At 73.3% G+C, this 56,790-nt stretch carries 47 protein-coding genes and 1 pseudogene; 17 read left to right on the top strand and 31 right to left on the bottom strand.

Features of this window, described 5'->3' with window-relative positions; all coding sequences use genetic code 11:
• Positions 1-190: 190 nt before the first annotated feature.
• The 5 genes from ACQYWQ_RS26110 to ACQYWQ_RS26090 form a co-directional block, all read right to left on the bottom strand.
• The gene (locus ACQYWQ_RS26110) at positions 191-1,033 is read right to left on the bottom strand and encodes an amino acid ABC transporter permease (RefSeq protein ID WP_431039348.1); all 843 of its coding nucleotides are present in this window, start codon (positions 1,031-1,033) and stop codon (positions 191-193) included.
• A gap of 77 nt (positions 1,034-1,110) precedes the next feature.
• The gene (locus ACQYWQ_RS26105) at positions 1,111-1,755 is read right to left on the bottom strand and encodes an amino acid ABC transporter permease (protein ID WP_431037974.1); all 645 of its coding nucleotides are present in this window, start codon (positions 1,753-1,755) and stop codon (positions 1,111-1,113) included.
• Positions 1,756-1,948: 193 nt separating this feature from the next.
• A complete protein-coding gene (locus ACQYWQ_RS26100; protein WP_431037972.1) occupies positions 1,949-3,094 on the bottom strand; it encodes a glutamate ABC transporter substrate-binding protein in 1,146 nt (381 codons plus the stop codon).
• A 19-nt stretch (positions 3,095-3,113) separates the two neighbouring features.
• On the bottom strand, positions 3,114-3,857 hold the full coding sequence (locus ACQYWQ_RS26095) for an amino acid ABC transporter ATP-binding protein (protein ID WP_431037971.1): 744 nt from the start codon (positions 3,855-3,857) through the stop codon (positions 3,114-3,116).
• Positions 3,858-4,786: 929 nt separating this feature from the next.
• Entirely contained in the window at positions 4,787-5,224 is a 438-nt protein-coding gene (locus tag ACQYWQ_RS26090) for a DUF6278 family protein (RefSeq protein ID WP_431037969.1), read from the bottom strand.
• A gap of 640 nt (positions 5,225-5,864) precedes the next feature.
• Here ACQYWQ_RS26090 and ACQYWQ_RS26085 point away from each other — a divergent pair.
• Positions 5,865-7,664 (top strand): SGNH/GDSL hydrolase family protein, encoded by a 1,800-nt coding sequence (locus tag ACQYWQ_RS26085; RefSeq protein WP_431037967.1) that lies wholly within the window; start codon positions 5,865-5,867, stop codon positions 7,662-7,664.
• 31 nt (positions 7,665-7,695) lie between these two features.
• Here the strand turns inward: ACQYWQ_RS26085 and ACQYWQ_RS26080 are convergent, their stop codons facing one another.
• The 3 genes from ACQYWQ_RS26080 to ACQYWQ_RS26070 form a co-directional block, all read right to left on the bottom strand.
• The gene (locus ACQYWQ_RS26080; protein WP_431037965.1) at positions 7,696-8,475 is read right to left on the bottom strand and encodes an exodeoxyribonuclease III; all 780 of its coding nucleotides are present in this window, start codon (positions 8,473-8,475) and stop codon (positions 7,696-7,698) included.
• A 149-nt stretch (positions 8,476-8,624) separates the two neighbouring features.
• A complete protein-coding gene (locus tag ACQYWQ_RS26075) occupies positions 8,625-9,257 on the bottom strand; it encodes an MBL fold metallo-hydrolase (protein ID WP_431037964.1) in 633 nt (210 codons plus the stop codon).
• A 77-nt stretch (positions 9,258-9,334) separates the two neighbouring features.
• A complete protein-coding gene (locus ACQYWQ_RS26070) occupies positions 9,335-10,603 on the bottom strand; it encodes an alpha/beta fold hydrolase (protein ID WP_431037962.1) in 1,269 nt (422 codons plus the stop codon).
• 629 nt (positions 10,604-11,232) lie between these two features.
• On the opposite strand from ACQYWQ_RS26070, the gene ACQYWQ_RS26065 reads away from it, so the two are divergent.
• The 4 genes and pseudogenes from ACQYWQ_RS26065 (at position 11,233) to ACQYWQ_RS26050 (ending at position 14,316) form a co-directional block, all read left to right on the top strand.
• Positions 11,233-11,883, top strand: a complete 651-nt coding sequence (locus tag ACQYWQ_RS26065; RefSeq protein ID WP_431037960.1) for a PadR family transcriptional regulator — start codon at positions 11,233-11,235, stop codon at positions 11,881-11,883.
• Positions 11,884-11,972: 89 nt separating this feature from the next.
• A pseudogene (locus tag ACQYWQ_RS26060) lies at positions 11,973-12,485 on the top strand (ATP-binding cassette domain-containing protein); the annotation flags it as partial.
• 290 nt (positions 12,486-12,775) lie between these two features.
• Positions 12,776-13,201 carry a MarR family winged helix-turn-helix transcriptional regulator gene (locus ACQYWQ_RS26055; protein WP_431037959.1) on the top strand — a complete coding sequence of 142 codons (426 nt, stop codon included), beginning with the start codon at positions 12,776-12,778 and terminating at the stop codon, positions 13,199-13,201.
• Between the two features lie 203 nt (positions 13,202-13,404).
• The gene (locus ACQYWQ_RS26050; RefSeq protein ID WP_431037956.1) at positions 13,405-14,316 is read left to right on the top strand and encodes an NmrA/HSCARG family protein; all 912 of its coding nucleotides are present in this window, start codon (positions 13,405-13,407) and stop codon (positions 14,314-14,316) included.
• Positions 14,317-14,792: 476 nt separating this feature from the next.
• Here ACQYWQ_RS26050 and ACQYWQ_RS26045 read toward each other — a convergent pair whose 3' ends face one another.
• The 6 genes from ACQYWQ_RS26045 to ACQYWQ_RS26020 form a co-directional block, all read right to left on the bottom strand.
• On the bottom strand, positions 14,793-15,704 hold the full coding sequence (locus tag ACQYWQ_RS26045) for a carbohydrate ABC transporter permease (protein WP_431037954.1): 912 nt from the start codon (positions 15,702-15,704) through the stop codon (positions 14,793-14,795).
• Positions 15,701-16,642, bottom strand: a complete 942-nt coding sequence (locus tag ACQYWQ_RS26040; protein ID WP_431037953.1) for a carbohydrate ABC transporter permease — start codon at positions 16,640-16,642, stop codon at positions 15,701-15,703. The genes ACQYWQ_RS26045 and ACQYWQ_RS26040 overlap by 4 nt, the downstream gene beginning before the upstream one ends.
• Entirely contained in the window at positions 16,639-18,033 is a 1,395-nt protein-coding gene (locus ACQYWQ_RS26035) for an extracellular solute-binding protein (RefSeq protein ID WP_431037951.1), read from the bottom strand. Before ACQYWQ_RS26035 ends, ACQYWQ_RS26040 begins: the two co-directional genes overlap by 4 nt.
• 108 nt (positions 18,034-18,141) lie before the next feature.
• Positions 18,142-19,239, bottom strand: coding sequence for an enolase C-terminal domain-like protein (locus ACQYWQ_RS26030; RefSeq protein ID WP_431037949.1), 1,098 nt, complete (start codon positions 19,237-19,239; stop codon positions 18,142-18,144).
• A 94-nt stretch (positions 19,240-19,333) separates the two neighbouring features.
• Positions 19,334-22,642: a discoidin domain-containing protein gene (locus ACQYWQ_RS26025; RefSeq protein ID WP_431037948.1), complete on the bottom strand. Its 3,309-nt coding sequence runs from the start codon at positions 22,640-22,642 to the stop codon at positions 19,334-19,336.
• A 509-nt stretch (positions 22,643-23,151) separates the two neighbouring features.
• Positions 23,152-23,985, bottom strand: a complete 834-nt coding sequence (locus ACQYWQ_RS26020) for a FadR/GntR family transcriptional regulator (protein WP_431037946.1) — start codon at positions 23,983-23,985, stop codon at positions 23,152-23,154.
• Between the two features lie 423 nt (positions 23,986-24,408).
• On the opposite strand from ACQYWQ_RS26020, the gene ACQYWQ_RS26015 reads away from it, so the two are divergent.
• The 5 genes from ACQYWQ_RS26015 (at position 24,409) to ACQYWQ_RS25995 (ending at position 28,439) form a co-directional block, all read left to right on the top strand.
• A complete protein-coding gene (locus tag ACQYWQ_RS26015; protein WP_431037945.1) occupies positions 24,409-25,251 on the top strand; it encodes a fumarylacetoacetate hydrolase family protein in 843 nt (280 codons plus the stop codon).
• Between the two features lies 1 nt (position 25,252).
• Positions 25,253-26,053, top strand: a complete 801-nt coding sequence (locus ACQYWQ_RS26010; RefSeq protein ID WP_431037943.1) for an SDR family NAD(P)-dependent oxidoreductase — start codon at positions 25,253-25,255, stop codon at positions 26,051-26,053.
• The gene (locus ACQYWQ_RS26005) at positions 26,050-26,490 is read left to right on the top strand and encodes an L-rhamnose mutarotase (protein WP_431037941.1); all 441 of its coding nucleotides are present in this window, start codon (positions 26,050-26,052) and stop codon (positions 26,488-26,490) included. The genes ACQYWQ_RS26010 and ACQYWQ_RS26005 overlap by 4 nt, the downstream gene beginning before the upstream one ends.
• 114 nt (positions 26,491-26,604) lie before the next feature.
• Positions 26,605-27,441 (top strand): amidohydrolase family protein, encoded by an 837-nt coding sequence (locus ACQYWQ_RS26000; protein ID WP_431037940.1) that lies wholly within the window; start codon positions 26,605-26,607, stop codon positions 27,439-27,441.
• 32 nt (positions 27,442-27,473) lie between these two features.
• The gene (locus ACQYWQ_RS25995) at positions 27,474-28,439 is read left to right on the top strand and encodes an aldo/keto reductase (RefSeq protein WP_431037939.1); all 966 of its coding nucleotides are present in this window, start codon (positions 27,474-27,476) and stop codon (positions 28,437-28,439) included.
• Here ACQYWQ_RS25995 and ACQYWQ_RS25990 read toward each other — a convergent pair.
• The 3 genes from ACQYWQ_RS25990 to ACQYWQ_RS25980 form a co-directional block, all read right to left on the bottom strand.
• Entirely contained in the window at positions 28,366-29,028 is a 663-nt protein-coding gene (locus ACQYWQ_RS25990) for a DUF998 domain-containing protein (protein WP_431037937.1), read from the bottom strand. The two genes, ACQYWQ_RS25995 and ACQYWQ_RS25990, sit on opposite strands and share 74 nt — an antisense overlap.
• Before the next feature lie 202 nt (positions 29,029-29,230).
• The gene (locus ACQYWQ_RS25985) at positions 29,231-31,123 is read right to left on the bottom strand and encodes an ABC transporter ATP-binding protein (protein ID WP_431037935.1); all 1,893 of its coding nucleotides are present in this window, start codon (positions 31,121-31,123) and stop codon (positions 29,231-29,233) included.
• Positions 31,124-31,315: 192 nt separating this feature from the next.
• Positions 31,316-31,669: a beta/gamma crystallin domain-containing protein gene (locus ACQYWQ_RS25980; RefSeq protein WP_431037934.1), complete on the bottom strand. Its 354-nt coding sequence runs from the start codon at positions 31,667-31,669 to the stop codon at positions 31,316-31,318.
• Positions 31,670-31,912: 243 nt separating this feature from the next.
• Here ACQYWQ_RS25980 and ACQYWQ_RS25975 point away from each other — a divergent pair, with 243 nt between their 5' ends.
• Positions 31,913-32,809 carry an SDR family oxidoreductase gene (locus ACQYWQ_RS25975; RefSeq protein ID WP_431037933.1) on the top strand — a complete coding sequence of 299 codons (897 nt, stop codon included), beginning with the start codon at positions 31,913-31,915 and terminating at the stop codon, positions 32,807-32,809.
• Between the two features lie 170 nt (positions 32,810-32,979).
• On the opposite strand, the gene ACQYWQ_RS25970 is transcribed toward ACQYWQ_RS25975, so the two are convergent.
• On the bottom strand, positions 32,980-33,945 hold the full coding sequence (locus ACQYWQ_RS25970) for a LysR family transcriptional regulator (RefSeq protein ID WP_431037931.1): 966 nt from the start codon (positions 33,943-33,945) through the stop codon (positions 32,980-32,982).
• A gap of 100 nt (positions 33,946-34,045) precedes the next feature.
• Between ACQYWQ_RS25970 and ACQYWQ_RS25965 the strand changes: the two genes are divergently transcribed.
• Positions 34,046-34,804 (top strand): SDR family oxidoreductase, encoded by a 759-nt coding sequence (locus tag ACQYWQ_RS25965; RefSeq protein ID WP_431037929.1) that lies wholly within the window; start codon positions 34,046-34,048, stop codon positions 34,802-34,804.
• A 96-nt stretch (positions 34,805-34,900) separates the two neighbouring features.
• Here ACQYWQ_RS25965 and ACQYWQ_RS25960 read toward each other — a convergent pair whose 3' ends face one another.
• The 12 genes from ACQYWQ_RS25960 to allB all read right to left on the bottom strand — a co-directional run bounded on the left by ACQYWQ_RS25960 (position 34,901) and on the right by allB (position 51,202).
• Positions 34,901-36,949 (bottom strand): SWIM zinc finger family protein, encoded by a 2,049-nt coding sequence (locus tag ACQYWQ_RS25960; RefSeq protein ID WP_431037927.1) that lies wholly within the window; start codon positions 36,947-36,949, stop codon positions 34,901-34,903.
• Positions 36,946-39,765 (bottom strand): DEAD/DEAH box helicase, encoded by a 2,820-nt coding sequence (locus ACQYWQ_RS25955; protein WP_431037925.1) that lies wholly within the window; start codon positions 39,763-39,765, stop codon positions 36,946-36,948. The genes ACQYWQ_RS25960 and ACQYWQ_RS25955 overlap by 4 nt, the downstream gene beginning before the upstream one ends.
• A gap of 417 nt (positions 39,766-40,182) precedes the next feature.
• Positions 40,183-40,689 carry a sugar kinase gene (locus ACQYWQ_RS25950; RefSeq protein ID WP_431039347.1) on the bottom strand — a complete coding sequence of 169 codons (507 nt, stop codon included), beginning with the start codon at positions 40,687-40,689 and terminating at the stop codon, positions 40,183-40,185.
• Between the two features lie 71 nt (positions 40,690-40,760).
• Entirely contained in the window at positions 40,761-41,894 is a 1,134-nt protein-coding gene (locus ACQYWQ_RS25945) for an ROK family glucokinase (protein WP_431037923.1), read from the bottom strand.
• 237 nt (positions 41,895-42,131) lie between these two features.
• Complete coding sequence (locus ACQYWQ_RS25940) at positions 42,132-42,983, bottom strand: ATP-binding cassette domain-containing protein (protein WP_431037921.1); 852 nt, start codon at positions 42,981-42,983, stop codon at positions 42,132-42,134.
• Complete coding sequence (locus tag ACQYWQ_RS25935; protein ID WP_431037920.1) at positions 42,980-44,014, bottom strand: ABC transporter permease; 1,035 nt, start codon at positions 44,012-44,014, stop codon at positions 42,980-42,982. Before ACQYWQ_RS25935 ends, ACQYWQ_RS25940 begins: the two co-directional genes overlap by 4 nt.
• Positions 44,011-45,015 (bottom strand): sugar ABC transporter substrate-binding protein, encoded by a 1,005-nt coding sequence (locus ACQYWQ_RS25930; protein ID WP_431037918.1) that lies wholly within the window; start codon positions 45,013-45,015, stop codon positions 44,011-44,013. The genes ACQYWQ_RS25935 and ACQYWQ_RS25930 overlap by 4 nt, the downstream gene beginning before the upstream one ends.
• A gap of 439 nt (positions 45,016-45,454) precedes the next feature.
• Positions 45,455-46,135, bottom strand: coding sequence for a response regulator transcription factor (locus ACQYWQ_RS25925; RefSeq protein ID WP_431037917.1), 681 nt, complete (start codon positions 46,133-46,135; stop codon positions 45,455-45,457).
• A complete protein-coding gene (locus ACQYWQ_RS25920; RefSeq protein ID WP_431039346.1) occupies positions 46,132-47,481 on the bottom strand; it encodes a sensor histidine kinase in 1,350 nt (449 codons plus the stop codon). The genes ACQYWQ_RS25925 and ACQYWQ_RS25920 overlap by 4 nt, the downstream gene beginning before the upstream one ends.
• Positions 47,482-47,940: 459 nt before the next feature.
• Complete coding sequence (locus ACQYWQ_RS25915; protein WP_431037916.1) at positions 47,941-48,384, bottom strand: ribonuclease; 444 nt, start codon at positions 48,382-48,384, stop codon at positions 47,941-47,943.
• Between the two features lie 206 nt (positions 48,385-48,590).
• Positions 48,591-49,700, bottom strand: coding sequence for an allantoicase (gene alc, locus ACQYWQ_RS25910; RefSeq protein WP_431037914.1), 1,110 nt, complete (start codon positions 49,698-49,700; stop codon positions 48,591-48,593).
• A gap of 44 nt (positions 49,701-49,744) precedes the next feature.
• A complete protein-coding gene (gene allB, locus ACQYWQ_RS25905) occupies positions 49,745-51,202 on the bottom strand; it encodes an allantoinase AllB (RefSeq protein WP_431037912.1) in 1,458 nt (485 codons plus the stop codon).
• A gap of 232 nt (positions 51,203-51,434) precedes the next feature.
• Between allB and ACQYWQ_RS25900 the strand changes: the two genes are divergently transcribed.
• From ACQYWQ_RS25900 to ACQYWQ_RS25890, 3 genes are all read left to right on the top strand, one after another.
• On the top strand, positions 51,435-52,238 hold the full coding sequence (locus tag ACQYWQ_RS25900; protein WP_431037911.1) for an IclR family transcriptional regulator: 804 nt from the start codon (positions 51,435-51,437) through the stop codon (positions 52,236-52,238).
• 237 nt (positions 52,239-52,475) lie between these two features.
• Positions 52,476-53,045: a TetR/AcrR family transcriptional regulator gene (locus ACQYWQ_RS25895; RefSeq protein WP_431037909.1), complete on the top strand. Its 570-nt coding sequence runs from the start codon at positions 52,476-52,478 to the stop codon at positions 53,043-53,045.
• A gap of 40 nt (positions 53,046-53,085) precedes the next feature.
• A complete protein-coding gene (locus ACQYWQ_RS25890; protein ID WP_431037907.1) occupies positions 53,086-53,700 on the top strand; it encodes a DUF4865 family protein in 615 nt (204 codons plus the stop codon).
• A 54-nt stretch (positions 53,701-53,754) separates the two neighbouring features.
• Here the strand turns inward: ACQYWQ_RS25890 and ACQYWQ_RS25885 are convergent, their stop codons facing one another.
• Positions 53,755-54,108, bottom strand: coding sequence for a DUF5955 family protein (locus tag ACQYWQ_RS25885; RefSeq protein WP_431037905.1), 354 nt, complete (start codon positions 54,106-54,108; stop codon positions 53,755-53,757).
• A gap of 219 nt (positions 54,109-54,327) precedes the next feature.
• On the opposite strand from ACQYWQ_RS25885, the gene ACQYWQ_RS25880 reads away from it, so the two are divergent.
• Both ACQYWQ_RS25880 and aceB read left to right on the top strand, forming a co-directional pair.
• On the top strand, positions 54,328-54,948 hold the full coding sequence (locus ACQYWQ_RS25880; RefSeq protein WP_431037903.1) for a nucleotidyltransferase family protein: 621 nt from the start codon (positions 54,328-54,330) through the stop codon (positions 54,946-54,948).
• 213 nt (positions 54,949-55,161) lie between these two features.
• Positions 55,162-56,790, top strand: coding sequence for a malate synthase A (gene aceB, locus ACQYWQ_RS25875; RefSeq protein ID WP_431037901.1), 1,629 nt, complete (start codon positions 55,162-55,164; stop codon positions 56,788-56,790).

The following is a 56,790-nucleotide window of genomic DNA, read 5'->3' as shown; positions in this document are numbered from 1 at the left end:
AGCGCCAGAGCCGTGCTTGCCCAGTGCACAGCGCCTGCTTGGCGGCGCGTTGACCGGGTGGAGGGGCGGCGGACGGAGCCCGTCCGGCGCGGCTGACCTTCTCCTCGCGGGCGGCGGCCCCTGGGGGCCGGTCCGTCGGTGAGGAGTGATCCTCGGCCTGCGCCGGGCGGGCTCGTACCGCCGGTGGACCTCAGGGGGCGGGGGCCGCCGTGTCCTGGAGCGGGGCGCCTGGACCCGGCTCCGGTGTCGCCGCGGCCTTCGCCTTGGGATCGCGGCGCTCCCGCCGCGCGAGCCAATTCGCCAGCCAGGACAGGAGCATGCACATCCCGATGTAGACGGGCGAGATGACCATGACCACGGGGATGAAGGGCAGGTCGTAGTCGAGGTTGGACGCGATCAGTTTCCCGGCATGGAGGAACTCCTCATAGGTGATCAGGTATCCGAGCGAGGTGTCCTTGAGCGCCACGACCAGCTGGCTGATGATCGACGGCAGCATCGCACGGACCGCCTGCGGGATCAGGATGTACGTCATGACCTGCGTCTTGCGCATGCCGAGCGCGTACGCCGCCTCCCGCTGGCCGCGGTCGACGGAGGCGATCCCGGAGCGGAACACCTCGGCGAGCACCGAGCCGTTGTACAGCGTGAGCCCGGTGACGAGGGCGGGCAGGGGCTGGACCTTCAGCGCGATGAAGACGAAGAAGATCATCACGAGGACCGGCATCGCCCGGAAGAACTCGACGAGCGCCGTCGCAGGCCAGCGGACGAGGCGGTGCTCTGACAGGCGTCCCACCGCGAGCAGGGTGCCGAGCGCGAGGGCGAGCACCGCCGAGATCGCGAAGGCTTTCAGCGTGTTGCCGAGCCCGCGCAGCAGAAGCTCCTGAATGCCGACGTACTCGAAAGGAGTCCATTTGGCCGCCGTGAACTGGTCGGTGTCGAAGAGCAGAAAGAGGAGCCAGCCGATGAGGGCGAGGATCACCGCGGTGGCGGCCACGCCGTAGAGGGCGTGCCTGCGACGGGTCCTGGGCCCGGGGATGTCGTAGAGGGCGCTGGCCCCGCGCGTGCCCCGCGCGCCACGGGCCCCGCGCGCCCCGCGCGACGAGAAGACGGACTTCACCGCGGCACCCCCCAACGGTGTTCGAGGTAGTTGAACAGAGCACTGATGGCGAGGGTCAGGATGAGGTAGCCGACGGCGATCCAGACGAAGACCCACACGATGTTGAAGCCCAGCTCATTGAGCGTCTTGTACGTGCCGAGGAGTTCGGTGACGCTGAAGGCGCCCGCGATCGCCGAGTTCTTCGCGAGGGCGATCAACTGCGAGCCCACGGGCGGGATCACGGAGCGGAACGCCTGCGGGAGGATCACCGTCGTAAGGGTCTGCCCGAAGCTCATGCCGAGCGAACGCGCCGCCTCACCCTGCCCCTTGGGAACGGTGTTGATGCCCGAGCGGAGCGCCTCGCAGATAAAAGCCGAGGTGTAGCAGCCGAGCGCGAGCACGGCGAAGAGCTGGAAGGGCAGCACGAGCCCGAAGCGAGGCAGCCCGAGCAGCACGGCGAAGAAGAGCAGGGTGAGCGGCGTGTTGCGCAGCACGGTGACCCACGCGGTGCCGAAGACCCGCAGACTGCCGACCGGGGCCACCCGGAAGGAGGCCATGACGAAGCCGAGGGCGAGGGCGAGCAGCGAGGCGTAGACGGTGAGTTCGAGCGTGCCGAGGAAACCCTTTCCGTATTCCGAGAAGTTCTGCGTCAGTACGTCCATGTGCGGTCCGTGGCGCTTTCTGCGTGGTGCTTTCTGCCGGTGTTTTCTGCTCGGTCCTCGGTGCTCTCCGCGCGGCCGCGGCGCTGTCCGGGCGGCCCGCGGGGCCCGTGGTGCTCTCCGCGGCCCGTGGTGGTTCCGCGGCCCGTGGTGCTTACGGCCGGGGTGCGCGCCGCGTGCGGGTGCGCCGCGCGGTTCAGGAGGCCGGGTAGCGGTCGATCGGTGGTGGCTTCGGGGCGGGGACGCCGGAGAGCCCGAGTGTCGCCTGGTACGCCTTCTTCCAGGTGCCGTCGCGCTCGCGGGCGGCGAGGATGCCGTCGATCGCGAGGCGCAGGGCGTTGTCCTTGCGCGGCACGCCGATCCCGTACGGCTCCTTCGAGAAGGACTTGCCGACCACCTTCAGCTCCTCCGGCACCTTCGCCGCGTAGCCGAGCAGGATCGAGTCGTCGGTCGTGACGGCGTCGACCTGATAGGTGAGGAGGTTGTCGACGCAGATCGAGTAGGTGTCGTAGGAGACGAGTTCGGCCTTGGGGTAGTCGTGCTGGATGCGCTGGTACGGGGTCGATCCGGCGGCGGAGCAAACGCGTTTGCCGTCGAGGTCGGCCGGCCCCTTGATGCCGTCCTCGTCCTTGCGCACGAGCAGGCCCTGACCGGCCATGTAGTAGGGCCCGGCGAAGCCGACGAGCTTCTTGCGGTTGTCGTTGATGGTGTACGTACCGACGTAGTAGTCGATCTGGCCGTTCTGGAGTGAGGTCTCGCGGTTCGCCGAGGCGATGGTGCGGAAGCTGATCCGGTTCGCGGGGAAGCCGAGCCCCGCCGCGACCATCTTGGCGATCTCGATGTCGAAGCCGGTGTACTTGCCGCTCGCGGGGTCCTTCTCGCCCAGGTACGGCTGGTCCTCCTTGGCCCCGACGACGAGCCGGCCGCGCGCCTTGGCCTTGCGCCATGTCGGCGAGTCCGGCAGCCGGAAGCCGGAAGCCACGCGGTACCGCGGCAGTTCGGCGGCGCTGGGACCCTTCGCCGGCGGGCTGCCCTCCTTGCCGCAGGCGGCGGCGAGGAGGCAGAGGAGGGCGAGGAGGAGGGCGACCGGGCGACGCGTGGCGGGGCGGCGGGTGGTGCGGGGATGGGGGCGCGGGGGGCGGCGGGTGGTGTGCGGGTGCGGGGCGCGAGGGGCGGCGTGCGGGGGCGAGGTGCGAGGGGTGGTGCGCGGGAGGAGCGTGGCGGAGGCGACAGGCGGCCCGGCGGGGGCGGCAGGCGGCCCGGCGGGGGCGGCAGGCGGCCCGGCGGAGGCGACAGGCTGCCCGGCGGCGGCCTCGGGGCCGGGGGGCGGGGTATTGGTCACGACGGGGGCTCCTCTCCGCTCAGTGCTTGAGGATCTTGGAGAGGAAGTCCTTGGCGCGCTCACTCTCCGGGGCGGTGAAGAATTCCTCGGGCGTGCGGTCCTCGACGATGCGGCCGCCGTCCATGAAGACGACACGGTCCGCCGCGGAGCGGGCGAAACCCATCTCGTGCGTGACGACGACCATCGTCATACCGGAGTCGGCGAGTTGTTTCATGACGTCGAGGACCTCGTTGATCATCTCGGGGTCGAGCGCGGAGGTCGGCTCGTCGAAGAGCAGCGCTTTCGGGTCCATCGCGAGGGCCCGCGCGATCGCGACGCGCTGCTGCTGGCCACCGGAGAGCTGGGCGGGGTACTTGTCGGCCTGCGGGGCGAGCCCGACACGGTCGAGGAGTTCGCGCGAACGCCGGTCGGCGTCCTCGCGCTTACGGCGGCGAACCTTGATCTGCGCGAGCGAGACGTTCTGGAGCACTGTCTTGTGCGCGAAGAGGTTGAAGGACTGGAAGACCATGCCGACCTCGGTCCGCAGCCGGGCGAGGCCACGCCCTTCGTCGGGCAGTGGTTCCCCGTCGAGCAGGATGGAGCCGGACTGGACGGTCTCAAGGCGGTTGACCGTGCGGCAGAGCGTGGACTTGCCGGACCCCGAGGGCCCGATCACGACCACCACTTCCCCGCGATGCACGGTGAGCGAGACGTCCTGAAGTACGTGCAACTGCCCGTAGTACTTGTTGACGTCACGCAGTTCGATCAGTGGCTCGACGGCCATCGGCAAGAGACCAGCCCATCCGTAGCGGTATCGGTCCGCGCAAACTACCCACCTGGATACGGGGCTTGGCGGGCGACACGCACATCGGGGCATTAACCGTATTTGCGGCCGAGACTGTGGATATCTACCCAGGATCGAGACGACGAAAGGGCTCCAGGGGCCTTAAGACGCCGGGGACTTCACCCCTTCGAGGGCGGGTCGGAAAGCAGACGCGAAAAGCGGCTCACCACAACGAGTGAGCCGCTGAAGAATTTCGCGGAGTTGTCCACAGATGCGGCGGGACGGGGCTCGGGGGGTGGGGGAGTGCGAAAGACTGGTGTTGGGGCCGCCCCCAGGGAGGGTGGGGGCTGCCCTCGGGCGGTGTGCGGCGCACGGCAAGCGGGTGCGGGGTGCGGTGTGCGCGGCGTAGCGGCAAGCGGTGTACGGCGCAACGCAAGCGGTGTGCTGCATGCGGTGTGCGGCGCACGGCAAGCGGATGCGGCGTGCGGCGCACGGCAAGCGGGTGCGATGTACGGCAAGCAGCGTGCGGCGTGGCGGCAACCGGCGTGCGGCGTGCGGCGTGCGGCGTGCGGCGTGCGGCGTGCGGCGTGCGGCGTGCAGGGCGCGACGCGCGCGCCGCACGCAACGGGCCACGGGCCAGCGAGCCCCCGGACACATGCGCTCCGCCGCGGGTCGCCGTCCGCTGACTGCTCCCCCATGCCGGAGCACTCCGCCACAGACCGTGCTCCGCCAACGACTCCCCCGGGCACGCACGCACGCCCCAGGCCACGCCGCCCCAGGCCGCGCAGCGCACCGCAAGCCAGCGGGCGCCGCCCTCGTCCGGGTGCGATCCGCCCCGTTCCACAACCCGACCCGAGCCACATCCCACCGAGCCCCTCCTCCCTCCCTCCTCCCCCCTCCCCCTCGCATCCCCCTTCATCCCTCCCCCGTCACCCCTCCGAAACCTCCCCATACACCTGTGACAGCTCTGGCGCCCCCGACTCCGCCCACGCCAGTCCGTCCTCCACGACCGCCAGTTCGCGGCCCGAGGGCAGCAGAACGACAGGGGTCCCGTCGCCGCCGAGTCGCCATGCCGCTCCTGGCACGGTGCGCGCGACGACGGTGCCGAGGTAGAAACCGGCGTCGTTGCCCAGGTGGTTGAGGAGTTCGGGGTCCGAGCGCCAGCGGGGCAGCAACTGGTCGAGTGCCTCCAGGGACTGTGGGGAGTCGTCGAGCACGACCCCCGCCTCGGCGGCCTCCGCGCGCAGCAACTCGCACTCCGCGAAAAGCTCCACGGCCGCGCGCGGGTCCTGCTCCAGGAGTTCACCGACAGGACGCGGCGGCCCGCCCACCCCGGCCGGTACTCCCGCCTCCTCGGTCTCCGTCACCACCGTCGCACCCCCGCCGTCCTCCCCCCGGGTCACCGTGGCGGTCGCACGCGTCGCCCCCGCCGCCTCACCGCCGCTCCCCTGGCCACCACCCGGGCTCCCCGCCGCACCGCTCTCCGTCCCCCCACCCCCACGGGCCGCCTCACCCGCATCGTTCACCGTGTCTTCCGCACCATGACCGCTGTCGTCCGCCGCACCGCGCCGCTCCGGGCGTCCGCCGAAGAAGGGAATTTTCATACCGCCCAGCCTGACACCGGGCCACCTCCCCACACCACAGGGCGCGCAGACGGGCTCCCCCAAGCGTTCTCAAGCGATCGGCAAAGGGCAGACCCGATCACCCCGTTCGCCACACGACCTCCACGTTCCCGCCTCGCCCCCTCCCCACCACCTCGTCCAACTCCCGCTCCCCTCCCCGCCCCTCCCTGCTCCCCCGGCTCCCCCCCTCCCAGCGAATTTCCCGCCGCCATGATGCGTAACCACACTTTCCTGGGCAGTAGTCCGTCCGAAGACGACACCTCCCCGACGAACAAGCCGGAGCCGCCACCGCCCTCTCCACCATCCCCGGACCGCCACCACCTCCGCCACCGCCCCACCGCCGCACCACCGACCCCCGGTACCCCCCGCCCCCACCGAGGAGAACGTGAAACAACCACGTCCGCGCCGCCCCCTCCACACCGCCGTGTCCCTGCTCGTGATCCTCTGCTCCGCCGCCCTCCTCGGCACCGCCTCCACGGCCATCCCGCCCGAGTCCCCGGCGCGTCCCCTCGCGCGCCTCTTCGACAACCGCGGGATCGGCGCGGGCGCGCACGGTGGCGGGGCCGACCTCGACGGGCACGGCCGCGCCCTGTCCGCTGAGGCCCTGCGGGACGCCGGGTGGTCCCCGGGCGCCCGGGTGACCGTGGCGGGGACGCCCCTGCGGCTGCCCGCTCCCGCGCCCGGTGCCCCGGACAACGTGCGCGCCGACGGGCAGCGGGTGCGCGTGACGGGGCGCGGCGACGCCCTCGCCTTCCTCGTCACGGCGACCGGCGGCCGGGCGCACGGGCGCGGCACGGTCACGTACGCGGACGGCCGACGCTCCTCGTACCGCGTCGAAGCCCCCGACTGGCGCACCGGCACTCTCGCCACGAGCGCCCTCGCGCTCCCCCGCCTCAGCACCACCGAAGGCCCCAGGAAAGCGCGCGCCGCGCTGTACGTCGTGACCGTGCCGCTGCGTCACGACGTCGCCGTGCGTGCCGTGACGCTCCCGCGCGCCCCGCTCGGCCCCGCGCGCCTGCATGTCTTCGCGCTCGGTGTGCGGCCGAGCACGAACGGCTGGACCGGCTCCTGGTCGGCGGCGACGGCGGCGCGGATGCGGGTCGGTCCCTGGCAGGACCGCACCCTGCGCCTCGTGGTGCACCCCTCGGTGGGCGGGGAGCGGGTACGGCTGCGCTTCGACAACACCTTCGCCGCGTCCCCCGTCCGGATCGGGCGGGCCTCCGTCGCGGTACGGGAGAAGGGGGCGAGCGCGCGTGCGAAGCCCGTGCCGTTGCGTTTCGGCGGCCGTGCGGGCGTGACACTCGCCGCGGGGGCGCAGGTGCGCAGCGACCCGCTGCCCTTCCGTGTCACCGCGGGCAAGGACCTGCTGGTGAGCGTCTCGCTGCCCGGGCGCGTCACCTCGTTGCCCGTACGGACGGCGGCGAAGCAGCCGGGGTACGTCGCCGAGGCGGCCGGGGACCTGACCGGACGCCGCGAGGGCTCGGGCTTCGCCGATGACCTGGACTACTGGCCGCTGCTCACCGGGCTCGACGTCGCGGGCGGGCCCGGCAGCGTCGTCGCGCTCGGCGACTCCACGACGACCGGGGCGAAGACGCGTACGGGCGCCGACGAACGGTGGACCGACGCGCTCGCCGCGCGGCTGCGCGCCCAGGACACCGTCCCGCACTACGGCGTGCTGAACCAGGCCCTCACCGCGAACCGTCTCCTCAAGGACCGCTACCCGGGCGCGGGCGAGAACGAGGACACGAGCGGCGTGCGGCTCGCCCACCGGCTCGACCGCGACCTCTTCGCGCAGTCCTCCGCGCACACCGCGCTCGTCTTCCTCGGCCTCAACGACCTGCGCTGGGGCTCCTCGGCGGCCGAGGTGCGCGACGCGCTCGGCGAGGTCGCGCGGCGGGCGCGGGCCCGGGGTGTGCGGGTGCTCGCCGCGACGCTCACGCCGTGCGGGGGCAGCGACCGGTGCGCCCCCGCCGTGGACGCGCGGCGGCGGGCCGTCAACGCGTGGCTGCGCGGCGGGGGCGGCGGCTTCGACGCGGTCGTCGACTTCGACCGCGCCGTACGGGACCCCGAGCGGCCCGGGCGGCTGCTGTCCGCCTACGACAGCGGCGACCACCTGCACCCGAACGCCGAGGCTCTCGCGCGCATGGCGGACGCGGTGGACCTCGACGCGCTGCGGCCCCGTTGAGACCCGCGCCCGGCCCCGGCGTGCTCGCCGTTCACACGTCCAGGTCCACCACCACAGGTGCGTGGTCCGATGCGCCCTTGCCCTTGCGCTCCTCGCGGTCCACGTAGGCGTCCTTCGCGGCGGTGCGGAAGGCCGCGTTGGCGTAGACGAGGTCGATGCGCATGCCCCGGTTCTTCGGGAAGGCGAGCTGACGGTAGTCCCAGTAGGTGTAGGGGCGGTCGTACTTGAGGGGGCGGGGGACGAGGTCGTCGAGCCCGGTGGCGCGCAGTTCGGCGAGGGCGGCGCGCTCGGGCGGGGTGACGTGGGTGAGCCCTTCGAAGACGGCCGGGTCGTAGACGTCCTCGTCGCTCGGGGCCACGTTGTAGTCGCCCATGACGGCGAAGGGACGCGAGCCCGCCGCGTCGCCTGCGACGGCGGTGCGCAGCGCCTCCAGCCACTCCAGCTTGTAGGCGTAGTGCGGGTGGCCGACCTCGCGCCCGTTGGGCACGTACACGGACCAGACGCGGACGGGGCCGCACGTGGCGCCGAGCGCGCGGGGCTCCATGACCCCGTCGTAGGCGGGCTGGTCGGGCAGTCCGCTCACGACGTCGTCGAGGCCGGCGCGCGAGATCACCGCGACGCCGTTCCACCGGCCCGTGGCGTTCACGGCGGACGCGTAACCCGCCTCGCGCAGGGCCTCGGTGGGGAAGGCTTCGGCGGTGGTCTTGGTCTCCTGGACGCACAGCACATCGGTGCCGCTCGACTCCAGCCAGGCGAGCAGCCTCGGCAGCCGGGCGGTGATCGAGTTCACGTTCCACGTCGCGATACGCATGCCGACCAACCTACCGGCCGCCTCCGACAACGCCCGTCCGGCGACCGGGCACACGCCCTCCGTGTCCGGCGACCGGACAGGGCCTCCGTGTCCGGTGGGCGGACAGGGGCCTTCCGTCCGGCCACCGGGCACTCGTCGTCCTCGCCGCCTCAGACCGTCAGCCGCGTCCCCGGCTTGACGCGGTGGTGTTCCGCGCCGCCGAGCGCGCCGATCTGGCCTTCGTAGACCGGCGTCGCGAGGTCGGTGAGGAGCGCGTCATGGACGTCGTACGCGCGCTGCGGGGCGACCTCGCGCACGTAGTCGATGATCTCCGAGATCTTGCTCCACGGGGCCATGACCGGCAGGAGGAGCGTCTCGACGGGGCGCTCCGGGACGGTGAGCGCGTCACCGGGGTGGAAGACGGTCCCGTCGACGAAGAAGCCGATGTTGGTGAGGCGCGGGATGTCGGGGTGGATGACGGCGTGGAGTTCGCCGTGCACCTCGACGTCGAAGCCGGCGGCCTCGAAGGTGTCGCCGTGCCCGACCGTGTGGACGCGCCCGGGGAAGGCGGCGGAGAGCTGTTCGGCGACGGAGCGCAGGGTCCACAGCTCGGTGGCGGGGTTCGCCTCCAGGGCCGCGCTGAGCTTGGCCGCGTCGAAGTGGTCGGGGTGCTCGTGGGTGACGAGGAGGGCGTCGGCCCCGGCGGCGGCGTCCTGTTCGCTGAAGGCGCCGGGGTCGATGACGAGGGTGCGGCCCTCGTGCTCCAGGCGGACACAGGCATGGGTCTTCTTGATCAGCTCCATGCGTCCCATCCTCGCGCACCCCGCCTCGCGCACCGCGTGCGGGCGGCCGTCCGGGGGACCGCCCGCGCGGCCCGTGTCTACGCGCGCGGGCTCGTCTCCTCGCGTACGACCTCGCGTGCGACCTGGAAGGCGCGTTCGGCGGTGGCGAGCCCGCAGTGGACGCCGATCTGGAGCAGCGCCTCCTTGATCTCGGCGGGCGTGAGGCCGCTGCGCAGCGCGCCGCGCACGTGCACGGCGAACTGCTCGAAGTGCCCTGCTGCCGCGAGCGCGCCGAGGGCGACGCAGGCGCGGTGGCCCCGGTCGAGTCCGGGGCGCTGCCACACCTCGCCCCAGGCGTAGCGCGTGAGGAGGTCGTCGAAGTCCTCGGTGAACGCGTCGGTCGCTGCGAGCGCGGCGTCCACGTGCGCGTCGCCGAGCACTTCGCGCCGCAGCCGCAGCCCGGCCGTCCGCGTGTCCGCGCCGCCTTCGGTACCGGGCGTGCCGCGGTACGGGGCGATCTCGGGGCGCGGCGCGGCGAGCGGCGGCGCGACGGCGGGCGCGGCCGCGACGGGCAGCGCGGCCTGCGGCGACCAGCTCGTCGAGAAGTGCCGTACGAGCAACTCCGTGACGGCGGCCGGTTGTTCGACGGGGGCGAGGTGGGCGGCGCCGGGGACGAGCGCGAGGCGCGCGTCGCTGATCCCTGCGACGAGGGTACGGGCCTGGGCCGGGCCGGTGAGGGAGTCCTCCGCGCCGACCACGACGAGCGTGGGTGTGGTGACGCGGTCGAGCACGGCGCTCGTGTCGAAGGTCGCGAGTGCCTCGCAGGCGGCGATGTAGCAGCCGGGGTCGGTGGTGCGCACCATCTGCACCGCCCAGTCCGTGATGGCGGGCTGCGCGGCGGCGAACCCGGGCGTGAACCAGCGCTCGGGCGAGGTACGCGCCACGGGGTCGAGGCCGTTCGTGCGGACGACGACGCCGCGCTGGCGGTGCTCGTCGGCCGTCCCGAAGCGCGGCGCGGCGGCGACGAGCGCGAGCGAGGCGAGCCGCTGCGGGTGGCGCAGCGCGAGATCGATCCCGATGGCCCCGCCGAAGGCGCAGCCCACGTACCCGAAGTGCCGTACCCCGGCGCTCTCCAGTGTGTGCACGAGCCGGTCCGTGAGCGCTCCGACCGAGTCGGCGGGATAGGCCGCGGCACCCCCGTGCCCCGGCAGGTCGAACCGCAGCACGCGCCACTGTCTGCTCAGCTCGGGAACCTGCCGGTCCCACATGTGCCACGTGGTGCCGAGGGCGGGACCGAGGACGAGCACCGGAGCGTGCTCCGGGCCGTCGAGGCGGTATTGCAGGAGGTTCGGTGATATCTCGCTCACCCGCCCGACCCTCTCACCTGTCACGAAAAGTCACGGCGCCGGGTGGCCCTTCTTGTGTGGCGCCGCAAGAGGAACCAGATACCAACCGAACGGCCGTCCGCTCACGGCACCCGCCTTCCAGCCGGTACTCCGCGCGCCACGTCTACTCCGCCTCGGCGATCCCGTAGAGACCGTCCCATGTGGCGGCGGCAGTGCGAAGGTCCTCCGCCTCCGGCTTCACGTACCACTTCTTGGTGGTCTCCGCGCTCGTGTGCCCGGCCCGTCGCGCGAGGATGCGGTCCGGTACGCCATTGCCCGCAAGGCAGGTGAGACACGGGGCCGGGCATCGCAGAGACGAACCTGCGGGGTCCCAGCAGCTCCGCGGGCCGCAACGCCCGCCGACGCGGCTGCTCGATGGTGAGCACCCCGCCAGTCCGGGCGAAGGCCCACGAGGGGAGCGGGAGCGCGGCATACAGACGGTCTTCCTTGATCCCCTGTATGAGTATCCGCACCTCTGGGGGCCTCACGGCGTCAGCGTTTCCTTCCGCTCAGGTCCTGTCCGGCGGATCATGCGATCCCGTGATGTCGGCATGGGCTGTCGGTTCCGCGGTGCGGGGAGACGCGCATTCCCAGGCCGTAGTCTGGAGCGCATGTCAGCCATCCGTCTTCTCGTGCTGGGCGCCGTGCGACGGCATGGGCGGGCCCACGGCTACCAGGTGCGCAACGACCTGGAGTACTGGGGCGCCCACGAGTGGTCCAGCGCCAAGCCGGGGTCGATCTACCACGCCCTGAAACAGATGGAGAAGCAAGGACATCTGCACGCGCACGAGGTGGCCCCGTCCACGGTGGGCGGCCCGCCCAGGACCGAGTACGAGGTGACGGCGAAGGGCACGGAGGAGTACTTCCGGCTGCTGCGCGAGTCGCTGACCGCCTACGACCAGAAGTCGGACGTGCTCGCGGCGGCGCTCGGCTTCATCGTCGATCTGGAGCGCGAGGAGGCGCTGGACCTGCTGCGCGAACGGGTGCGGGCCATCCAGGAGTGGCGCAAGTCCGTCACCGAGTACTACACGCCCGAGGACGGCCCGGACCGGCTGGGGCACATCGGCGAGATCATGAACCTGTGGGTCCACTCGGCGGACGCGGGCGCCGAGTGGACCGACGCGCTGATCCGGCGCCTGGAGGGCGGCGCTTACACCTTCGCGGGTGAGGGCGAGCCGTTCTCGGGGGTGCACGCGGTACTGGCCGAGGGCGAGCGGAACCCGTACGCGACCGGGGAGCCCCACCCCGGGGACGCACACTGACCCACCCCGTCCGCCCCCGCCGAGCACCACGCGGCCGACCTCCGCAGGACCGTGTCGTCGAGTTTGACCGCATCAGGCGGAGGAGACGCATGGCCGACGCGATCGACGTCGAGGGCGTACGGAAGCGATACGGGGACAGGGCCGCTCCGGACGGGCTGGACCTGCGGGTGGGACGCGGCACCGTGCACGCCCTCCTCGGCCCGAACGGCGCGGGCAAGACGACGACGGTCCACGTCCTGATCACGCTGCTGCGGCCGGACTCGGACCGCGTGACAGTCGCGCAGTACGCCCTGCTGAGCACTTGGTCCGCGGTGCCGGAGGCGTGGGCTCCGGAGCAGGCCGCCGGAGCCGGTCTCGCGGTCGCCACCGCGGGCCGGGCGCTCGACGCGCTCGGTGACCTCCGCGGCCGGACCCTTGTGACCGAGGGGGCCGCGGGCGGGGTGGGCGGCGGCGCCGTCGCGATGGCGGCAGCACGCGGCGTCACCGTCTTCGGCACGTCGAACCCGGCCACGCACACCCGCCCGCGGACGCAGCGAACCGTACCCACCACCTACGGTGACGGGCCGGCCGACCGGGTCCGGGGACTCGCCCCCGGAGGAGTGGGACGCGAACGACCCGGTCGGTGCAGGGCGCGTGGCATCCTCGCGGGCGGCGATTACGGCGAGCGCGGCGTGGGTGAGCGTCGCGCACACCGGCCGACGTCGCCAGGAGGTCCAGCGGCGGCGCCGCCGCTCGTCGCGTCCGACCAGGATTCGCCAGGCGCCGGGGACTTCGTGAAGACGTAGCGGCGCTCCTGGCGCGGCGAGGCGGATCTCACTGTCGGCCGGACGGCCGGGCAAGCCGGTCGGCGTCGGTAAACTGGGGGTGAGGCACCGGACGAGGGGCGGCGGGCGTGGACTACGGCGACAAGCTGTTCTGGCTCTCGGTCCTGATCCAGCGCAGGTACGCGCAGATCTGCGCCGCGTGCGACCTGACGCCCTCACAGGCCACGTTGCTGTGCGCCGTCAAGGACGAGCCGCGGCGGATGACGTACCTCGCCGCCGCGCTCGGCATGACCAAGAACGCGCTGAGTCAACTCGTCGACCGCACCGAGCGGCGCGGCCTGGTCAGCCGGGCGAACTCGGAGCAGGACCGGCGGGTCATCATGCTCGGCGTGACGCCCGCGGGGAAGGTGCTCGCCGAGGCGGTGTTCGCCGAGACCGTCAAGCGCCTGCCCGACGTCGCGGAGAACCTCGACGCCGACGGCCGGCGCGACCTCGAACGCCTCGCCACCGCCATCGTGGACGCGTCAGGCGTCTCGACGCCCACCGCGTCCTGACCTACCGCGCGACCCCCCTCGACACCCCCGCCCCTGGCGCAAGGTGACGCGTCGGGCGTCTCGATGCCCCCACCTCGTCCCGCCCTGCCCCGCGCAGCCTCCTCGGCACACCCGCACCTGGCGCAAGTTCACGTCATGAACTATTCTGGTTCACGACATGAACTAATTGAGGTTCATGGCATGACCCAACGAGAGGTGACGACATGGTCACGCGGGAAAACGGCGCGATCGCGGTCTTCGGCGCGACGGGACAGCAGGGCGGGGCGGTCGTCGACGCGCTCCTGGCCCGAGGAGCGCGGGTGCGGGCCCTCGTTCGCACCCCCGAGTCCGACCGGGCGCGGGCGCTGGCCGCCCGAGGCGTCGAGCTGTCGACCGTCCGGATCGACGACCCGGCGTCAACGGTCGCCGCGCTGGCAACGGTCGACGCGTTCTCCTTCATGACCCCGGAGGCGAACAGCCTTGCGGAGATCGAGGAGGAGATCCGAGTGGGCACCGCCCTCGTCGACGCGGCGGCCGCCGCGCGCGTGCCACACGTCGTGTTCAACTCGGTCTTCGGAGCGGATCGCGAAACGGGCGTGCCGCACCACGACTCGAAGCACCGGATCGAGGAATACCTGAAGCTTTCCGGCCTGAGGGCCACGATGGTTCGTCCGACCGCCTTCATGGAGAACTTCGCGACCGTGATGGCACCGAGCCTGGAGGACGGAACAATCGTGCTGAGGCTGCCGCTGCCGGACGACGTCGCCTTGAAGATGGTCTCGATCAAGGACATCGGCCGGGTCGCCGCCGCGGTCCTGCTCGGCACCGCGGACGTGCCCGGCGGAGCCGTGGACGTCATCGGCGACGCGCCGACGGGCCCCCGGATCGCCGCCGCGTTCGGCGCGCGCGCCGGGCTGCCGTCACGCTATGAGGCCCTGCCACTGAGCGTCCTCGGCAACGACCTCGACAAGGCGATGTTCCGCCAGTTCGCCAAGGATTCCGAACACCCGTCGGACCTCGCAGCGGTGCGGGCGATCGAGCCGACCACCTGGGACCTGGCCGAGTGGATCCGCTCCACCGGCTGGACCGCGCCCGCGGACCGGGGCGGTTCCTCACACTCCAGCCGCAGGCCGTGATCTTGCCGACGTGACGGGAGTGGAGTCCGACCACTGGCAGGCAGGAACCGGCAGGCTGCTCGGGGTGAGGCGCTCCGGGTTCCCGGGACCGAGCCCCGCCGCCGGGCCAGCCGGTTCCTGCCCGAGCTGGCCGGGCTGCCCGGGCTGCTGACCGAGCTACCCCGCGAGAACCGCTGGAGCATCGCGGAACGCTCCGGTGACACCGCCCCGCACGGCATGGCGCTTCCTCGGCGTCAGCCTGCTCAACGTCGCCTTGTCGTTCGGCTTCATCCGCCTGCTCCTGGTACTGCCCGTCCTGTACTGCCCCCTCCTTCATCGGCGCCCACGAAGCCGGCGTTCGGCGCTGTTCCGCCCGCGCGACATCTTCGCCAAGCCGGGGGCCACGTACCGCGTCGACGCGGCGAACAGGGCCGTGGCGGCGCGGCGGGCTCCGGGGGACAGGCAAGGACTCCGGGGCCCGCCGCCGCGCCGCGTGCTCACTCCTTCGTCGCTCCCGCGAGCATCCCGGAGACCAGGGTGCGCTGCGAGAAGAGGAAGAGGACGAGGACCGGGAGGATCGCCACGACGATCGCGAGCGACAGCTCGGGGATCGTGATGTTGAGGCCCGCGCCCGCGACGGGGTTGAAGCTCGGCGTCGAGGTGAGGAGCTGGTTGAGGCCCACCTGCACGGGGAACTGGTCGCTGTCCGGCAGCACGAGGTAGGGCAGGAAGAAGTTGTTCCAGTTCCCCACGAAGCTGAAGAAGGCGACGAGCCCGACGACCGGCTTGGCGAGCGGCAGCGCGATCCTCGTGAAGAGCTGCCACTCGTTGCAGCCGTCCATGCGCGCCGCCGAGAGCAGGTCGCGCGGCAGGCTGCTGCCGAAGTAGATGTACACGAGGTACACGCCGAAGGGGTAGAACGAGAACGGCAGGATCACCGACCAGACCGTGCCGATGAGGTGGAAGCGGTTCAGCTCCAGGAAGACCGGGAGCACGAGCGTCGCCTGCGGCATGATCATCGTCACGAGCGTGACGGTGAGCAGCGTCTTGCGGCCCCTGAACTGGGTGAGGGCGAGCGCGTACCCGGCCGTGATGCTGACGGCGAGCGTCAGGATCAGTGAACCGCCGCTGTAGATAGCCGAGTTCAGCAGCCAGTGCGCCATGACGCCGTCCTGGAAGTCGAACAGGTGCTTCCAGGCGGTGCCGATCTGGCCGAAGGAGCCGAAGGAGAGCGGGTTGTCGTGCGTGATCTGTCCGGCCGTCTTGGACGGCGCGAGCAGCAGCCAGATGACCGGCAGCACGAAGAAGACCAGCAGTACCGCGAGGAGCGCGCCGACCACGGCGAACGAGAGGAACGTGGAGGGACGTGCGCGCCGGCCGGTGCGGGCGGCGAGGGGGATATCGGTCATTTCTCGTCCAGGGAGAACAGGTTGGAGCGCGCGACCAGCAGGCCGGCGGCGATGAGGCCGAGGCTGAGCAGGAAGACCGAGATGGCCGCCGCGCCGTTGAAGTCGCCCTGCTGGAAGGCGAAGACGAAGGCCAGCTGGTTGGGCGACCACGTGGGGCTGACGCGGCCGAGGCTCGCGGTCTGGAGCAGCTGGGGCTCGACGAAGAGCTGCGTGCCGGTGGCGAAGGCCATGATCGCCATGTAGACGATCCACTGGCGGATCATGGGGATCTGGATGTGCCACACGGTGCGCCAGGGCCCGGCCCCGTCCATCCGGGCGGCTTCGAGGACCTCGTCGGGGATGTTGTTGAGCGCCCCGTACATGACGACCATCCAGCCGCCCGCGCCGGTCCAGAAGGCGATGAGCATGAGGATGACGGGCAGGTGTGCGGGGGCGAGCACCGCCGCGAAGGAGTGCATCCCGAGGGCGTTCAGGAGCCAGGAGACCGGGCTCACGTCCGGGTCGAGCATGAAGAGCCAGACGAGGACGCTCGCGACGCCCGCGAGGGCGCCGGGGATGTAGTAGAGGAAGCGCAGGACGGCGGAGGTGCCGGGGCGGATGCGGCCGCGCAGGACGACGGCGACGAGGACGACGAGCACGACGAGGACCACGAGCCACAGCGCGAGGTAGACCAGCATGTGCCCGAAGGCGGGCAGGAAGCGGTAGTCCCCCGCGACCTTCGTGAACTGGTTGAGGCCGGTGAACTGGCCCCGGTCGTTGGTGAAGGCGAGGTAGAAGGAGTAGGCGGTGGGGAAGACGCCGAAGGCGAGCAGGAGCACCGCGTATCCGGCGACGAAGAAGTAGCCCGCGTTGAGCCTCCGGCCCCGCGGCCGCGACGGCGCTGAGCCGTCGCGGCGCGGAGTGCCGGCGGAGACGCGGGGGGTCTCCAGGACGGTCATTCGTTGGTCACCTGGTATCCGTCGGCCTTGGCCTCGTTGCTGATCTCCTTCTGCCACTCCGGCAGCACCGAGGTGAGGCTCTTGCCCTCGGTCAGCTTCGGCAGCACCGCGTTGGACCAGGCGGTGGAGTCCGGGAACTTCGTGTTCGACCAGCCGGTCCACACCGCGTCGGCGGCGCTCTGGAAGACCTCGCTCACGTCACCGGCGAAGTAGGAGCTGTTCGCCGGGTTCTTCAGCCATGCCTGGGCGGCCTTGGTGTAGGCGGGGTAGGTGGGTGCGGCGGCCTGGTTCTCGTCCGACGTGGTGAGCCATGTGGCGAGGTCGGTCGACGCCTTGAGGTTCTTGCTGTGCGAGGAGACCATCCACACGCCGCCGCCGACGTTGCCGGTGCTGGCGGTGGACTCTCCCTCCCAGGTGAGCGGCGGTGCGACGGCCATCGTCCTGGCGGGGACCTTGAAGGCGGTCTTGAAGAGGTACTGGCCGTACCAGGAGGGCCCGTAGGCCATGAGGACCTTGTCGCCGCTGTTCTTCGCGAAGCCCTGCGAGAAGAAGCCCTTGGTCGTGACGGCCTTCGCGTCGATCAGGTGGTCGAGGAGCTTCGCCGTGCGCGTGCAGTTCTCGTCGGAGAGGTCGCTGCGCAGCGTGTTGGGCCCGGTGAGCTGGTACGCCGGGCACTTCGTGGACCAGAAGTACGACTCGTGCGAGTTGGTGTCCCCGACCGAGCCGACGAGGTAGCCGGGGTGCTCCTTGCCGACCTTCTTGCCGAGCGCCTCGTACTCCTCCCACGTCGTGGGGACCTTGTAGCCCCACTTGTCCATGAGCGGCTTGTTGTACCAGAGGACGACCTGGGCGATGTCGTTGCGCAGGCAGTACGTGTGCCCGTTGAACTCGCAGGGGGTCAGCGAGCCCTTGGCGAAGCCGTCCAGGGTCTCCTGCGGGACGAGCTTGTCGTCGAGCGGCGCGGCGAAGGGCTGTGCGCCCGGCTTGGTGGGCTGCGACGCCCAGGTGACGTCGGTCGGGGAGCCGAAGACGACGTCGGGCCAGCCCTTGCCGGTGCGGTCGAAGAGCTGGACCTTCGACTGGAGGTAGGTGGAGCCGTCGGCGCCGCCGTCGTACGTGACGATCTTCATCTTCGTGTCCGGGTGCGCCTTCTGGTACGCCTGGACGGAGGGCAGCCGGGTGGAGTCGGCCCACACGGTGATCTGTGCGCCCTCCTGCTGCTCGGCCTGCTTGAAGTCCTTCGCAGCGGCCGGGGAGTCGCCGCCGGATTCGGAGGAGGGGTCCGCGCTGGCGCAGCCCGCGAGGAGGGTCACGGTGGCCAGGGCGAGCGCGGCGGCGGCGGTGCGGGTGGCACGGGCCCGGCCGGCTCCGGGAGATCGGAGAGACCTCATTGTCTTGCCTTTCGTTGTGCGGGGAGTCCGCGGGGAGGGGGCGGTGCGCCGGTGGGGCGGGCGCCGGGGTGTCCGTACGCAGGGGGGGCGGGCGGACATCCGCGTCGCTCAGCGCGGGGTTTCGGCGAAGGGCTCCAGTGTCTTGCCGTAGCCCAGGCCGAGCGGGAGGGAGATACCGGGTGCGGTGGGTGCGTGCACCAGGCCGTCGGCGTCCACGTGGCGCTCGCGCACGACGTGCGCGGAGGTCACGAGGGACTCGTAGTAGGTCGTGTTGGGGATCGCCATGCACAGGTGGTGGTTGGGCAGGTCCGAGCCGTGCACCTCGGCGCGCAGCCGGAAGGAGTCCGCGAGGTGCGCGATGCGCATGGCGCCGGTGATCCCGCCGCGCAGGTTGGTGCTGGCCCGTACCCCGAAGGTGGCGGCCCCCGCCTTGATGAAGTCGGCGGTGTTCATGTGGGCGCCGTCGGAGGTCTCGGCGACAAGGAGCGGGATGTCCACGCACGCGGCGAGCCTCTGGTAGGCGCTGATGCTGAACTCGCGCATCGGCTCCTCGTACCAGAGGTAGTCCGCTTCGGAGAGGGCGCGGCCGAGGTGGATGGCGTCGGGGAGGTCGAAGCCCGCGGAGCCGTCGTACATGAGCGGGACGTCGGGGCCGACGTGCTCGCGCAGGGCGAGGCACAGCGCGGCGTCGCGGCGGGCGTCGCCCCAGGCGTGCAGCTTGATGCCGCGGTAGCCGAGCGCGAGGCTCTGGTCGGCGACGTCGAGGAACTCCTCGGTGCTCGCGAAGGTCGAGGTCGATGCGTAGGCGGGGATGGCCTCGCGGTAGCCGCCGAGGAGGCGCCAGACGGGTTCGTCGTAGTAGCGGCCCGCGAGGTCCCACAGGGCGGTGTCGATGAGGCCGAGTGCGGGAAGCGGGAGTTCGTGGATACGGTCCAGTTCCCAGACCCGGTGCCACAGCCACTCGCGCTGGAAGGGGTCGGCGCCGAGCAGTTCCTCGCGGAAGACCACGTCCACGAGGCTCGTCAGCATGGCGTGCGCGCCCGGCCTGGCGAGCAGCGCGACGCCTTCGGCGCCTTCGTCGGTCCCGAGGTGCAGGACGGCGCCGTCGCCCACGGGGGCGCTCCCCGCGAGCCCTTCCCGCCACAGGAAGGGCGGGTCGGCGGGCGGTACTTCGACCCGGTGCACTTCGACGCTGGTGATCTTCATGAGTGGCTTTCGTCTCGTCTTTCTGTGCCTCCGCGCGGGCGGCGGTGGGGTGGGGCCGTCCGTCCTGTCCTCGGGCGGACGGCCCCGGGCTTGCCTAGAAGCCGCCGTAGGCGCGGATTTCGTGGATGCTGCCGCCGTTGCCGCTGGAGCCGGTCACGGTGAGCCGCAGGTAGCGGGCCTCGACCGGCCCGTCGGCGAAGGCGTTGTCGGTCTGGGTGGTGGTGGCCCGTTCCGTCCGGTCGGCGAAGGGGAGCCACTCCTTGCCGTCGGCCGAGTACGCGACGCGGTAGCGGTAGCCGCCGCTCTTCTCGAAGGTGGTGACGACCGCGGAGACCGGGGTGCTGCTGCCGAGGTCCACCTGGAGCCAGGAGGGGTCGGGCAGGCCGATGCCCTGGGCCCAGCGCGTCGTCATGTCGCCGTCCACTGCCTTCGCCGCCACGTTGCCCTCGGAGTCCGATGAGGCGGTGGCCTCCTTGTGGAGGGCGAGGTTGGTGTCGGCGGGGGTGGTGACGACGGCCTCGGGGCTCGCGGGCGAGGTGTTGAGGGCTTCGTCGCGGGCGGTGACGGTGAAGGCGTAGCGGGTCCCGGGCGTGAGCCCTTCGACGCGCAGGGTGGTGTCACCTGTGACGGCGACGCGCTTGCCGTCCCGCGAGACGACGTAGCTGGTGACGCCGGTGTCGTCGGTGGCTTCCGGCCAGTCGAGCCGGACGGTGCCGGGGAGCAGGACCTTCGCCGTGAGGGTCTTGGGGGCGGCGGGGGCGGTGCGGTCGGTGGTCTTCGCCCTGGTGCCGTAGACCTGGAAGTCGTAGAGGCTGCCGCCGTTGCCGCTGGTGCCCGTCAGCGTGAGCCGGACGTAGCGTCCTGTGACGGGGGTGGTGGCGCGGGCGTAGTCGGTGGCCTCGGTGGTGTCGGCGCCCGTGCGGTCCACGAGCGGCTTCCAGTGCACCTCGTCGGGAGAGACCTCGACGCGGTAGCGGTAGCCCTTGCTCTTCTCGAAGGTGGTGATGGTGCCGTTGACGTCGTAGGAGGCGCCGAGGTCCACCTGGAGCCAGGAGGGGTCGGGCAGGCCGAGGCCCTGGGCCCAGCGGGTGCCCGGATCGCCGTCCACGGCCTTCTCGGGGACGTTGCCCTCGGAGTCCGACGAGGCGGTGACGGGGTGCTTGAGGGCCAGGTCCTCGCCCTTGGGCGTACGGACGACGGTGGTGGCGCTGTACGGGGACTCGTTGCCTGCCGCGTCGCGCGCCCGGACCTGGAAGCGGTAGGTGGTGTTCTGCCGCAGGTCGGGGACGCGGACCTCGGTGGAGGCGGTGGCGCTGACGAGCGTGCCGTCGCGGTAGACGGAGTAGCCGGTGACGCCCTTGTCGTCCTTCGACGCGGTCCAGCTCAGGTCGGCGACGGTCGGGAAGTCCGTGGTGGCCTTCGGCGCGCCCGGCCTGGTGGGCGGGGTGCGGTCGGTGACGGCGGGGCCCGGGTCGAGGTGCTGGTAGGCGGGTTCGAGACCGGCCTTGGCGACGATCGACGCGGGGAGTTGTTCGCAGCCGCCGACCGTGACGTTGTTCCGGACGGTGTTGCCGAAGCTGCCGCCCTGGACGGCGTAGCCGGGGTTGTCGGTGAAGTTGCCGGAGGCGTTGTTCTCGATGCCGTGGTTCATCAGCATCCACTGGTACGTGACGCCGCAGAACGCGTTGTGCGTGTTCGTCCAGCCACGGCTCATCTCGTCGTGGTAGACGGCGCCGTAGGCGGGCTCGGGCACACCGTGGATGTAGTTGTCGCTGACCCGGCCGCCGGGGTTGGCGCCGAGCGTGTAGACCGCGCCGCCGTCCGCCTGGTGCTTCATGATGTCGCCGATCTCGTTGTACGAGACGACGGTGTTCCTGCTGGTGGTCGGGGTCGTGGCGACCGGGACCTTGCCGTTGTTCTCGTACGAGGGGTTGCCGCCCTTGTCGGTCAGTCCCCAGCCCCAGCCCACCGAGATGCCGCTGTAGGGCAGGTCGTGGACCTTGTTGTGGGTGATGGTGGTGTGGTCGGTGTATCCGGCGAGGATGCCGAGGGAGCCCCGGTACTGGTCGGCGGTACGGGTCACGACGTTGTCGCTGACGGTCGTGTTCCTGACCACGTTGCGCTGGTCGGTGGGGTGGGCGTCCTGGTAGTAGTCCACGCCGCCGATCTGGATGCCGGTCGCGGATATCTGCCGGAAGACGTTCCCCGTGATCTCCGTGCCCTGGCTGCCGGTGTTGAGGTTGAGGCCGACCGCGCCGAGGTGGGTGAAGGTGTTCCCGGTGAAGGAGACGTCCTTCGTGAAGGCGGTGTTGACTGCGCCCGGCGTCTTCTTCCAGTGGAGCCTGGTCGAGTCGAAGTCGGGGTTGTTCCCGCCGACCATCCGGAAACCGGCCTGGCCCTCGACGTGGCCCTCGTCGGAGCTGGGCTCCAGCCACGTCGAGTACGAGAAGGTGAGGCCGTCGAAGGCGACGTCCCGTACCGGCTTGGACGCGGTGCCGTTCAGGTCCACGAGGTCCTGGACGGTGGGCACGGTGACCTCGGCGCGGCGGAGGTCCTGGCCCTGCTTCGGGTAGTAGTAGACCTCGCCCGCGGCGTGGTCGATGTACCACTCGCCGGGGGTGTCCAGGAACTCGCGGGCGTTCTCCAGCCAGGTCGGCGTGGTGATCTCCTGGCCTTCCTGGAGGTTCGCGTTGTTCCAGCAGGGCTGGCGCATGGTCACGGTGTGGTCGTTGATCGACTCGACCGGGCAGCGCATGAGCTTCCAGCCCCAGCTGCTGACGACCTCCAGGTCGGAGGGGCGCTTGAGGTGGGTGAGGCTGTCGTCCGTGAAGGTGTAGCCGGTCTTCGTCTTCTGCCAGCCGCCGGGCCACTCGTTCTCGGTGCGGGCGCGGGTCTGCGGCTCGCCGTCCACGTAGAGCTGGCGGGCCTGGAGGTCGCCGATGGGGGCCTTGAAGACCTTGCCGTCGTCGTCGGCGGGCTGCCAGCCGGTGATCCGCTCGCCGCCGCTGATCACGGGGTGGGCACCGCGGGCCGCTGCCCACGTGATGGTCGAGCCGTGCGTGCCGGAGTCGCGGGAGTCGAGGGCGAGCGTGCGGTCGACGCGGTAGGTGCCGTCGGCCAGCTCGATCCGGATGTCGCCGTGCACGCGCTTCTTGACGGAGCGCACGTAGTCACGGGCGTGTTCGAGCGTCTTGAAGGGGCGCGCGGCGGTGCCGCTCCCGGAGTCCATGCCGTGCGGCGACACGTGCACGGTCAGGGCGGGACGCGGCGCCTTGGCGGGCGCCGCGGCCGAGGCGGTGGGGGCGAGGGGCAGCGCGAGGGCGGCCGGGGTGAGCAGGGCTGCGGCGAGTGCGGCTCTTCGCAGCCTGGCGGGCGGGGCGTTGTTCTCAGGGCGTGTGGACACGGGTATCCCATCGCGTAAGGACAAGCTGTCCGGACCCCGGAGCGGCTGGCTCCGGGTCTGGGGGTCCTGGGCCGGCCGCTCCGGGGCCGCGGGGGCGGCGACCGGGGGCGTGCGGCTCCTGGGCGGGGCCGGAGTGCTGCTCCGGGCCGAGGGCCGGTGTCCTGTCCGTCCCGGAAGGGGACACCGGCGTGCGGGGAGGGGCGGTACGGCCGTCGGCGGCGCGGATCGGGTCACGCGTGGACCGGCGGGGGCCGGGGGCCCGGTACGGGCCGCCCCACGGGGTGTGTGCTGGTGGGCGGTGCGCAGTGGTGGCTGTGGTGCTGCCTTTCGTGGTGCGGTCTCCCGTGCGGGAGGCTCGTGCGGTAGGTGCCGTGCGGGGCCCCGTCGGGCGGGGTGCCCCGCGGGGCGCGGTGGCCGGTGGGCCCCCGCGCGGCGTGGTGGCCGGTGGGCTCGCGTGGTGGCCGGTGGGCTCGCGTGGTGGCCGGTGGACCCTCGCTGTGGCCGGGGCCTCAGGAGGCCGAGGCGGCGGGCGGGTCGGCCCGCTGTCCGGGAACCTCCGGGGGCTGCGTCCGCTCGTCCATGTGGAAGAGCCGGTCGCGGATCTTGCGCTCGAACTGCCGCCGTGTCGTGGCGATGTGCTCGGCCATGAGGACGGCGGCGCGTTCCGCGTCGCCTGCGGCGACCGCCTCGGCGATGCCGAGGTGCTGCTCGGCCGCCACCTCCAGCGAACCCGGCGCGTCCCCGTGGAAGAGCAGGACGTCGGACTGGGAGGCCAGGCGGCGGATGTTGCCGATGCTCGACCGCAGGAAGAGGTTGTGCGCCGCCGCGCCGACGGCGTTGTGGAAGGCCGCGTCCGCCTCGGCGAAGCCGTAGGCGTCGGCGGCCCGTGCGGTATTCGCCGATGTGGTGGCGCTGCTCCTGATCTCCCGTACCTCCAGCGGGGTGGCGAGCGAAGCCGCGCGACGGGCGGTCTCGGTCTCGATCACCGTGCGGTAGTCGAGCAGCATGAGCACGTGCTCCATGCTGGTCGGCCGGAAGTGCAGGGTCTGGTCGTCGTCCACCAGTCCTCCTGCGGACTCGGCGACGAAGATGCCCGCGCCGCGCCGCACGCTCAGCCGTCCGATCCCCGCGAGGGTCTTGACGGCCTCGCGGGTCACGTTGCGGGAGGCGCCGAGGAGTTCGGCGAGCTTCTGTTCGGTCGGGAGCCTGTCCCCGGGGCGGAGCCGCTGCTCGGCGATGTGGTTGAGCAGTTGTTCCGCGACCCGTTCGTACCCGGGCCTGTAGCGGCCCGGGTCGTGTGCGGGCGCTTGGCTCCCGTCCGGCGACTGCTTCGGCGCTCCCACGGCGCTTCCCCCTCCAGCGGTGGCGGATTAATCAGGTTCATCGGCGCCGCAACTATGACACCCACGTTACGAGTTCGGAAGATGTGGCGGAAAAAAACTTCGAACCGCTCGTTTAAAACAGGACACAAGGCGATCAAAAGGGCTTTTAATCGCTCGCATTGCGCCGAATGGATCTGACTCTTATGGTCCTGGCGTACCGCGGTACGCCGGATGGCGCCGCCCGACGCCGCTGGGGGCCGCCCGACGCGGCTTGGCACCACCCGGCGCCGCATGGGGTCGTCCGACGCCACTGGGGGCCCGCCCGAACCGTGCGCCTGCCGAGCGCGCCTTCCGCGCCCCCGCCCCTGGCCCCTCCCCCACCCAGCCCCTCCCCCACCCAACCCCTCGCCCACTCCCCTCGCCCCTCCCTGCGAAAGGCCCGCGATGAAACTCGCACGCATCGGCTCCCCCGGCGCGGAACGCCCCGTCGTCTCCGGCGCGGACGGCACCTGGCGCGAGCTGGCGCCCCTCCTGGACGGCGCCGACCTCACCCCGGCGACGCTCGCCACCGCGCTCGCCGCGTCCGCCGTCGACGCGCTGCCCGAGGTGACCGGGGCTCCCGAGCGGTTCGGCCCGCCCCTCGCCGCCATCGGCAAGATCGTCTGCGTCGGCCTCAACTACCGTCAGCACGCCGCCGAGACGGGCGCCGAGGTACCGGGCGAGCCGATCGTCTTCCTCAAGACCCCCGACACCGTCGTCGGCCCCGATGACGAGGTGCTGATCCCGCGCGGCTCCGTCAAGACGGACTACGAGGTGGAACTCGCCGTCGTCATCGGCCGCGAGGCCCGCTACCTTCCCGACGCCGCTTCGGCGGCCGCCCACATCGCCGGATACGCCGTCAGCAACGACGTCTCCGAACGGGAGTTCCAGCTGGAGCGCGGCGGCCAGTGGGACAAGGGCAAGAACTGCGAGACCTTCAACCCGCTCGGTCCCTGGCTGCTCAGCGCCGACGAGGTCCCCGACCCGCAGGCCCTCGGCCTGCGCCTGTGGGTCAACGGCGAGCTGCGCCAGGACGGCGGGACCCACGACATGATCTTCGGCGTCCACGAGATCGTCCGCTACCTCAGCCACTTCATGACGCTGCGCCCCGGCGACGTCATCAACACCGGCACCCCCGCCGGTGTCGCGCTCGGCAGCCCCGACACGCCCTACCTGCGCCCCGGCGACGTCATGGAGGTCGAGATCGACGGCCTCGGCCGCCAGCGCCAGACCCTTGGGAAGGCATGAGATGACCACCACCCCCGCACCGTCCGCCCCCCGCTCGGCCGCGACCGTCCCCGCGCCCCTCGCCGGGCTGCGCGCCCTCGTCACGGGCGGCGCGTCGGGCCTCGGCCGCGCGACCGCAGGGCGGCTCACCGCGTACGGCGCCCGCGTCGTCGTCCTCGACCGCGCGGGCGAGGCCCCCGAGGGCACGGCCGGGCTCGTGCGCGCCGACCTCGCCGACGACACCTCGGTCCGTACCGCCGTCGCCGACGCGGTCGACCTGCTCGGCGGCCTCGACATCCTCGTCAACAACGCGGGGATCGGCGCCCAGGGCGCCGTGCAGGACAACGACGACGCCGAGTGGCACCGTGTCCTCGACGTCAACGTCGTCGGCCTCGTCCGCGTCACGCGCGCCGCCCTCCCCGCGCTCCGCGAATCGGCGCACGGCGCGGTCGTCAACATCGGCTCGATCGCCGCGACCGCGGGCCTCCCGCAGCGCGCCCTCTACACCGCGAGCAAGGGCGCGATCCTCTCGCTGACCCGCGCGATGGCCGCCGACCTGCTCCCCGAAGGCATCCGTGTCAACGCCGTCAACCCCGGTACGGCGGACACGCCGTGGGTGGGCCGGCTCCTCGCGAGCGCCGCCGACGCCGCCGCCGAGCAGGCGGCGCTCGCCGCCCGCCAGCCGCACGGCAGGCTCGTCGCCGCCGACGAGGTCGCCGAGGCCGTCGCCCACCTCGTCTCGCCCGCCGCCTCCTCCACGACGGGCACCGCGCTCGCCGTCGACGGCGGCATGGACGGACTGCGCCTGCGCAAGGAAGGATGAGCGCCGTGCCCGAGCAGCCCGCCCCGAGCCCGCACGCGTCCACGCGGCACGCGTCCGGGACCACGACACCCGCGACCGGGAGCACGGCGCCCGCGTCGCCCGCCCCGCGTCCCGTGCGCCGCTTCGCCTCCGTCATCCGGCTGCGCCCGGAGAAGGAGGCCGAGTACCGCGCCCTGCACGCCGACGCCTGGCCGCAGGTCCTCGCGACGCTCAAACGGGCCCGGATCGGGAACTACTCGATCTTCCTGCGCGACGGGCTCCTCTTCTCCTACCTGGAGTACTACGGGGACGACTACGACGCCGACCAGGCGCTCATCGCCGCCGATCCCGTCACCCGCCGCTGGTGGGAGCTGACCGACCCCTGCCAGCAGCCCGTGGAGAGCGCCGCCCCGGGTGAGAGCTGGGCGCCCGCCGAAGAGGTCTTCCACCTCGACTGAGGCCGGGCGCCCACCGGGCCCCGGCCACCCCGCACCCAGGCACCACCCCGCACCCCCCCGTGCCGTACGCGCCGCACCGCCTCGTACGGCACGGGCCCTGCCCGAAGGACGACCGTGCGCATCGACGCCCACTTCCACCTCTGGGACCTGGACAGGCACGCACACGCCTGGACCAGGGAGAGCCCCGTCCTGCACCGCAGCTACCGCCCCGCCGACCTGCGTCCCGCGCTCGCGGCGGCGGGCGTCGGGCGCGCCGTCCTCGTCCAGACCGTGCCCGAGCCCTGGGAGACGCCCGAACTCCTCGCGCTCGCCGACGAGGAGGAGTTCATCGGCGCCGTCGTCGGCTGGAGCGACCTCACCGCCCCCGGCATCGCCGCCGCCGTCGACCGGCTGCGCGCCCTGCCCGGCGGCCGGTTCCTCACCGGCCTGCGGCACAACGTCCAGGACGAGCCCGGCACCACGTGGTTCACGCGCCCGGAGGTACGGGCGGGGCTGCGCGCGCTCGGCGCCGCGGGACTCGTGTACGACCTCCTGGTGCGCCCCGACCAGCTCACCGCCGCCGTCGCGCTCGCCCGGGCGCTGCCCGAAGTCCGCTTCGTGCTCGACCACGCGGGCAACCCCGTCATCGGTCCGCGCCCCGCGCCCGAGTGGACAGCGGCGATGACCGCGCTCGGCGCCCTCCCCCACGTCGCCGTCAAGTTCTCGGGCCTGCTCACCCGTACCCGCGGAGCCGACCCGGTCACCTCCCTCGCCCCCTACGCGGCCGCGCTGCTCGACACCTTCGGCCCGCGCCGTGTCCTCTTCGGCTCGGACTGGCCGGTGTGCCGCCTCACCGCCGAGTACGACGCGGTCCTCGCCGTCACGGAGGAGCTGCTCGCGCCGCTCGCGCCCGCCGACAGAGCCGCGGTCCTCGGCACCAACGCGGCCGCGTGGTACGCGGTTCGCGCCTGAATCCCGCCCCGGCACGCACCACGGAGTCCGCCATGACCAGCCCCCGCCGCACCCTCGGCCGCAGCACGGTCGCCGTCAGCCCGCTCGGCTTCGGCGCCGCGCCGCTCGGCAACCTCTACACACCGCTCGACGAGGAGACCGCACGCGCCACCGTGGACGCCGCCTGGGACGCGGGCGTCCGCTCCTTCGACACGGCCCCGCACTACGGCCTCGGTCTCTCCGAGCGCAGGCTGGGCGCCGCCCTGCGCGGGCGCCCGCGCGAGGAGTTCACCGTCTCCACGAAGGTCGGCCGCCTCCTCGAACCGCACCCGGCACCGACCGGCTCCGACCTCGCCGCCGGGGGCTTCGCCGTACCCGACACCCTGCGCCGTCGCCCCGACTACAGCCGTGACGGCGTGCTGCGCAGCCTGGAGGCGAGCCTCGCACGCCTCGGGCTCGACCGGGTCGACCTCGTGCTCGTGCACGACCCGGACGACCACATGGACACCGCGCTCGCCGAGGCGCTTCCCGCCCTCGCCGACCTGCGCGCGCAAGGGGTCGTCGGCGCGATCGGGATCGGGATGAACTCCGTGGACCCGCTGCGCCGCTTCGTCGCCGAGGGAGATCCCGACGTCGTGATGGTCGCCGGGCGCTGGACGCTCCTGGACCGGAGCGCGGCCCCGCTCCTCGCCGAGTGCGCCGCGCGCGAGGTCTCCGTCATCGCGGCCGCCCCCTTCAACTCCGGCCTGCTGAGCACCGATCACCCCGAGGCGAACGGCCGCTACGACTACGGCACGGTGCCCGCCCCCGTCCTGGCACGGGCCCGTGCCCTCGCCGCCCGCTGCGCCGCGCACGGTGTCCCCCTCCCCCGCGCGGCGCTGTGCTTCCCCTTGCGCGAGCCCGTCGTGGCGAGCGTTCTCGCCGGCTTCCGCAGCCCGGCGGAGGTCACATCGGCCGCCGCCCACCTCGCCCGCGGGGTCCCTGCGGAGGTGTGGGCGGAGCTGGAGGCGACCGCCTGACACGGACGGTGTCGCGGTCGCAGGACAGGACGACGAGGAGCGGCCACAGGGCCTGCGCGAAGGTGAGGGCGCGTTCGACGGCGCCGGGCGCCCAGCCCCGTAACAGCGAGAGCAGGAAGAAGACCGCACCCGCCGCCATGACCGCGGTGGCCCACGCCGCGACGTGCGGGCGCAGGCCCCAGGGGGCGTGCGGCTCGTGGCGCTCCGCGGCCAGGACAGGCCACGCGGCGAGGAGGACGAAACCGATCGTGGCCACGGCACCGTGCCCGAGATCGCCGCCCCTGGGCGGAGCGGGCGCGAGCGTCAGGCCCATCGCCGCCACTCCCCCACCGGCGAGCGCGGCGCGCCCCGCGAGCGCGGCCGGAAACAGCCCGCAGGCGATCGTCACGTAGCACGCGCCGAGGACGAGCAGGGCCGCGGTCATGAGCCAGTAGCCGGGAGCGCCGTAGGAGGCGAGGACGCTGATGGTCTTGCGGGCCGGGTCGTACCCGTCCCCCTGAAGGACCTCCGCGACTCCCCAGGCGGTGACGAGCACCACGGGGGCGCACCCGGCGGAGAGCAGGGCCCACCAGGGAACAGGTCGTCGCATGGAAGCACCCTAAATCAGGCATTCCGCACGCGCCCTCCGCGGCGCATCCGACGTCGCCGCGCGGGGGTGCGGGGAGGGCGTACGGGCCCGGGGCCGCGACGCCGTACGGGCCCGAGGAAGGCGCGCGGTCCGGCTCGTACGGGGTCGGTCGGCGTCCCCGTACGAGCCGGACACCTGTCGCCCGGCATCGCTCGCCTTGCCCCTAGAGGGCCCGCGCCGGGTCGGCGGGTCCCGGCAGCACGCCGGGCGGCGGCCCGAGCGGCGGGACGCCCTCGCTCTCGGCGTCCTGGCCCTCGTCCTCGGCCTCGGCCAGGAAGCCGCCCGACTGGTGCTGCCACAGCCTGGCGTAGGTGCCGTCCGCGGCGAGGAGTTCCTCATGGCTGCCCTGTTCGACGACCCTGCCCCGGTCGAGGACGACGAGGCGGTCCATGTCGGCCACGGTGCTCAGGCGGTGGGCGACGACGAGGGCCGTACGCCCTTCCATGAGCCGCCACAGCGCGTCCTGGACGAGGATCTCGCTCTCCGAGTCCAACGCGCTCGTCGCCTCGTCGAGCAGCAGGACGGGGGCGTCGCGCAGGATGGCCCGCGCGAGGGCGACGCGCTGGCGCTGGCCGCCCGAGAGCTTGACCCCGCGCTCCCCCACGAGCGTGTCGAAGCCTTCGGAGAGCTGGTCGGCGAACTCGGTGACGTGCGCGGCCTCCGCCGCGGCACGGACCTCCGCCCCGCTGGCTCCCGGCCGGGCGAAGGCGATGTTGTCGTGCAGGCTGCGGTGGAACATCGCGGGCTCCTGCGGCACGTACCCGATGAGCGCGCGCAGGTCCCGCTGGCGCAGCTTGCTGATGTCCTGACCGCCGATCAGGATGCGCCCGCCGTCGATGTCGGACATCCGCAGCAGGAGGCGCGTGAGCGTGGTCTTGCCGCCTCCCGACCTGCCGACGAGCCCGATCCGCGCCCCCGGCGGCACGTCCAGGTCGAGGCCCTGGAAGAGCGGCTTCGCACCGGAGTGGGCGAAGGTCACCGCGTCGAAGCGGACGGAGGAGTCCTTCGGGGCGAGCGGCTCGGGTTCCGGCGGGTCGAGCACGGTGACAGGTTCGAGGAGGAGTTCGGTGAACTGGGCGGCCTCGGTCACCGAGCTTTCGAGACGCCGGTAGATCTGGTTGAAGTCGAACATGATCGCGCTGGCGTTGGAGAAGTACGTGAACGCCACGATGATTTCCTCGACCCCCGCGTTGCCCCCGGCCAAGGCGATGGCCAGGACCAGGCCGAGGACGTTCGTCAGGACGGACATGGGCGCGATCAGCGTGTCGACGCGCAGGTTGCCGTAGTCCCACGAGCGCAGGGTCAGACGGCGGGACTCGGCGACGCGCTTCCTGTGCTCCGCCGCCTCCCTGTCCTCGGCGGCGAAGGCGCGGATGGTCTCCATGTTGCTGAGGCTGTCGGCGACGTGCCCGGAGACACGGGCGATGGCCGCTTCGCGCTCGTTGACGATGCGCTGCCTGCGCCGGATGAGCGGGACCGCCGCCGTGGCGGTGAGCGTGATCATCAGGACGAGGCCGACGACGAGGACCGGTTCATAGAGCCACAGCACCACGGCGCCGAAGAGGAGCGGCACGAGATTGCCCGTGACGTTGAACATCAGCGTGTCGACCACGTCCTCGAAGCGCTTGCCGTAGCTGAGGATGCGCTTGGTCAGGGAGCCCGCGAAGTTGTCGTGGAAGAACGCGGGGTCCTTGGCGAGGAGTTCGTCCATGCCCTGGACGTAGAGGCGCTCCATGCCGCGCGCCTCGACGCGGTTGAGGCAGTGCAGCCCGATGCGCCACAGCACCTCGGCGAGCAGCAGGGTGAGGCCGAAGCCGATGATGTAGGGCGCCGCCCTGCCGAGGGTGAGCCCGCGCGCGTCGGCGGCCTGCCCGGCGAGCTTGGCGATCACCAGCGGGCCGAGGTAGCGGATGCCGATGTTGCCGAGAGCGGGCAGCAGGAGCGCGGGCAGCGCCAGCCCGCGTTGCCGTCTCAGTTCCAGGGCGTAGTGACGCAGTGCCAGCAGGACGGCGCTCCTGCCCGGTGGCTTCGTCTCCTGGGTGTCCGTTGTTCCCATCACACTCCCCGTCGTCCGGAAAGCGGAAGTCTCGCGTCCCGCCAGGTACTCAGTCCAGGCATTTAACGCGGACCGGCGAGAACCAGACACAGCGGGGCGGGAGACACGGGGCCGCCGTACGGGGTGGGCGGGGCGGTGGCGTGACGAGGCGGTGGGGGCCGCCGGTGCCGGTGGCCCCCACCCTTCGTCCCGTCAGAGGATCTCGATGTACGAGACCTTCGGGGGCCTGTTCGGGTAGGTGATGTCGGTCCAGCGGTTCACGCGCACCGAATCGCCGTTGGCGTCGCTGTAGATGAGGTCGTTGTTGCCGGTCGAGATGCGGTCGACCCACCAGCCGCCGAAGGAGATCTTCCCCTTGTTGGCGTAGCAGTCGACGCTGTCCTTGCCGTTGAGGTGCGACCAGATCTTGAGGTAGTTCTCACCGGCGCGGCAGGGGATGTGGTCGATGGCGTAGGCATTGCCGGTGGGCAGCGTCGCCGCGAGCGCGGTCGCCGCGGCGAAGGCCACGACCGTGGAGCGCACGGCCCTCTTCGTCTTCTTGTTCACGTGTTCACCCGATTCCGGAAAGTAGCTGGATACAGCACCCGGGCAACGAGCCGCACCTGACGCGGACACGGCGAGACAGGGGTTCGGGAAGTCCCCCACAAGATCAACAACCCGGCCCCGCACCGTCGGCGACGCCTCGTGCTACCTTTCCAATACACAATGACTCGTAATTGCGCGAGACGCTCCCGGCGGAGGTCCGGGCGGCTGCCCGGGCGGCTGCCCGGGCGGAAAGGAGAACGCGTCATGCGCGTTTTCGTGACAGGTGCGACCGGCTGGATCGGTGCGGCGACGGTGGACGAACTGAAGCGGCACGCGTACGAGGTCGTCGGCCTCGCCCGCTCGGACACGGCGGCGGCCTCGCTCGCCGCGAAGGGCATCGAGGTGCTGCGCGGCGACCTGGACGACCTCGGCTCCCTGCGGCACGGCGCCGCGGACGCGGAGGCGGTCGTCCACCTGGCCAATAAGCACGACTGGGCGGACCCCGAGGGCACCGACCGCGCCGAGCGGCGCGCGGTCGAAGCGATGCTCGACGCGCTCGCGGGCTCGACGAAGCCGTTCGTGCTCGCCAACGGCCTCTCCGACATCGTCGAGGGCCGCCCGGTCGCCGAATCCGACGCCTCGCCCGCCGTGGGTCCGGGCTCCGACCGTGGCGGCTCCGAGAACCTCGCACTCGACTCCGTGTCACGCGGCGTCCGCTCCCTCGCGGTGCGCTTCGCGCCGAGCGTGCACGGGCGCGGGGACTGGGGCTTCGTCACCTTCCTGACCGCCGCCGCGCGCGAGCACGGCGTCTCGGGCTACATCGGCGACGGCACGCAGGCGTGGTCGGCGGTCCACGTGAGCGACGCGGCCCGCCTCATCCGCCTCGGCCTGGAGTCCGCCCCCGCGGGCTCCCGGCTGCACGCGGTCGCCGAACAGGCCGTCCCCACCCGGGAGATCGCCGAGGCCATCGGCGCGGCGCTCGACCTGCCTGTCGTCTCCGTGGACCCCGAGGACGCGGAGCAGCACTTCGGCTTCGTCGGCCACTTCTTCGGCCGGACCCTGACGGCGGACAGCGCCGCCACCCGCGACCTGCTGGCCTGGACCCCGACCGGGCCGACGCTGCTGGAGGACATCGCGGCGGGGGCCTATACGCGGGCGTGAGGCGGGGGCAGCGGCCGACGACGCCGCCCGGGGCCTTGTCACAGGGAAGGAGAGGGGCGCTCAACCGGCGTGGCGCCGACCGTACCGCCCGGCCGTCCCACCTGCCTCGCCGCCACCGCTCCGCCCGAGGCGGCGGAGGCGGGATGAACTCCCGCTCCGCCGCCGGAAGTTCATGGCGACGTACCGGCCGGCCCCGCTCCACCACGCGCCGCCATCGGAGACGCCGTCGCCGCGGTACGGTCTGCCGGGGGTGCGGTGTCCCGCCGGGAGACGGGGCCGCGCACGGTGCGCGCGACGGCTTCCAGGGAACCGAGCAGCGGGTTCGGGTCGTCGGCACGCGTGACGAGCACGACCTCGCAGGGATCGGCGTCGACGACGGGGATCAGGACGATGTCCCGGCGCGCGGCGGGGCGTCGGTCACCGGCGGGGAAGAGCGCGACGCAGTGGCCGGTGGCGACGAGTTCCAGCTTGTCCTCGTAGCCGTCGTCGATCGCGGGCCGCGGCGGCGCCGGGCGATCGCCGACCGGTCTGGGCGTGCTCCAGACCGCCGGAGTGCTGGCACAGGACACCAGTTCCTCATCCGACAGAGCCCGCAGGCTGACCTCTTCCTCGTTCGCCAGAGGATGCAGCGTCGACGCGACGAGCACCCTCGGTTCCTCGTGGAGCGTGGTCACCCGCAAGCCGTCCCCGCTCAACGGCAAGGGCCGGTACGCGACGAGGGCGTCGACCCGCCCCTCGGCGAGCGCGCGCGTGTCCCGCCAGTCGAGGTGCCGGGTGCGGACCCGGCTCTCGGGGTGCCTGCGGCGCAGTTCCTGCATCCAGGCGGTGATGACCAGGCCCTCGGCGTGGCCGACGGTGACGGTACAGGGCTGCGTGGCGGCTCTGGCCGTACGAGCGGCCCGCTCGGCATCCAGGAGCAGGGTCCGTGCCAGGGGGAGGAACACCCGGCCCGCGCCGGTGAGGCTGCTGCCCCGCGGCGAACGGTCGAGAAGCCGGACACCGATCTGAGCCTCCAGCCGCTGGATCTGGCGGCTCAGCGACGGCTGCGCCAGGTGCAGCGCGGTGGCGGCCCGGCCGAAATTGCCGTACTCCGCCACGACCGTGAAATAGCGCACGAGCCGAAGGTCCACGTCCATTCGGCAAGCGTACGTCGCGCGCACCGTCATGCCTCTGGCGCATGACGGCATACGGGACAGGTCTTGGACAAGGTCCGATGGCAGCGATTTGGCTTGGGGCATGACCACTGACGAGGGCAAGAAGTACGACGGCAAGAAGATCGTGATCACGGGCGGGAGCAGCGGTATCGGCCTGGCTGCCGCGAGGCTGTTCGCGGAGGGCGGGGCGCACGTACTGATCACCGGCCGCACCCGGTCCACCCTGGACGCCGCGCTGGAGCGACTGGGCGACAGGGCGGTCGGCGTCCGCAGCGACGCCGCGTCCCTGCCGGACATCAAGGCTCTGGCCGGCACGGTTCAGGAGCGGTTCGGCGCGGTGGACGCGCTGTTCGTCAACGCCGGTGTCACCGTGTCCGCACCGCTGGACGCGACGACCGAGGAGATGTTCGACGCGCTGTTCACCACCAACACCAAGGGCCCGTACTTCACGGTGCAGGCCCTCGCACCGCTGCTGCGCGAGGGAAGCGGGGTGGTCCTCACCACCTCGGTGGTGAACGTCCTGGGCCTGGACGCGCTGAGTGTCTACTCGGCGAGCAAGGCGGCCCTGCGGTCGATGACACGCACCCTGGCCCGCGAACTGCTGCCCCGCAAGGTACGGGTCAACGCCGTGAGCCCCGGCCCGATCGACACGGGCATCCTGGACCGCTCCCTCCCCGCCGACGTCGCCGAGACGATAAAGGACGACTACCGCAGGACCATCCCGATGCGACGACTGGGGACATCCGAGGAAGTGGCCGCCGCGGTGGCGTACTTGGCGTTCGGCGCGACCTTCTCGACGGGAGCGGAGTTCCCCGTCGACGGAGGCGGGTCACAGCTCTAGGGTCTGGCCGACGCCCCGCGGCCGCCCTCCGGGCGACGACGGGAATCCTCGGACGGAGCCCGTGGCCCCCGATGTCGCGCGGACCCGGCCGGGCCCTCAGGCGTACGGGTCCGGCCGGTCCTCCTCCTCGTCCGGCTCGGGTTCCGCGCTCTCCAGGGCCACCACCGGGTCCTTCGCCGCCGTGCCGCGCGGCCACCAGTCCTCGGCGCCGGGCTCGGACTCGTAGGCGTACCACGTGCCCTCGCGGTCCATGCGGAGCTGACGTGTGCCGTCCGGGCTCGTGAGCCTGTTGTCATGCGGGCGGTACGGGGGATGCCCCGCCGCGAGGAGGAGGGAACGCGCCCGGTCGAAGGGGCCGGCCGGGGGGTTCCACGGCGGGTCCTCCAGGGCGCGCAGTCCCGCCGCGCCCGCGCCGCGCCAGGCCGCGACCGCCCGGTGCAGCGCCCCCGCCTCCGCGCCCGCCCCGCGCGCGAGCCGCGTGTACAGGGCGCGGCCCGTACCGGTGAGGCCCGTGCCCGGATGGGCGGCGGCGATACGGACCGCGTCCTCCCACACGCCGCGGCCCGCGAGCGGGTCGGCGCCGGTGCGCAGCAGCGCGAGGGCGCGCGTGCCCGCGTCGGACGCGAGACGGTCGAGCACGAGCGGATCGGGCGCGGAGGCCCCCGCCGGGTACGCGGGGGGCGGCTCCGTCGTCGCCGGTACGGGCAGGGGTGGCGGGAGCGGGCCTGGCTCGCGCCCGTACAACTCCCCGGCCTTGACGCCGGGAAGCGCGGTCGCGCCCGCGTCGCCCCGTGCCGCGAGGCGCGCGTGGCGGCGGCTCAGCTCGCTCGTGAAGGTCCCCGGGTCGCGACCGCGCAGCAGCAGGAGCGCCTGCGGGTCAGCGGCGAGCAGCCCGCCGACGCGCAGCGCGAGCGCGAGTCCGTGCTTGCACGGCCGTACGGGGTCGGGGCAGGCGCAGTCGAGCAGGGGCTCCCCCGGGGAGGGGAGCAGCGCGGCGCCCTCGGCCCCGGCGAGCGCCCCCGGCAGCCCGCCGTCGAGGAGCGCCGCGAGCCGGTCGGCACGTGCGGCGCAGGCGTCGGTGAGGCGTTCCCAGGCGGGCTCGGGCAGCTGGTGCGTGCGCAGGCTCACGCGGTACGGGCGGGCCCTGCCGCCCCGCACGTAGGCGAGTGCCGTACCGGGCGTGAGCGTGACGGTGCCGACCCTGCCCTGGCGCTCGTACTCACGCGCCCGCGCGAACCGCCCCGGCTCGGCGGCGAGGGCGGTCAAGGACCGCTCCCAGCCCTCGGACCAGGGCGTCGCCGGGGCCTCGGCACGCGTCGCGCTGTCCGGGCGGTACGTGCGGCGGGCCGCGGCGGGGGCGGCGGCGGAAGCGGGGACCGGCGCGGGCCGTGCCGGGCGGGCCGCGGTCTCCGCCGGGGCCGCAGCCGACGCCGGGGCCTGGGGCGTGGTGGGGGTGGACGTCGATGTGCGGGGCTCGGGCGTGGAGCGCGGTGTCTCCGGGCCGGGCTGGGGGGAGCGGGCGCGGGCCGAGCGGAGCGCGGCGCGGGCGAGATCGGCCGGGCGGGCGGCCGGGGCGGGCGCGGAGCGGGGGCGCGGGGGCTCCACGGCGGGTGGGGGCGCGGCGGGCGCGGGCGCGGGCTCGGCGGACTCGGCGGGCTCTTCGCCCTTGGGTTCGCCGGGTACCGGCCCATCCGTACCGGCGGCGGGCGGGGACGCCGGGCGACCGGGAGAGGTCACCTCGTCGCCCGGGGCGGCGCCCCGCCTGCTGCCGCGCAGGGCGGCACGGGCGGCGTCGGCCGGACGGGGGCGGTCGGCGCGAGCGGCCACGGCTTCCGGGGCGTCCTCCGGGTCCGTCCCGTCCGCGTACCGCTCCCCCGCGCGTCGCAGTCCCTCGCGTACGCGGTCGGCCGGGCTCTCGCCCGTATCCGCCGCTTCCCTGCGCCGGGCGGCGGCCGCGCTTGCCGTACGGCGGGCGCGAGCGCGGGCCGCCGGGCCGAGCGGGGCAGGTCGCGGGGCCTGCCGGATGGCGGCACGGACGAGCGCGGCGGACGCGGCGGCCGCCGCGTCGGCGGCGAGCTGTTCCGGCGTCACGGCGCCGGAGGCGCCGGCCGCCTCGTGCTCGCCGTATTCCTGGTCCTCGTTCACGCGTCCCTCCGCAGGGAGACGAGCGAGGCGAGGTCGCGGTCGGTGAGTTCGGTGAAGGCGGGTTCGCCTCCGGTGCCGAGGACGGCGTCGGCGAGGGCCTGTTTGCCCGCGACGAGGTCGGCGATGCGGTCCTCGACGGTGCCTTCGGCGAGGAGACGGTGGACCTGGACGTGCCGGGTCTGGCCGATGCGGTGGGCGCGGTCGGTGGCCTGGTCCTCGACGGCCGGGTTCCACCAGCGGTCGTAGTGCACGACGTGCCCCGCGCGGGTCAGGTTGAGGCCCGTGCCCGCGGCCTTGAGGGAGAGGACGAGCACGGGCAGGGCGCCGCTCTGGAAGCGGTCCACGAGGGCGTCGCGCGCGTCGACCGGCGTGCCGCCGTGGAGGAGCCCCGCGGGGACCGCCTGCGCGCTCAGGTGCGCGGTGAGGAGCCGCGCCATGCGCACGTACTGCGTGAAGACGAGCACCGAGCCGTCCTCGGCGAGGATCGTGCCGAGGAGTTCGTCGAGCGCGTCGAGTTTCCCCGAACGGCCGGGCAGGCGGGCGGTGTCGGGGTGTTCCTTGAGGTACTGCGCCGGGTGGTTGCAGATCTGCTTGAGGGAGGTGATGAGGCGCAGGACGAGGCCGCGTCTGCTCATGCCCTCGGCGGACCCGATCGCGGCGAGGGACTCGCGGACGACGGCCTCGTAGAGCCCGGCCTGCTCGGTGCCGAGCGCGACGGGGTGGTCCGTGACCGTCTTCGGGGGCAGTTCGGGGAGGATGCCGGGGTCGGTCTTCCTGCGGCGCAGGAGGAAGGGCTTGAGGAGGCGGGCGAGGCGTTCGGCCGCCTCCGGGTTCTCCAGGTGCTCGCCGTTCTCGACGGCGCGGGCGTGCCGGGCGCGGAACGCGGTGAGCGGGCCGAGGAGTCCGGGGGTGGTCCAGTCGAGGAGGGCCCATAGTTCGGAGAGGTTGTTCTCGACGGGGGTGCCCGTGACGGCGACGCGGGCGCGTGCGGGGACGGTGCGCAGGGCGCGCGCGGTCGCCGAGTGCGGGTTCTTGACCTGCTGGGCCTCGTCGGCGATGACGAGGCCGAAGTCCTGCTCGGCGAGCTGGGGCGCGGAGGAGCGCAGTGTCCCGTACGTCGTGAGGAGGAAGCCGCCGGGCGGGGGCACGGGGTCGCGGCCCGCGCCGTGGAAGCGGCGCACCGGGGTGCCGGGCGCGAAGCGGTGGATCTCGCGCTCCCAGTTGCCGAGGAGCGAGGCGGGGCACACGACGAGGCTCGCGGCCTTCGGGGTCTGCTGGGCGCGGGTGAGGTGGAGGGCGATGACGGTGACGGTCTTGCCGAGGCCCATGTCATCGGCGAGGACGCCGCCGAGGCCGAGCGAGGTCATGAGGTCGAGCCAGCCGAGGCCCTGTTTCTGGTAGTCGCGGAGCGTGGCGTGGAGCCCGGGCGGTTCGGGCGCGGCCTTGACGCCCGCGAGGAGGCGGTCGCGGAGCGTCGCGAGGGCGCCGGTGGGGACGGCCTCGACGGTCTCGCCGTCGATGTCGGCGGTTCCCGTGAGCGCGAGGGAGAGCGCGTCGAGCGGGTCGAGGAGCCCGAGCTGCCGCTTACGGGCGCGGCGGGCCAGCTCCGGGTCGATGCGCACCCACTGGTCGCGCAGGCGCACGACGGCGCGGTGCGCTTCCGCGACGCGGTCCATCTCCTCGTCGGTCAGCTCCTCGTCGCCGAGCGCGAGCCGCCACTCGAAGCGGAGCAGCCCCTCGCTGTCGAGGAGTCCCGTGCCGTTCGCCGCGGAGCCGGGGGCGGAGTGGACGACCGCCGTCGCCGTGAGGTCGCGGGTCAGCTCGCGCGGCCAGTGCACGGCGATGCCCGCCGCGTCGAGCCGCGCGGCCGCGCGGCCGAGGAGGTCCTCCGTCTCGCTCTCGTCGAGGGCGAGCACTCCGGGTACCTCCAGCTCCGCGAGGCGGGCGAGCGGGGCCCACACGTGGGCGGCGCGGCGCAGCGCGAGCGCGGCCTCGACCTGCGCCGCGGGTCCGAAGGCGGGGTCGGCCTCGCCGCGCCACAGGGTGCTCGCGTCGGTCACGAGGGTCGGGTCGGCGAGGCTGTGGACCTGGACGAGCACGGTCGAGCCGAGGCTGTGCGCGCCACCGGGGCCCGCGTCGAAGACCGTGCGCGCGGACAGGTCCAGGCGCAGCGAGACCCGTACGCCGGTGCCGCGAGCGGCCGCGGCCTCGGCGGCCCAGTCCCTGGCCCCGGGCAGCGCGGTCGCCTTCGCGGCGGCGAACGGGACACCGTGCGCGTACGGAGCCGCCGGGGTGCGCGGCAGGGTGTCGGCGACCGCGTCGAGCAGGGCTCGTACGAGGGCGGCGGGTTCGGGCAGCCGCAGCGGTCCCGCGCCGGGCAGCGGCACCGCGCAGCCCTCGGCGGGGAGCGCGGCGGCGAGGGCGCGGGCCTGCGCGGTCTCGGCGGCGTCGAGCGGTCCCGCGCGCCAGGTGTCGAGGTCCCCCGGCGCGAGCGCGGGCCGCAGTCTGCCGCGCGCCACGAGCCCGAGCGCGAGCCGCACGGCACCCGCCCAGCACGCGGCGGCCGGGTGCGCGCCCACGTCGGGGGCGGCGAGGAGGACGGGGAGCGCTTCGGCGAGGGGCAGGCGCAGGGCGGGGACCTCGACACGGCGCGGGCGCCCGTCGGCGCGGAGGCGGACGACGGTGAGGGTGTCCGCTGCGCCGGGGACGGGGTCCCCGGCCGGGTCCCACCAGGCGAAGGCGCCCGCGCGGGGCAGCTCGGCGGGCAGGAAGACCGGGGCGAGGTGGTGGAGGCGGGGCGGGGCGGAGGTGGTCATCGCGCACCCCCACGAGGGGCGCGCGGCACGGCGGCAAACAGCGCGCGCGGCACGGCGGGAAGCGGCACGGCGGGAAGCGGCACGGCGGGAAGCGGCACGGCGGGAAGCGGCGCGTGCGGCACGGCGGGAAGCGGCCCGCGAAGGGTGGCGGCGCGCGGCCCGCGGAGTGCGGTGGGACGGCGGAGGGGGGTGCCCCACCCCGTGCGGGACGGCGAGCAGCGGGCGGGTCGCGAGGTGACGCCGCGGTGGGGGCGGCCCGGGTACGTACCGCTGTCGCGCATGTCCACCGCCCCTTCCCGCACTCGTCCCACGGCCCTCACCCCGGTGGTGGGAGCGTGTACGGCCTCGTCGGCGAGGCCGTGTCCGACTCTACGGTGCGGGACGGACAACACGGGGCGTGCGGTGGATCGGCGCAGGTCAGGGCGTTGTCGCGGAGACGACGTAGACGATCGGGTGCTGCGGGTCGGTGCGGTCGACCGTGACGTCCTGGCTCGGGCGCGGGTCGTCCTGGTGGTGGCGCAGGCCCGTCCAGTGCACGGCGGGGTCGAAGCTCCAGCGGGTGATGTCGCGGTCGCGCTTCTTGATCGTGATGCCGTCGTTGAGGTCGGCGCGGGTCTTGCCGAGGGAGTGCAGGAACTTCGTCAGTCCCTTGTGGGTCGTGCGGAACTGCGTGTAGAGGCGGCTGGCCTTCCAGTTGTTCGTCTCGTAGTACGCGACGAACGTCGACTTCGGCGGGATGTCCACCTCGTAGATGCGCCGCTGCACCTTCGAGGGCCAGCCCGCGCTCAGGCCCGTCGCCGAGTACCTGTTCTCCTTGTCGCGGCCCGAGTCGCGGCTCTGCGACGCCGAGACGAGGAGGTATCCGGCGGGCACGCCGATGAGCAGCACGATGATCAGGAGCGTCAGCGTGCGGCGGCGGATCATGTGGCCGCGGCTCTCCGTACGCGCGGCACGGAGCGGGCCCGGCTGCTGGGGAAGGCTCTGGTGGCCGAGGCTCACGCGCGGTCCTCTCCGCCGGGGACGCCCGATGCCTGCGCGTACCGCTCGTACCGCTCGACGCGGCGGCGGTTGGCGCGGCGGAAGCGGCGGGCGACGAGCCTGGCCAGGTCGGCGGCCCCGACCATCCCCGCCTCCGGCCCGAGCTGGGCCTTGGCGATACGGGCCTGGGGGCGGTAGCCGCGCCCCGTGAGGTGGCGCCGGAACGCGTCCGTGGCCGGGTCGATGAGGAGGTCGTCCGCCGCGCTGACGCCCCCGCCGATCACGAAGCACGAGGGGTCGAGCGCGGCCGCGAGGTTCGCGATGCCGACGCCGAGCCACTGCCCGATGTCCTGGAGCAGTTCGACGCACATCGCGTCGCCCGAGCGGGCCAGCTCGGTGATGAGCGGACCGGTGATGTCGTTGATGTTGCCGCCGACGCGGTCGATGATGCCGTGGGCGACGGGCGAGTCGGCCGCGGCCAGCTCGCGGGCCTCGCGCACGAGCGCGTTGCCCGAGCTGTACTGCTCCCAGCAGCCCCTGTTCCCGCAGGGGCAGCGGTGGCCGCCGGGGACGACCTGCATGTGCCCGAACTCGCCCGCGACCCCGAACTGGCCGCGCTTGACCCTGCCGTCCTCCAGGATCGCGCCGCCGATGCCGGTGCCGAGCGTGATCATCACCAGGTGGTCCTCGCCGCGTCCCGCGCCGAAGCGCCACTCCGCCCACGCGGCGGCGTTCGCGTCGTTGTCGACCATGACGGGCACCGCGAGGCGGCCCGAGAGGCGGTCGCGCAGCGGCTCGTCGCGCCAGGCGAGGTGCGGGGCGAACAGGACCCTGTTGCGTTCCGCGTCGACCCAGCCCGCCGCACCGATACCGACGGCGTGCACGTCGTGCCTGTCGGAGAGGTCGAGGACCAGTTCGACGATCGTGTCCTCGACGACCTTGGGGCTCTTCGACTTGTCGGGTGTCTCGGTGCGGAGCGTCTCCAGGATGTGGCCGTCCGCGTCGACGACACCGGCCATGACCTTGGTGCCGCCGATGTCGATGCCGACCGTGGGGACCCGCGGTGCGCTCAGGTGGGAGCGCCGCTCGCGGGTGCCCACGGTGCGCGTACGCAGGACGGTGGCGCGGGCGGCGCCGCGGTACGTGCTCATCGGGGTCCTGTGGGTGTCGGGGGCGCGGCGCTGGGCCGGGGCGGGCGGGAGCCCACCGGGGCCGATTGTGCCATTGCCGGGGGTGGGGGCGGGGGCGGCCCGGGCCGTGGGGGGGCTCTCCCCGCGCGGTGTCCCGCTGTGGCCGCCCTGTGCCCGCCCTCCCCCCGCTCCGGCCGGGGGCGCTCGGTCCGCCCGGGCCCGGGACGGTTCAGTCCGCGTCCCCTGCTCGGGGACGGCTCAGTCCACGTCCTTGACCGGGTGCCCGCCCAGGTGGTCGGGGACCGGGGCGCGCTGGAGTTCGTGGCTGAGTTCCTCCAGTTCGGAGCCGCCCGCCATCTGGCGGGTCAGTTCGTCGAGGGTGATCTCGGCCTTGGGGTGGCTGCCTGCCATCGTGCCGCGCTTGAGGAGCACGAAGTGGTCGCCGACGAGGTAGGCGTGGTGCGGGTTGTGGGTGATGAGGACCACGCCGAGCCCGGCGTCGCGGGCGGCCGCCACGTACTTGAGGACGACGCCGGACTGCTTGACGCCGAGCGCGGCCGTCGGCTCGTCGAGCACGAGGACCTTGGCGCCGAGGTAGACGGCGCGCGCGATCGCGACGCACTGCCGCTCGCCGCCCGAGAGGGTGCCGATCGGCTGGTCGACGTCGCGCAGGTCGATGCCCATGCGGGCCAGCTCGGAGCGGGTCGTCTCGCGCATGAACTGGACGTCCATGCGCTTGAGGGGCCAGGTGCCCTTGACCGGCTCGGAGCCGAGGAAGAAGTTCCGCCAGACGGGCATGAGCGGGACGACGGAGAGGTCCTGGTAGACGGTCGCGATACCGAGGTCGAGCGCTTCGCGGGGCGAGGAGAGCTTCGTGTCCTCGCCGTCGAGGCGGAAGGACCCGGCGTCGTGCTGGTGCAGACCGGCGATGATCTTGATGAGCGTGGACTTGCCCGCGCCGTTGTCGCCGAGGACGCAGGTGATCTCGCCGGGGTGGACGCTGAGCGAGACGCCTTCGAGCGCGCGGACGTTCCCGTAGTACTTGCTGACGTCGTCGAGTTCGACGAGCGGGGGGCGCTCGCCGGTCTCCGCCGGGGTGGGGGTGGTCATGAGGTGGCCTCCGCACGCTTGCGCACCCACGCGTTGAGGAGCGTGGCGAGGAGGAGCATCGCTCCGAGGAAGAACTTGAACCAGTCCGCGTTCCACTCGGCGTAGACGATGCCCTTGCTCGTCATGCCGAAGATGAGCGCGCCGACGGCGGCGCCGATCGCCGATCCGTAGCCGCCGGTGATGAGACAGCCGCCGATGACGGCAGCGACGATGTAGATGAACTCGTTGCCGACGCCTTCGCCCGACTGCACCTGGTCGAAGGAGAAGAGCAGGTGCTGTCCCGAGATCCAGGCGGCGAAGGCGACGCCGAGGTAGAGCCCGATACGGGTCTTCGTGACGGGGACGCCGACCGCGCGGGCCGCGTCGTCGTCACCGCCGACGGCGAAGATCCAGTTGCCCGCGCGGGTGCGCAGCAGGACCCACGTGCCGAGTGCGACGAGCCCGAACCACCACAGGATCGTGACCTTGAAGTCGACGCCGCCGAGGGTGAGCGTGGACGCGAAGAGGGCGTGCGCGGAGTCGAAGCCCTCCATGTCGGAGATGCTCTTGGTCGAGACGCCGCCGCTGATGGCCTTCGTGAGGCCCAGGTTGAGGCCCGTGAGCATGAGGAAGGTGCCGAGCGTGATGATGAAGCTCGGCAGTTTCGTGCGCTGGCGCAAGTAGCCGTTGAAGAAGCCGATCGCGAGCGTGACGACGAGCGAGACGCCGACGCCGACCCACGTGTTGGCGGTCATCTGGAAGCTGAACATGGTGGAGACGAGCGCGGAGGTCGTCACCATGACACCGGCCGAGAGGTCGAAGTCGCCGCCGATCATCAGGAGGGCGACGGGGACCGCCATGATGCCGATCGTGGAGGCCGCGTAGAGCATCGTGGCGAGGCTCGCGGGCTTCAGGAAGCTGTCGGCGACGAGGGCGAAGAAGACGAAGACGGCGATCGCGCCGACGATCGAGCCGAGTTCCGGGCGGCGCAGGAGCTTGCGCCAGCCGGGGGTGCGCAGGAGCCGTTCGTCACCGCCCGCCACGGCGCTCATCGGGTCTCCCGCTTCGTGTACTCGGCGAGCGCGTCGGCGTCGTCGCGCGTGATGATCTGCGGTCCGGTGAGGACGGGCTGCCCGCCGCCGAGCATGTCGGCGTTGTAGCGGTAGAGCCACAGGAGGTCGACGGCCTCGTAGCCCTGGAGGTAGGGCTGCTGGTCGACGGCGAAGCCGAGGGTCTTGGATTTGAGCCCGTCGACGACCTCGGAGTTGAGGTCGAAGGTGTCGATCTCGGCCTTGCTGCCTGCCTCGTCCTTCGCCTTGACGGCGGCGTCGGCGAAGGGCGCGCCGAGGGTCACGACGGTGTCGATCTTCTTGTCCGTCTGGAGCTTGGCCTGAAGGGCCGACTGCACGTCGGGCATGTTGGTGCCGGTGACGTAGATGTTCTCCATCGTGCCGTCGAAGGTCTTCTTGGCCCCGGCGCAGCGGTCCTCGTGGCCGACGTTGCCCTGCTCGTGCAGGACGCACAGCGCCCGCTTCTTGCCGCGCTTGTTGAGTTCCTCGCCGACGGCCTCGCCCGCGACGGTCTCGTCCTGCCCGATGTGGGCGAGCGCGCCGAACCTCTTGGAGTCGTCGGCGCCCGAGTTCACGGTGACGACGGGGATGCCTGCCTTCTTGGCACGGGCAAGGGCGGACTTCATCGCGCCGGGCTTGGCGAGCGTGACGATGATGCCGTCGACCTTCTTGTCGATCGCGGCGTCGACGTACTGCGCCTGGACCTGCCCCTGGTCGCTGTGCGAGTAGAGGAACTTGATGTTGTCCTTGACGGCGGCCTGCTTGGCGCCGTTCTGCACGATGTCCCAGAAGGAGTCGCCGTCGCCGGAGTGGGTGATCATGGCGACCGTCCAGCGCGGGGTGTTCACGGCGGCCTTGCCACCGGCCGCCGCGGCCTTGCGGGCGTCCTCGGCGCGCTTGCCGCCGGTGCTGCTGCACCCCGCGAGGGAGAGGCCGAGCGCCGCGGCCACCGCGACACTCACCCAGGTACGAAAGCGTGCCACCAGGACCAGCCCTTCTCGTCTTGCCGTACGTGCGTCGAATCCGCCGCGCCCGGTGGGCGCACGGTCCACGGGGCCGGGGCCCCGGCCGGAGGCGGGGGGAGGGCGCCCGTGGCGGGCGCTGTCAGCCGCCCCGACCGACCAAGTATCGTGCACCGGCCTCCGGCCGCGCTGCGGCGGGTCGGGAGGGCGGACGGCTCGCAGAGTTGTAACGGAGAGTGGCGGTCCGCGTCAATGGCCCGCACGCGGTCCGCGGCGGGTGCGACGGGCGCGGCCGGTCAACTTCGCCGCGACACACAGGGGTACGGGTCCGTGCTCGCGTGCGTCGCGGGCCCGGCCGGCGAGCGCGCGGGCACGGTGCGCGGCCGGGTGGTGACGCCGGGTGTGTCCCGTGGGGCGGGCCGGGGGCGCGTGTCGCGTGACCAACGCCGCACGGGCGCGTTCAGCCCTGGTCGTCCCACGCCGTCGCGGCCGGGTCCGCGTCGTAGGTCAGGAGGGCGATCTGCACGCGGTTGTTGAGGCGGAGCTTCGCGAGGACGCGGGAGACGTGCGCCTTGACGGTGGGGACGCTGAGGTAGAGCTGGGCGGCGATCTCCGCGTTGGAGGCGCCCCGGCCCACCGCGAGGGCGACCTCGCGTTCGCGCTCGGCGAGGCTCGCGAGCCGTGCGCGGGCCCGGTCGCGGCGCGCGTAGGGGGACTCGCCGCCCGCGACCTGGGCGATGAGGCGGCGTGTGACGAGCGGCGAGAGCACGGGGCGCCCCTGGGCGACCTCGCGCACGGCCTCGGCGATCTCGGCGGGCGGGGTGTCCTTGAGGAGGAACCCGGCCGCGCCCGCGCGCAGGGCCCGCAGCACCTGCTCGTCGGCGTGGAAGGTCGTGAGGACGAGTACTTCGGGTGCCCCTGGCCGCTCCCTGATCCTGGCGGTCGCCGCGAGCCCGTCCGTGCCGGGCATCCGCAGGTCCATGAGGACGACGGCCGGGCTCAGCTCGTCGGCCAGCCGCACCGCCTCCTCGCCGTCCGCGGCCTCGCCGACGATCTCCAGGCCGGGGGCGCCCCCGAGCATGAGGCGGAGTCCGGCCCGTACGAGGGCGTCGTCGTCGGCGAGGAGCACGGTCACTGTCATGCGGGCCACGGTAGCCAGCCCACGAGGCGGAAGCCGCCGTTCCGGGCGCTCCCGTGCTCCAGGCGGCCACCGGCGAGTACGGCGCGCTCGCGCAGGCCGATGAGGCCCTGCCCCGAGCCGGGTACGGGCGCGGGGGCGCCGGGCGGCGCGGTGTTGGCGACCTCGACGGTGAGCCCTTCGCCGGGACGGCCGTGGACGCGGCACGTGACGGGGGACCCGGGGGCGTGCTTGCGGGCGTTGGTCAGGCCCTCCTGGACGATGCGGTAGGCGGTGCGTCCGGTCGCCGCGGGCACGGCGTCGGGCGGCTGCCCGCCGAGGTCCACGCCGAGGTCCACCGCGGCGCCCGCTTCCCTGCTCTCCTCGGCGAGGCGGTCGAGCGAGGCGAGCGTGGGCTGCGGGCGTTCGGGGTTCTCGCCCTCGTCGCCCGCGCGGAGCACGCCGATGATCTGCCGCAGGTCCTGGAGCGCTTCGTGGGCGCTGTCGCGGATGACGCCCGCCGCGCGCTCGATCTCGGGCCCGGGGGCGTCGGGGCGGAATTCGAGGGCGCCCGCGTGGACGCTGAGCAGGGAGAGGCGGTGGGCGAGCACGTCGTGCATCTCGCGGGCGATCTCCTCGCGGGCGAGTCGCTGGGCCCGCTCGGCGCGCAGCTCCGCCTCGGCCTCGGCGCGTGCGGCCCGGTCGCGCAGGGAGAGCACGAGCTGACGGCGGGCGCGGACGAACATGCCCCAGCCGATCACGGTGCCGACCATGACGGAGACGAAGACGGTGGCCTCCGCGACGGAGAGGTCGGGGTCGGGCCGCACGAGGAAGTACGGCGGGACGAGCAGCAGCGTGAGGGCGCCGACCCAGGCCACGTACCGGAAGGGGCGGTGCACGGTCAGGGTGAAGAGGCTCACGAGGATCGCGCCGCCCGAGGTCTCGGAGAAGAGCCCGACGACCATGAGGACGAGTGCGAGCCCGAGGGGCACACGGCGGCGGACCCACAGGGCGCAGCAGGCGAGGAGGCCGAGCACGACATCGACGAGGACCTCGCCGCCGGAGGCGGCGCGGCTGAGGGTGTCGAGGGCGAACACGCCGACGAGCAGCGCCGAGAGGAAGCACAGGCTGTCGACGATCCAGTCCCGCACGGTGCGCCGCGCGCGGCGCGGGGGCGCGAGGTCGACGACGGCGGAGGGCAGCAGCCAGGGGTACTCGGGGCGGACGGGCCCGCGCGGCTCGCGCGGCTCGCGCGCGGCGGCGGTGGACAGCGCGGATCGGAGGCGCGCGACGACCGTCCCCGCCCGGCTCCGGCCACCGGTCCCGTGTGCCGCCGCGTCCTCCCGGCCGGTCGGACGCCCGGGTGCCACCTTTGTCGTCATAGTCAACAAATCTACGGGCCGGGGAAGGACCGCCGGGCGGCCCTGGCGAAGGATCATCCGAAAGTCCACGGGGCGGTACGAAAGTCGGAGCGCGTACGGGGCCGGGGGGAGTCCCGCGGGCGCGGGCCGGGGGGGGGAGTCCCGCGGGCGCGGCCTCGCCGCGCCTCCGCCCGGGCGCGGCACGCCGCCCCACCGCGCGCCGTCGAGCCGTGGGGGGACGCGGGGTGGGGCGGGGGGCGCCTGGGCCGGTCGGTGCCGGCTACCGGCGGGGCGCCGGGGGAAATGGTCAGCGCGTGCGGCGGGTCCGGCCGCTTCGGCGAGCGGTTCGGCCACCTCGGTGAGCGGTCCGGCCGCTTCGGCGAGCGGTTCGGCCGCCTCGGTGAGCCGTTCGGCCGCTTCGGCGAGCGGTTCGGCCGCCTCGGTGAGCCGTTCGGCCGCTTCGGCGGTTCAGCAGGTGAAGTCGATCAGGTCGAAGCTCGCGTAGTGGTCGGAGGTGTAGTAGTCCTCGTCCGTCTGCTCGCCGGTCACGATGCGGCGCGCGCCGCGGTCCGACGAGCCGGGCGTCTTCACGGTGTACTCGTGGTAGTAGCCGGTGGACTGGCTGGGGAGGACCCCCTCGCGGTTCTGGAAGACGGTGCCGTCCTGGGGGTACGGGTACGGGCCGCCCTTGTCGATGAGGTCGAGCGTGTCGTGGGCCTGGCTCGGCAGGGCCGAGGAGCAGATGTCCCCGACGGCGGCGGCGCGTGCCGGAGCGAGGACAGCGGCGGAGACCGCGGAGGGGGTGTGCGCCTGCGCGGTGGCCGCGGGCCCGCCGATCAGGAGGGCGGCGCCGAGTGCGGTGAGGGCGGCGAGTCGGGGGGTGCGGGACAAGGTGTGGGGGTGTCGTCGCATGACGTCCACGATGACGCGCGTAGATGCCGGTGTCCATGTCAACCCGGGTGAAAGTTCCGTGTGTTGGTGAACGGCTGGTGCACGCCGTGTGTGCCGGTGCGGGGCGGCGCGCCCCCGGCGTACGCGGCGGCGCCCCCGGCGTATGCGGCAGGCCGTCCGCACGCCCCCGTCCGCGCGCCCCCGCCCGTGCCGCACCGCCCCGCCCCTCAGGCCCCGCCCAACTCCCGTACCTTCCGCTCCAGTTCCCGCGTCCCCCGCTCGCTCAGACTCCCGTGCAGCCGCAGTCGCGAGACACCACCGTCGGGGTGGATGTCGAGGCGCGCGTGGGTCGCGGGGACGGGGTGGTCGAGGAGGAAGCGGTGAGGGGTGTCGGGCTGGAGGCGGGTGGGCGGCAGGATCTCGGTCCAGGGCCCGTCGTCCTCGCGTACCGAAAGCGCCGCCCAGCCCGCCGCGTTGCCGAGGTAGCAGGCCGTGTCGATCTCGACGGCGCGGATCTCGCCGTGGCCCGCGAGCGCGTAGCGCACCCAGTCGTGCCCGTCGTCGCGCCGCCGCCGGGTCTCCCAGCCCTCGTGCATGGACCGCGAGCGCCCGGGGCGCAGCGTGTTGGCGGGTGGTGAGAAGAAGCGGTCGGAGGCGTCCTCGGCGCGGCCCCCGTGCTCCTGCGCGGCGAGGTCGAAGGTGCCGAGCGCGGCGAGCCAGCCCGGATCGGGCACGACGTCCCCGTGCACGCGCAGCCGGGCGATACCCCCGTCGGGGTACTGCCGCAGCCGTACGTGCGTGAAGCGGCGTGCCGCATCGACGGGGAAACCGTTCGCCGCGTGCCCGCCGATCTCCGTACGGGGCAGGAGAGTTGTCCAGCCCACGCCGGGGGCGAGCAGGTCTTCGGGGCCCGGGTGCCCCGGCAGCGCGGTGGCCTCGACGCTCACCGCGCGCGGGTGGTTGCCGCGGAAGTGCGCGGTGTCGACGAGGAGGCCGCGGACGACGCCGGGGGTCGCGAGGCGGATGAGCGCCCAGTCGTGGTCGTCGGCCTCGGGCCAGGGGTGCGCGGGGCCCGTGCCGCGGCGGCGGCGGGTCTCCCAGCCGTCCATGATCTTGCCCTTGTGGCCGTACTCGGCCGGGTCGAAGTGGGGGCGCTCCGGGCGGAGCAGGTTCTCACGCTCGGCGAAGAACTCGTCGTTGGCGGCGACGACGCAGCCGCCGAGCGCGCGGTCCGCGAGGTCGGGGAGGTCGGTGAAGGGGTGCGCCGCGGAGCGGTAGTCGGCGTAGGGGTCGCCGCCCGCGTAGGGCTGGGCGGGTCCCGTGAAGGTCTCGGTCACGGTGGGCGTGGTTTCCTTTCCTCGCTGGGGTGTTCGCGCGCCGCTCAGGGCTCCCGGCGCAGCAGCCTCCCGGCTGGTTCACCGAACTTGCCTTCTTCGTACGTGCGTTGGCCGCGCAGCCAGGTGGAGCGGACGACGCCCCGCAGCGTGCGGCCCGCGTAGGCGGTGACGGCGTTGCGGTGGTGGAGGCGGGCGGGCTCGACGGTGAAGACGGCCTCGGGGGCGAAGACGGTGAAGTCGGCGTCCTTGCCCGGAGCGAGGGCGCCTTTCGTGGTGAGCCCCGCGAGCGCGGCGGGTGCGGCGGACATGCGGCGCACGACGTCGGCGAGCCCCGTACCGCGGTGTTCAGCGGCGGTCCAGACGGCGGGCAGGCCGAGCTGGAGCGAGGAGATGCCGCCCCAGGCGTCAGCGAAATCAGGGGTTTTGAGGTCCGCGGTGGAAGGCGAGTGGTCCGAGACGACGCAGTCGAGTGTGCCGTCGGCGAGCGCCTGCCACAGGGCGTCCTGGTTGGCGGCCTCCCTGATGGGCGGGCAGCACTTGAACTCCGTCGCACCGTCCGGGACTTCCTCGGCGGTGAGGGTGAGGAAGTGGGGGCAGGTCTCGGCGGTGACGCGCGCGCCCGCCGCTTTCGCCTCGGCGATGAGGGGCAGGACGTCGGCGCTGGAGACGTGCAGGACGTGGACGCGGGCGCCGGGGTGCCGGGCCGCCGTCTCCAACAGGAGGCGTACGGCCTCGCGTTCGGCGGCATGGGGGCGCGAGGCGAGGAAGTCGCGGTAGCGGGGCCCGGCATGCCGGGGTGCGGCGTCGAGGTGGTGCGGGTCCTCGGCGTGGACGAGGAGGAGGCCGCCGAACGTGGCGAGAGTGCCGAGCGCCGTATCGAGACCGGCGGCGTCCAGCGGCGGGAACTCGTCGACGCCGGACGGCGAGAGGAAGCACTTGAAGCCGAAGACCCCGGCCTCGTGGAGCGGGCGCAGGTGATCCGCGTTGCCGGGGATCGCGCCGCCCCAGAAGCCGACGTCGATGTGCGCGCGGGGGCCTGCCACCTCCCGCTTGCGGCGCAGGTGGTCGACCGTGGTGGTGGGCGGGAGGGAGTTGAGCGGCATGTCGACGAGCGTCGTGATGCCTCCGGCCGCCGCGGCGCGGGTCGCGCTCGGGAAGCCCTCCCAGTGGGCGCGCCCGGGATCGTTCACGTGGACGTGCGTGTCGACGAGGCCCGGCAGGAGGGCGTCGTCACCGAGGTCGAGGACGCGGCAGCCCTCGGGCGCCGCGCTGTCGTACGGGAGCACCGCGCTGATCACCTGGCCCGTGACGGCGACGGCGGCGGGGCGCGGCGGGCCCTCGGGGAGCACGGTGCGGGTGGAGCGGAGGAGGAGGTCGGGTGCGGCACCGGGGCCGGGCGCGGGCCGGCGACGTGGGGCGGCACGGTCGTCGGCGGGGTCGGGGGTGGGGCGCGGTGCGGGTGGCGGTGCGGGTCGCGGTGCGGGTGGCGGTGCGGCGGTCATGGCGGGCCCCCTGGCTCAACACCTGCTGAATCGTTCAACGTTCTGTTGAATCCTTGCCGCGAGTCTCTGCCGCCCCAGGGACCCCGTCAAGGGCACGGGGCGGCGGGGCGCGTCCTGCCTCTTTTCGGTAACCGGAAATAAATTTTCGCGTAACAGCGACCTCCGTGGGGCCCGGCGGGTCCCGACCGGTAGGCTGCTGATTCGCCCGTCCGCTCCCCGAAAGGACCGCGCCGTGCCGACGCCGAGCACCAGCGATGCCGCCGCTCCCCCGAAGTCCGCGGCCGCCGGGGGCGTGCAGTCCCTGGAGCGCGCCTTCGACCTCCTGGAGCGGATGGCGGACGCGGGCGGCGAGGTCGGTCTCAGCGAACTCGCCACGAGCAGCGGCCTCCCGCTTCCCACCATCCACCGCCTCATGCGCACGCTCGTCGCGACCGGTTACGTGCGCCAGCAGGAGAACCGCAGGTACGCCCTCGGTCCGCGCCTGATCCGGCTCGGCGAGTCCGCCTCACGACTCCTCGGCACGTGGGCGCGCCCGTATCTCGCCCGTCTCGTCGACGAGACGGGCGAGACGGCGAACATGGCGCTGCTCGACGGCGACGAGGTGGTGTACGTGGCGCAGGTGCCTTCGAAGCACTCGATGCGCATGTTCACCGAGGTCGGCCGCCGGGTCCTTCCGCACTCCACGGGCGTGGGCAAGGCCCTCCTCGCGGACAGCACCCCCGGCGAGGTGCGCGCGCTGCTCGCCCGCACCGGCATGCCCGCGGCGACGGAGCGCACCCTCACGACGCCCGAGTCCTTCCTCGCCGCGCTCGACGAGGTCCGGGCGCGCGGTTACGCGGTCGACGACAACGAGCAGGAGATCGGCGTGCGCTGCCTCGCCGTGTCCGTCCCGCACTCCCCCACGACCGCGGCGCTCTCGGTCTCGGGCCCCGCGGGCCGCCTCACCGACGAGGCGATGGAACGCCACGTGCCCGTACTGCGGCAGGTCGCGGCGGAGCTGTCCGAGGCGCTCGCACGCCGCGCCGAGCAGGCGTAGTCAGGCGCGATCAGCCGCAGCACGGCCGCCGCCTGACGTGGCGTCCCCTGGCATGGCCCCCCCGACACGGGTCCCCTGACGCGGCGCCGCTGACCTGGCGCCGCTGACCTGGGGCCCCCGACCTGGCGCCCCCCGACGCTGCGCCCCTGACCCGGCGTCCCCGGCGGCACGCCTCCGGCGCGGCGCCTTCGGCCGTACACCCACCACTCTGTACCTACTGGTATGTACACTCTGCCCATGAGCGCTGCGGAACGCCTGATCGAGAGCACACGCGAACTGCTGTGGGAACGCGGCTACACCGGCACCAGCCCGAGGGCGATCCAGCAGCGGGCCGGTGCCGGGCAGGGCAGCATGTACCACCACTTCACCGGCAAGCCCGACCTGGCGCTCGCGGCGATCCGGCGCACCGCGGAGGAGATGCGCGCCAAGGCCGAGGAGCAGTTCTCCGCGCCGGGCACCGCGGTGGAGCGCGTCACCGCGTACCTGCGCCGGGAGCGGGACGTGCTCAAAGGCTGCCCGATCGGACGCCTCACGCAGGACCAGGAGGTCATGGCGGACCCCGGCCTGCGGGCCCCCGTCGGCGGCACACTCGACTGGCTGCGGGAACGCCTCGCCGAGCTGCTGACGGAGGGCCGCGAGCGCGGCGAGCTGGGCGCGGCGCTGGACCCGCGGACGACCGCCGCGGCGATCGTCGCGACTCTTCAGGGCGGCTACGTCCTGGCGCGCGCGGCCGGTTCGGTGGAGCCGTTCGACGAGGCGGTCACCGGAGTCCTCGGCCTCCTGGCCGCCCACTCCACCACGCGCTGAGGGCGCGACACCCCCGCCGGCCGAGGAAAGGCAGCACCCCGTGCACGCGAAGCAGTACGAGATCACCCTGCCCGCGGACTACGACATGGGCATCATCCGCCGCCGCGTCGCCGCGGGCGGCCACGTCCTGGACGACCGGGCCGGGCTGGGCCTGAAGGCGTACGTCATCAGGGAACGCGGCGTCGACGGCTCGCCGGTCAACGAGTACGCCCCGTTCTACCTGTGGAACGACACCGGCGCGATGGCCCGTTTCCTCGTCGGTGGCGGCGGATTCCAGAACATCGTGCGGGACTTCGGGCGCCCGGTCACCCGCCACTGGGCCGGTATCGCCTGCCACGCGGGCCCCGCCCGCACGGCGGTCCCGACCGCGGCCTCGCGCCGCCTCTCCCCGGTGCCCGCCGACCCGGACGCGGACGGCACGGGGCTCGGGCCGGCCGCGCTGATCGAGCGGGAGAGCGCGCGACTGCGGCGGCTCGCCGCCCGGGACGGGGTGCACACCGCCGCGCTGGCCGTCGACCCGCACCACTGGCAGCTGGCGCGGTTCGTGCTGTGGGCGGACTCCGCCGCGCCGGACGAGGACGCGACCGAGCGCTACGAGGTACTGCACCTGTCCGCTCCCGGCATCAACGACCTGCCGGAGGGCAGGAACTGGTAGCGCCGGGGGCGCGCTCGCGGCCACGAGCGCGCCCCGCACGCCTCGTACGCCCCCTCAGCGCCCGCCCGCGCCCCCGAACAGCTCCACCGCGGCCCGCAGCCGGCCGAGGGCGGGGGCGAGCGAGCTCACCGAGCCCGTGGTCGCCGCGAGGCGCAGGAGGGGGCCGCCGAGCGCGGCCGGGCTCGGGGCGGGGCCCGAGAGGAGGGCGGTCAGCGCCGCGAGTTCCTCCTCGGCGAGGTCCCTGTCGGCGAGTTCGGCGGGCAGCGCCGCCAGGGCACGACGCAGGACCGTCACGGCCGCGCGCAACTCCGCGATGCGCGGGTCCTCCTGATCCTCCCCGGGCCGCCGATCGCCCGTCAGTTCCCCGGTGATGACGACGGGCACGCCCGCCGGGTCCGTACCGGTCACAAGCGGTACTCCCTCCCCCTTCGCACGCCTTCGTGCGTCTTCCCGAATCCGTTCGCCGGCCACGGCTGGTCAGGCGCACGGCGGCGCGAACGGTGCCCAGTATTCGCCACCGCGCGCCGACACGCCAGCCGGTACGCGCCCCGGCGGCGCCCGTATCCGCGCCGCCCGTAGGGTCGCCGCACACGTGCGCCGGTGCGGACCGGCGGGAAGGAGGCCGCGGTGAAGACGGACGCGCGCGGCGGGACGGCCGGGATCGTGCTCGCGGCGGGGGGCGGGCGGCGGCTCGGAGGCAGGCCCAAGGCGCTGCTGGAGTACGGGGGTTCACCCCTCGTCGCGCGCGCGGTCGCGCTCGCGCGGGCGGGCGGCTGCGCGCGCGTGCACGTCGTGACGGGGGCCGAGGCGGAGGAGGCGCGCGCGGCCGGTGAGCGCGCCGGGGCGGCGCCGGAGGCGTGGGTGCGCAATCCCGCGTGGGCCTCGGGCATGGGCTCCTCGCTCCGGGCGGGGCTCGCCTCGCTCGCGGGGACGGGGGCCGGTGCGGCGCTCGTCCTGCTCGTGGACCAGCCGGGGATCACGCCGGAAGCGGTGGCGCGGGTACGCGCCGCGTACGAGGGTCCCGCGACGCTCGCGGCGGCGGCCTACGGCGGCGAGCGCGGGCACCCGGTGCTGCTCGGCGCCGCGCACTGGGACGGGGTCGCCGCGGGGGCGAGGGGCGACCAAGGGGCGCGGGCCTACCTGCGGGAGCACGCGGGAGCGGTCCGGCTCGTGGAGTGCGGGGACCTCTGCGCGCCGTACGACATCGACACGCCCGAGGACCTGCGGCGGCTGCGCGAGGCGCCCTGAGACGCACGCGGGACGAGGTGGCACCGAGGGACATCAGGCGGACGGACCCCAGCCATTGACTTCCGTCATGAGGAAACTACTATCCATTGAACAGCGGGGAGTGGCATTCTTTCCGCTCCGCACCGTCTCCACGCCCCACCTACCGCCGAAATTCTCTTGGCACGCAGTGCCACACTACGTGCCGACCCCGCCGCAGCCGAAGGAGTGCCCCTCATGTCCGCACCCGCTCCCGCCGTCGTCGTCGCCGACGCCCCGCACGCGAGCCGGCAGGAGGAGATCCTCACCCCGGCCGCGCTCGCCTTCCTCGCCGAGCTGCACCGTGCCTTCGCCCCGCGCCGCGCCGGGCTGCTCGCGCGCCGGGCCGAGCGCCGCGCGGAGATCGCCCGTACCGCCTCGCTGGACTTCCTGCCCGAGACGCGCGCCATCCGCGAGGACGACTCCTGGCGCGTCGCACCCGCGCCGGACGCGCTCCAGGACCGCCGCGTCGAGATCACCGGCCCCACCGACCGCAAGATGACGATCAACGCGCTCAACTCCGGCGCCAAGGTGTGGCTCGCCGACTTCGAGGACGCCTCGGCCCCCACGTGGGAGAACGTCATCGGCGGCCAGGCCCACCTCATCGACGCCTTCGAGCGGAAGATCGACTTCACGGACGCGCGCACCGGCAAGAGCTACGCGCTGCGCCCCGACGAGGAACTGGCGACCGTCGTCGTGCGCCCGCGCGGCTGGCACCTGGACGAGCGTCACCTGGAGGTGGACGGCGAAGCGGTCCCCGGCGGTCTCGTCGACTTCGGGCTCTTCTTCTTCCACAACGCCGAGCGGCTCGCCGCGCGCGGCCTGGGCCCGTTCTTCTACCTCCCGAAGACGGAGTCGCACCTCGAAGCGCGCCTGTGGAACGACGTGTTCACGCTCGCGCAGGAGAAGCTGGGCATCCCGCACGGCACGGTCCGCGCGACGGTCCTCATCGAGACGATCACCGCGGCGTACGAAATGGAGGAGATCCTCTACGAGTTGCGCGAGCACGCCGCCGGGCTCAACGCGGGCCGCTGGGACTACCTCTTCTCGATCGTGAAGAACTTCCGTGACGCCGGGCCCGCGTTCGTCCTCCCGGACCGCAACGCCGTGACGATGACGGCCCCGTTCATGCGCGCGTACACCGAACTGCTCGTCCGCACCTGCCACAAGCGCGGCGCGCACGCGATCGGCGGCATGGCCGCCTTCATCCCCTCGCGCAAGGACCCGGAGGTCAACAGGACCGCCTTCGCGAAGGTCCGCGCGGACAAGGACCGTGAGGCGGCGGACGGTTTCGACGGTTCGTGGGTCGCGCACCCCGACCTCGTCCCCGTCGCCCTGGAGTCCTTCGACGCGGTGCTGGGCGCGCGCCCGCACCAGAAGGAGCGGCTGCGCGAGGACGTGCGGGTCGCCGCCGCGGACCTCATCGCGATCGACTCGCTCGACGCGAGGCCGACGTACGACGGTGTCGTCAACGCGGTGCAGGTCGGCCTCCGCTACATCGAGGCGTGGCTGCGCGGATCGGGCGCGGTCGCGATCTTCCACCTGATGGAGGACGCGGCGACAGCGGAGATCTCCCGCTCGCAGCTGTGGCAGTGGATCAACGCGGGCGTCGAGGTCGCGCACGAGGGCGCGCCCGTCCTCGTCACGCGCGACCTCGTGCGGCGGGTCGCTGACGAGGACCTGGCCGCGCTGCGCGCCGAGCTGGGCGAGGAGACGTACGCGGCGGGCCGCTGGGACGAGGCGTACACGCTGCTCCTGGAGGTCGCGCTCGCCGACACGTACGCGGACTTCCTGACGGTCCCCGCGTACGCGCGTCTGCGCGGCTGA

The sequence above is a fragment of the Streptomyces sp. P6-2-1 genome (assembly GCF_050613165.1).
Taxonomy (GTDB): domain Bacteria; phylum Actinomycetota; class Actinomycetes; order Streptomycetales; family Streptomycetaceae; genus Streptomyces.
This window is presented reverse-complemented; position numbering and strand designations above follow the sequence as displayed.

Bases quoted from the DNA above. Each gene is read 5' to 3' on its own strand.
- ACQYWQ_RS26105 (WP_431037974.1), bottom strand. From the start codon at position 1,755: ATGGACGTACTGACGCAGAACTTCTCGGAATACGGAAAGGGTTTCCTC.
- ACQYWQ_RS26095 (WP_431037971.1), bottom strand. From the start codon at position 3,857: ATGGCCGTCGAGCCACTGATCGAACTGCGTGACGTCAACAAGTACTAC.
- ACQYWQ_RS26080 (WP_431037965.1), bottom strand. From the start codon at position 8,475: ATGCGTATCGCGACGTGGAACGTGAACTCGATCACCGCCCGGCTGCCG.
- ACQYWQ_RS26075 (WP_431037964.1), bottom strand. From the start codon at position 9,257: ATGGAGCTGATCAAGAAGACCCATGCCTGTGTCCGCCTGGAGCACGAG.
- ACQYWQ_RS26065 (WP_431037960.1), top strand. From the start codon at position 11,233: ATGTCAGCCATCCGTCTTCTCGTGCTGGGCGCCGTGCGACGGCATGGG.
- ACQYWQ_RS26050 (WP_431037956.1), top strand. From the start codon at position 13,405: ATGGTCACGCGGGAAAACGGCGCGATCGCGGTCTTCGGCGCGACGGGA.
- ACQYWQ_RS26045 (WP_431037954.1), bottom strand. From the start codon at position 15,704: ATGACCGATATCCCCCTCGCCGCCCGCACCGGCCGGCGCGCACGTCCC.
- ACQYWQ_RS26040 (WP_431037953.1), bottom strand. From the start codon at position 16,642: ATGACCGTCCTGGAGACCCCCCGCGTCTCCGCCGGCACTCCGCGCCGC.
- ACQYWQ_RS26035 (WP_431037951.1), bottom strand. From the start codon at position 18,033: ATGAGGTCTCTCCGATCTCCCGGAGCCGGCCGGGCCCGTGCCACCCGC.
- ACQYWQ_RS26030 (WP_431037949.1), bottom strand. From the start codon at position 19,239: ATGAAGATCACCAGCGTCGAAGTGCACCGGGTCGAAGTACCGCCCGCC.
- ACQYWQ_RS26015 (WP_431037945.1), top strand. From the start codon at position 24,409: ATGAAACTCGCACGCATCGGCTCCCCCGGCGCGGAACGCCCCGTCGTC.
- ACQYWQ_RS26010 (WP_431037943.1), top strand. From the start codon at position 25,253: ATGACCACCACCCCCGCACCGTCCGCCCCCCGCTCGGCCGCGACCGTC.
- ACQYWQ_RS26005 (WP_431037941.1), top strand. From the start codon at position 26,050: ATGAGCGCCGTGCCCGAGCAGCCCGCCCCGAGCCCGCACGCGTCCACG.
- ACQYWQ_RS25995 (WP_431037939.1), top strand. From the start codon at position 27,474: ATGACCAGCCCCCGCCGCACCCTCGGCCGCAGCACGGTCGCCGTCAGC.
- ACQYWQ_RS25990 (WP_431037937.1), bottom strand. From the start codon at position 29,028: ATGCGACGACCTGTTCCCTGGTGGGCCCTGCTCTCCGCCGGGTGCGCC.
- ACQYWQ_RS25985 (WP_431037935.1), bottom strand. From the start codon at position 31,123: ATGGGAACAACGGACACCCAGGAGACGAAGCCACCGGGCAGGAGCGCC.
- ACQYWQ_RS25975 (WP_431037933.1), top strand. From the start codon at position 31,913: ATGCGCGTTTTCGTGACAGGTGCGACCGGCTGGATCGGTGCGGCGACG.
- ACQYWQ_RS25970 (WP_431037931.1), bottom strand. From the start codon at position 33,945: ATGGACGTGGACCTTCGGCTCGTGCGCTATTTCACGGTCGTGGCGGAG.
- ACQYWQ_RS25965 (WP_431037929.1), top strand. From the start codon at position 34,046: ATGACCACTGACGAGGGCAAGAAGTACGACGGCAAGAAGATCGTGATC.
- ACQYWQ_RS25955 (WP_431037925.1), bottom strand. From the start codon at position 39,765: ATGACCACCTCCGCCCCGCCCCGCCTCCACCACCTCGCCCCGGTCTTC.
- ACQYWQ_RS25950 (WP_431039347.1), bottom strand. From the start codon at position 40,689: ATGATCCGCCGCCGCACGCTGACGCTCCTGATCATCGTGCTGCTCATC.
- ACQYWQ_RS25945 (WP_431037923.1), bottom strand. From the start codon at position 41,894: ATGAGCACGTACCGCGGCGCCGCCCGCGCCACCGTCCTGCGTACGCGC.
- ACQYWQ_RS25940 (WP_431037921.1), bottom strand. From the start codon at position 42,983: ATGACCACCCCCACCCCGGCGGAGACCGGCGAGCGCCCCCCGCTCGTC.
- ACQYWQ_RS25935 (WP_431037920.1), bottom strand. From the start codon at position 44,014: ATGAGCGCCGTGGCGGGCGGTGACGAACGGCTCCTGCGCACCCCCGGC.
- ACQYWQ_RS25925 (WP_431037917.1), bottom strand. From the start codon at position 46,135: ATGACAGTGACCGTGCTCCTCGCCGACGACGACGCCCTCGTACGGGCC.
- ACQYWQ_RS25915 (WP_431037916.1), bottom strand. From the start codon at position 48,384: ATGCGACGACACCCCCACACCTTGTCCCGCACCCCCCGACTCGCCGCC.
- allB (WP_431037912.1), bottom strand. From the start codon at position 51,202: ATGACCGCCGCACCGCCACCCGCACCGCGACCCGCACCGCCACCCGCA.
- ACQYWQ_RS25895 (WP_431037909.1), top strand. From the start codon at position 52,476: ATGAGCGCTGCGGAACGCCTGATCGAGAGCACACGCGAACTGCTGTGG.
- aceB (WP_431037901.1), top strand. From the start codon at position 55,162: ATGTCCGCACCCGCTCCCGCCGTCGTCGTCGCCGACGCCCCGCACGCG.